General features: G+C 45.5%; 51 protein-coding genes, 2 pseudogenes and 1 riboswitch (2 of these 54 cut by a window edge). Of the genes and pseudogenes, 33 read left to right on the top strand and 20 right to left on the bottom strand.

Features of this window, described 5'->3' with window-relative positions:
• Nucleotides 1–12, bottom strand: partial view of an IclR family transcriptional regulator C-terminal domain-containing protein gene (locus tag NO989_RS08520; protein WP_187447495.1) — the start only. The gene continues 768 nt to the left of window position 1, outside the view; only the first 12 of its 780 coding nucleotides appear in the window; it begins with the start codon at nt 10–12; its stop codon lies off the left edge, out of view.
• Nucleotides 13–209: 197 nt separating this feature from the next.
• On the opposite strand from NO989_RS08520, the gene NO989_RS08515 reads away from it, so the two are divergent.
• The 7 genes from NO989_RS08515 (at nt 210) to NO989_RS08485 (ending at nt 7054) form a co-directional block, all read left to right on the top strand.
• Entirely contained in the window at nt 210–1022 is an 813-nt protein-coding gene (locus NO989_RS08515; RefSeq protein ID WP_187447496.1) for a CoA transferase subunit A, read from the top strand.
• A gap of 2 nt (nt 1023–1024) precedes the next feature.
• The gene (locus tag NO989_RS08510) at nt 1025–1843 is read left to right on the top strand and encodes a CoA-transferase subunit beta (RefSeq protein WP_069944879.1); all 819 of its coding nucleotides are present in this window, start codon (nt 1025–1027) and stop codon (nt 1841–1843) included.
• Nucleotides 1843–3045 (top strand): 3-oxoadipyl-CoA thiolase, encoded by a 1203-nt coding sequence (gene pcaF / locus NO989_RS08505; protein WP_069944880.1) that lies wholly within the window; start codon nt 1843–1845, stop codon nt 3043–3045. The genes NO989_RS08510 and pcaF overlap by 1 nt, the downstream gene beginning before the upstream one ends.
• A 9-nt stretch (nt 3046–3054) precedes the next feature.
• Nucleotides 3055–3846 carry an alpha/beta fold hydrolase gene (locus tag NO989_RS08500; RefSeq protein ID WP_321824800.1) on the top strand — a complete coding sequence of 264 codons (792 nt, stop codon included), beginning with the start codon at nt 3055–3057 and terminating at the stop codon, nt 3844–3846.
• A gap of 259 nt (nt 3847–4105) precedes the next feature.
• A complete protein-coding gene (locus NO989_RS08495; RefSeq protein WP_371342386.1) occupies nt 4106–5143 on the top strand; it encodes an IS110 family transposase in 1038 nt (345 codons plus the stop codon).
• A 343-nt stretch (nt 5144–5486) separates the two neighbouring features.
• Complete coding sequence (locus NO989_RS08490) at nt 5487–5807, top strand: IS66 family insertion sequence element accessory protein TnpB (RefSeq protein ID WP_321824802.1); 321 nt, start codon at nt 5487–5489, stop codon at nt 5805–5807.
• 458 nt (nt 5808–6265) lie between these two features.
• Nucleotides 6266–7054 carry a lipase gene (locus NO989_RS08485; RefSeq protein ID WP_014950619.1) on the top strand — a complete coding sequence of 263 codons (789 nt, stop codon included), beginning with the start codon at nt 6266–6268 and terminating at the stop codon, nt 7052–7054.
• Here NO989_RS08485 and NO989_RS08480 read toward each other — a convergent pair.
• Nucleotides 6996–7223, bottom strand: a complete 228-nt coding sequence (locus tag NO989_RS08480; RefSeq protein WP_342340851.1) for a PAS domain-containing protein — start codon at nt 7221–7223, stop codon at nt 6996–6998. The genes NO989_RS08485 and NO989_RS08480 overlap by 59 nt on opposite strands.
• A gap of 191 nt (nt 7224–7414) precedes the next feature.
• On the opposite strand from NO989_RS08480, the gene NO989_RS08475 reads away from it, so the two are divergent.
• The 4 genes from NO989_RS08475 to NO989_RS08460 all read left to right on the top strand — a co-directional run bounded on the left by NO989_RS08475 (nt 7415) and on the right by NO989_RS08460 (nt 12947).
• The gene (locus NO989_RS08475; RefSeq protein WP_283626954.1) at nt 7415–8575 is read left to right on the top strand and encodes an AI-2E family transporter; all 1161 of its coding nucleotides are present in this window, start codon (nt 7415–7417) and stop codon (nt 8573–8575) included.
• Between the two features lie 193 nt (nt 8576–8768).
• Nucleotides 8769–10940, top strand: coding sequence for a TonB-dependent receptor (locus NO989_RS08470; protein ID WP_371342385.1), 2172 nt, complete (start codon nt 8769–8771; stop codon nt 10938–10940).
• Between the two features lie 11 nt (nt 10941–10951).
• Entirely contained in the window at nt 10952–11509 is a 558-nt protein-coding gene (locus tag NO989_RS08465) for a hypothetical protein (protein ID WP_371342384.1), read from the top strand.
• Nucleotide 11510: 1 nt separating this feature from the next.
• Nucleotides 11511–12947, top strand: a complete 1437-nt coding sequence (locus tag NO989_RS08460; protein ID WP_371342383.1) for a PepSY-associated TM helix domain-containing protein — start codon at nt 11511–11513, stop codon at nt 12945–12947.
• Nucleotides 12948–13174: 227 nt separating this feature from the next.
• Here the strand turns inward: NO989_RS08460 and NO989_RS08455 are convergent, their stop codons facing one another.
• Both NO989_RS08455 and NO989_RS08450 read right to left on the bottom strand, forming a co-directional pair.
• Nucleotides 13175–13507 carry a DUF1904 family protein gene (locus NO989_RS08455; protein WP_371342382.1) on the bottom strand — a complete coding sequence of 111 codons (333 nt, stop codon included), beginning with the start codon at nt 13505–13507 and terminating at the stop codon, nt 13175–13177.
• 159 nt (nt 13508–13666) lie between these two features.
• Nucleotides 13667–13873 (bottom strand): annotated as a pseudogene (locus tag NO989_RS08450) (Dabb family protein); the annotation flags it as partial.
• A gap of 196 nt (nt 13874–14069) precedes the next feature.
• Here NO989_RS08450 and NO989_RS08445 point away from each other — a divergent pair.
• From NO989_RS08445 to NO989_RS08435, 3 genes are all read left to right on the top strand, one after another.
• Nucleotides 14070–14261: a hypothetical protein gene (locus NO989_RS08445; protein WP_014950632.1), complete on the top strand. Its 192-nt coding sequence runs from the start codon at nt 14070–14072 to the stop codon at nt 14259–14261.
• Nucleotides 14262–14585: 324 nt separating this feature from the next.
• On the top strand, nt 14586–15455 hold the full coding sequence (locus tag NO989_RS08440) for an MIP/aquaporin family protein (protein WP_371342381.1): 870 nt from the start codon (nt 14586–14588) through the stop codon (nt 15453–15455).
• A 71-nt stretch (nt 15456–15526) separates the two neighbouring features.
• Nucleotides 15527–16390, top strand: coding sequence for a DMT family transporter (locus NO989_RS08435; RefSeq protein WP_371342380.1), 864 nt, complete (start codon nt 15527–15529; stop codon nt 16388–16390).
• Between the two features lie 18 nt (nt 16391–16408).
• On the opposite strand, the gene NO989_RS08430 is transcribed toward NO989_RS08435, so the two are convergent.
• On the bottom strand, nt 16409–16852 hold the full coding sequence (locus NO989_RS08430) for a DUF6314 family protein (RefSeq protein ID WP_371342379.1): 444 nt from the start codon (nt 16850–16852) through the stop codon (nt 16409–16411).
• Nucleotides 16853–16862: 10 nt separating this feature from the next.
• Entirely contained in the window at nt 16863–18749 is a 1887-nt protein-coding gene (locus NO989_RS08425; RefSeq protein ID WP_287498125.1) for a TonB-dependent receptor domain-containing protein, read from the bottom strand.
• A 310-nt stretch (nt 18750–19059) separates the two neighbouring features.
• On the opposite strand from NO989_RS08425, the pseudogene NO989_RS08420 reads away from it, so the two are divergent.
• Nucleotides 19060–19272: pseudogene (locus NO989_RS08420) on the top strand (TonB-dependent receptor plug domain-containing protein); the annotation flags it as partial.
• 8 nt (nt 19273–19280) lie between these two features.
• Here NO989_RS08420 and NO989_RS08415 read toward each other — a convergent pair.
• The gene (locus tag NO989_RS08415; RefSeq protein WP_014950655.1) at nt 19281–19838 is read right to left on the bottom strand and encodes a manganese efflux pump MntP family protein; all 558 of its coding nucleotides are present in this window, start codon (nt 19836–19838) and stop codon (nt 19281–19283) included.
• A gap of 53 nt (nt 19839–19891) precedes the next feature.
• A riboswitch (yybP-ykoY riboswitch) is annotated at nt 19892–20018 on the bottom strand.
• Nucleotides 20019–20367: 349 nt separating this feature from the next.
• On the opposite strand from NO989_RS08415, the gene NO989_RS08410 reads away from it, so the two are divergent.
• Nucleotides 20368–20925 carry a DUF1439 domain-containing protein gene (locus NO989_RS08410; protein WP_156086915.1) on the top strand — a complete coding sequence of 186 codons (558 nt, stop codon included), beginning with the start codon at nt 20368–20370 and terminating at the stop codon, nt 20923–20925.
• Nucleotides 20926–21038: 113 nt separating this feature from the next.
• Nucleotides 21039–22742, top strand: coding sequence for a YdiU family protein (locus NO989_RS08405; protein WP_371342378.1), 1704 nt, complete (start codon nt 21039–21041; stop codon nt 22740–22742).
• 26 nt (nt 22743–22768) lie between these two features.
• On the opposite strand, the gene NO989_RS08400 is transcribed toward NO989_RS08405, so the two are convergent.
• From NO989_RS08400 to NO989_RS08385, 4 genes are all read right to left on the bottom strand, one after another.
• Nucleotides 22769–23974, bottom strand: coding sequence for a M24 family metallopeptidase (locus NO989_RS08400; protein WP_371342377.1), 1206 nt, complete (start codon nt 23972–23974; stop codon nt 22769–22771).
• Between the two features lie 209 nt (nt 23975–24183).
• Nucleotides 24184–25302: an adenosylhomocysteinase gene (locus NO989_RS08395; protein WP_278344417.1), complete on the bottom strand. Its 1119-nt coding sequence runs from the start codon at nt 25300–25302 to the stop codon at nt 24184–24186.
• A 105-nt stretch (nt 25303–25407) separates the two neighbouring features.
• Nucleotides 25408–25812 (bottom strand): GGDEF domain-containing protein, encoded by a 405-nt coding sequence (locus NO989_RS08390; RefSeq protein ID WP_371342376.1) that lies wholly within the window; start codon nt 25810–25812, stop codon nt 25408–25410.
• The gene (locus NO989_RS08385) at nt 25775–26035 is read right to left on the bottom strand and encodes a hypothetical protein (RefSeq protein ID WP_371342375.1); all 261 of its coding nucleotides are present in this window, start codon (nt 26033–26035) and stop codon (nt 25775–25777) included. The genes NO989_RS08390 and NO989_RS08385 overlap by 38 nt, the downstream gene beginning before the upstream one ends.
• 184 nt (nt 26036–26219) lie before the next feature.
• On the opposite strand from NO989_RS08385, the gene NO989_RS08380 reads away from it, so the two are divergent.
• Complete coding sequence (locus NO989_RS08380; protein ID WP_014950661.1) at nt 26220–27152, top strand: AEC family transporter; 933 nt, start codon at nt 26220–26222, stop codon at nt 27150–27152.
• A 144-nt stretch (nt 27153–27296) separates the two neighbouring features.
• Here NO989_RS08380 and pedF read toward each other — a convergent pair whose 3' ends face one another.
• The 3 genes from pedF to NO989_RS08365 form a co-directional block, all read right to left on the bottom strand.
• On the bottom strand, nt 27297–27794 hold the full coding sequence (gene pedF / locus NO989_RS08375; protein ID WP_014950662.1) for a cytochrome c-550 PedF: 498 nt from the start codon (nt 27792–27794) through the stop codon (nt 27297–27299).
• Nucleotides 27795–28089: 295 nt separating this feature from the next.
• Nucleotides 28090–29877: a PQQ-dependent methanol/ethanol family dehydrogenase gene (locus tag NO989_RS08370; protein WP_239246624.1), complete on the bottom strand. Its 1788-nt coding sequence runs from the start codon at nt 29875–29877 to the stop codon at nt 28090–28092.
• Nucleotides 29878–30171: 294 nt separating this feature from the next.
• Nucleotides 30172–31080: an ABC transporter substrate-binding protein gene (locus tag NO989_RS08365; protein WP_187447320.1), complete on the bottom strand. Its 909-nt coding sequence runs from the start codon at nt 31078–31080 to the stop codon at nt 30172–30174.
• Nucleotides 31081–31264: 184 nt separating this feature from the next.
• On the opposite strand from NO989_RS08365, the gene NO989_RS08360 reads away from it, so the two are divergent.
• The 15 genes from NO989_RS08360 to NO989_RS08290 all read left to right on the top strand — a co-directional run bounded on the left by NO989_RS08360 (nt 31265) and on the right by NO989_RS08290 (nt 48460).
• Nucleotides 31265–32614: a hypothetical protein gene (locus tag NO989_RS08360; protein WP_371342374.1), complete on the top strand. Its 1350-nt coding sequence runs from the start codon at nt 31265–31267 to the stop codon at nt 32612–32614.
• Nucleotides 32611–33588, top strand: a complete 978-nt coding sequence (locus NO989_RS08355; protein ID WP_269350618.1) for a PQQ-dependent catabolism-associated beta-propeller protein — start codon at nt 32611–32613, stop codon at nt 33586–33588. Before NO989_RS08360 ends, NO989_RS08355 begins: the two co-directional genes overlap by 4 nt.
• Entirely contained in the window at nt 33579–34301 is a 723-nt protein-coding gene (locus NO989_RS08350) for an ATP-binding cassette domain-containing protein (RefSeq protein ID WP_269350617.1), read from the top strand. Before NO989_RS08355 ends, NO989_RS08350 begins: the two co-directional genes overlap by 10 nt.
• Nucleotides 34301–35083 (top strand): ABC transporter permease, encoded by a 783-nt coding sequence (locus NO989_RS08345; protein ID WP_061095573.1) that lies wholly within the window; start codon nt 34301–34303, stop codon nt 35081–35083. The genes NO989_RS08350 and NO989_RS08345 overlap by 1 nt, the downstream gene beginning before the upstream one ends.
• Nucleotides 35080–36939: a leucyl aminopeptidase gene (locus tag NO989_RS08340; protein ID WP_371342373.1), complete on the top strand. Its 1860-nt coding sequence runs from the start codon at nt 35080–35082 to the stop codon at nt 36937–36939. Before NO989_RS08345 ends, NO989_RS08340 begins: the two co-directional genes overlap by 4 nt.
• Nucleotides 36940–37043: 104 nt before the next feature.
• Complete coding sequence (pqqA, locus tag NO989_RS08335; protein WP_071953288.1) at nt 37044–37115, top strand: pyrroloquinoline quinone precursor peptide PqqA; 72 nt, start codon at nt 37044–37046, stop codon at nt 37113–37115.
• Nucleotides 37116–37187: 72 nt separating this feature from the next.
• Nucleotides 37188–38108 (top strand): pyrroloquinoline quinone biosynthesis protein PqqB, encoded by a 921-nt coding sequence (gene pqqB, locus NO989_RS08330; protein WP_014950672.1) that lies wholly within the window; start codon nt 37188–37190, stop codon nt 38106–38108.
• Nucleotides 38109–38110: 2 nt separating this feature from the next.
• Nucleotides 38111–38866, top strand: a complete 756-nt coding sequence (gene pqqC, locus NO989_RS08325) for a pyrroloquinoline-quinone synthase PqqC (RefSeq protein WP_069944926.1) — start codon at nt 38111–38113, stop codon at nt 38864–38866.
• Nucleotides 38866–39270 (top strand): pyrroloquinoline quinone biosynthesis peptide chaperone PqqD, encoded by a 405-nt coding sequence (gene pqqD, locus NO989_RS08320; RefSeq protein ID WP_015068009.1) that lies wholly within the window; start codon nt 38866–38868, stop codon nt 39268–39270. The genes pqqC and pqqD overlap by 1 nt, the downstream gene beginning before the upstream one ends.
• Entirely contained in the window at nt 39260–40420 is a 1161-nt protein-coding gene (gene pqqE / locus NO989_RS08315; RefSeq protein WP_269350614.1) for a pyrroloquinoline quinone biosynthesis protein PqqE, read from the top strand. Before pqqD ends, pqqE begins: the two co-directional genes overlap by 11 nt.
• A 102-nt stretch (nt 40421–40522) precedes the next feature.
• Nucleotides 40523–42379, top strand: coding sequence for an insulinase family protein (locus NO989_RS08310; RefSeq protein WP_371342372.1), 1857 nt, complete (start codon nt 40523–40525; stop codon nt 42377–42379).
• 120 nt (nt 42380–42499) lie between these two features.
• Nucleotides 42500–44953 (top strand): TonB-dependent receptor, encoded by a 2454-nt coding sequence (locus NO989_RS08305; RefSeq protein ID WP_371342371.1) that lies wholly within the window; start codon nt 42500–42502, stop codon nt 44951–44953.
• Nucleotides 44954–45235: 282 nt separating this feature from the next.
• On the top strand, nt 45236–46465 hold the full coding sequence (locus NO989_RS08300) for a hypothetical protein (protein ID WP_020744234.1): 1230 nt from the start codon (nt 45236–45238) through the stop codon (nt 46463–46465).
• Nucleotides 46466–46667: 202 nt separating this feature from the next.
• A complete protein-coding gene (locus NO989_RS08295) occupies nt 46668–47528 on the top strand; it encodes a hypothetical protein (protein WP_371342370.1) in 861 nt (286 codons plus the stop codon).
• 272 nt (nt 47529–47800) lie between these two features.
• A complete protein-coding gene (locus NO989_RS08290; protein WP_014950680.1) occupies nt 47801–48460 on the top strand; it encodes a response regulator transcription factor in 660 nt (219 codons plus the stop codon).
• 56 nt (nt 48461–48516) lie between these two features.
• Here NO989_RS08290 and NO989_RS08285 read toward each other — a convergent pair whose 3' ends face one another.
• The 6 genes from NO989_RS08285 to NO989_RS08260 form a co-directional block, all read right to left on the bottom strand.
• Nucleotides 48517–51030, bottom strand: a complete 2514-nt coding sequence (locus NO989_RS08285) for an ATP-binding protein (protein WP_371342369.1) — start codon at nt 51028–51030, stop codon at nt 48517–48519.
• A complete protein-coding gene (nosP, locus tag NO989_RS08280; RefSeq protein WP_014980253.1) occupies nt 51017–52207 on the bottom strand; it encodes a nitric oxide-sensing protein NosP in 1191 nt (396 codons plus the stop codon). Before nosP ends, NO989_RS08285 begins: the two co-directional genes overlap by 14 nt.
• A complete protein-coding gene (locus NO989_RS08275) occupies nt 52176–54272 on the bottom strand; it encodes a 4Fe-4S binding protein (protein WP_342288018.1) in 2097 nt (698 codons plus the stop codon). The genes nosP and NO989_RS08275 overlap by 32 nt, the downstream gene beginning before the upstream one ends.
• A gap of 40 nt (nt 54273–54312) precedes the next feature.
• Nucleotides 54313–55830 carry an aldehyde dehydrogenase family protein gene (locus NO989_RS08270; RefSeq protein ID WP_014950684.1) on the bottom strand — a complete coding sequence of 506 codons (1518 nt, stop codon included), beginning with the start codon at nt 55828–55830 and terminating at the stop codon, nt 54313–54315.
• Nucleotides 55831–55972: 142 nt separating this feature from the next.
• Entirely contained in the window at nt 55973–56650 is a 678-nt protein-coding gene (locus NO989_RS08265) for a response regulator transcription factor (RefSeq protein WP_014950685.1), read from the bottom strand.
• Nucleotides 56647–57671: the 3' portion of a histidine kinase gene (locus NO989_RS08260; protein WP_342288017.1), read on the bottom strand. 235 nt of this gene lie beyond the right edge of the window; only the last 1025 of its 1260 coding nucleotides appear in the window; the start codon falls outside the window, past its right edge — the gene reads right to left on this strand; its stop codon occupies nt 56647–56649. The genes NO989_RS08265 and NO989_RS08260 overlap by 4 nt, the downstream gene beginning before the upstream one ends.

The raw sequence follows: 57671 nt of genomic DNA, 5'->3' as shown, positions 1-57671 counted from the left end.
TTCTTCACTCATGCACTGTGTCTCTTGTTAGTTCTTGCGAATTATTTCTTATTGTTAAACGAAGTGCCAGTTCTCTTATGAATTCAGCAACATAAATTGGTTTGACTGATAGCCCTAGCAATTTTTTAACATTTATTACTTGACCTAAACAATCAAAATCATTAATTTGTTCGCATTATGAATCAACATTCGTATTGCGAACTTTTATTATGACACTATTTACAACACTTTCAAAAGCTATTGAAGATGGCGTTAAGGACGGCGACACAGTTGCATTAGAGGGATTTACTCACCTTATTCCTTTCGCCGCAGGGCATGAAATTATTCGCCAAGGACGTCGCAACCTCACATTGGTAAGAATGACCCCTGATCTTATTTACGATCAGCTAGTCGGTGCCGGGTGTGTGAGCAAACTTGTGTTTTCATGGGGAGGAAACCCAGGTGTAGGTTCTTTACACCGCGTACGTGACGCCATTGAGCACGGCTATCCAGCTCCGCTCGAAATTGAAGAGCACAGTCACGCGGCAATGGCAAATGCTTATGAAGCGGGTGCATCAGGCTTACCCATGGCGGTATTCAGGGGTTATGTAGGTAGTGATCTACAGCACGTTAACCCCAACATCAAAACCGTTACTTGTCCGTTTACGGGTGAAGCGCTTGCCGCAGTGCCATCGATTAAACCCGATGTGGGCATAGTTCATGCGCAAAAAGCAGACCGCGCAGGAAACGTACTCATTGAAGGTATTTTAGGGGTTCAAAAGGAAGTTGTGCTTTCTTCTCGCTATAGCATCGTCACCGTCGAAGAAATTGTGGACGACTTAGAAGCAGGTCCAAATAGTTGTGTACTTCCCGCTTGGACAATCAACGCCATTGCCACCGTACCGTTTGGCGCTAAACCGTCTTATACACATGGTTACTACCCGCGCGACAACAGTTACTACAAGAAGTGGGACAGCATAAGCCGAGAGCGCGAGCCATTTTTAAAGTGGTTAGATGAAGAAGTATTTCAAGCAGGAGAATAATCATGACCGAACAATATACTTCAGACGAAATGATGACGATTACCGCTGCCCGTGCTCTGAATAACAATTCGACTTGTTTTGTGGGCATTGGCTTACCAAGTGCTGCAGCGAACTTAGCACGCCTTACTCATGCCCCTGACATAACACTTATTTACGAGTCAGGTACCATAGAAACCAAGCCGCAGGTTTTGCCTTTATCTATTGGGGATGGTGAACTTTGCGAGTCGGCGCTTACCACCGTTTCGGTTCCCGAAATGTTCCGTTACTGGCTGCAAGGCGGTCATATTGATGTGGGTTTCCTTGGCACCGCACAAGTAGACCGATACGGCAACATTAACACCACAGTTATCGCTGCATCGCACAAAGACAGTGGCCCTGATGGCGCTCACAGTTATGCCAACCCTAAAGTTCGCCTTCCTGGCGGTGGCGGTGCACCAGAAATTTCAACCAATGCCAAAGAAGTGATCATCACCGTAAGGCATTCAAAGCGCACTTTTGTTAAAGATGTCGACTTCATTACCACATTGGGTTTTGGCCGAGACGGTCAAGGTCGCAAAGGCAAGTCTACGCTGGGTAAAGGCCCAACTTTGGTGATTTCTGACCTTTGTATATTAAAGCCAGAAGATGAAACCAATGAACTTATTGTGGTGAGTTTGCACCCAGGCGTTACAAAGCAACAGGTAATCGATGCCACTGGCTGGGACATTCGCTTTGCTGACACACTTCAAACCACTGATGAACCCACCAGCAGCGAAATCGAAGTATTAAGAGAACTAAAGCGCGTTACTGAAGCGGCGCACAGCCAAACGGAGACTGCGTAATGAACGTTTATTTATGTAACCCCAGCCGCTCTGCCATTGGACGTTATGCTGGTGGGCTAGCCAGCATTCGTCCTGATGATTTACTTGCACAAGTTATTCGCGCAGTTCTGGCGCAGTGCCCTCAGCTACCAGCAGAAAGCATTGATGATGCGTTTTTCGGCTGTGCCAACCAAGCCGGTGAAGACAACCGAAACGTTGCTAGAATGGCCACCTTACTTGCAGGCGTGCCATTTTCGGTACCAGCCACCACAATTAATCGTTTGTGTGGCTCTGGTATGGATGCCATTGGTCTTGCTTACCGTTCAATTGCAGCAGGTGAAGCAGACCTTATTCTTGCTGGCGGCGTTGAGTCTATGTCGCGAGCGCCATTTGTGATGGGCAAAGCACAAAGCGGATTTGACCGCTCACAAATACTTGAAGATACCACCATGGGTTGGCGCTTCATTAATCCTGCGTTAAAGCAGCAATACGGCACTGAAACCATGCCTGAGACTGCAGAAAATGTAGCAGCGAAATTCTCGATTAGCCGAGAAGCACAAGACAACTTTGCGTATCAGTCTCAGCAAAAAGCGGCTGCTGCTCAAGCGTCTGGCCGTTTTGCTAAAGAAATAGCACCTGTGACCTTTCAGCCTAGAAAAGGCGATACCATCGTCATCGACAAAGATGAACACATACGCCCTCAAACAACATTAGAGGCATTGGCAAAACTAAAAGCTCCGTTCCGTGAAAATGGCTCGGTTACCGCAGGTAATGCATCGGGTATTAACGATGGCGCATCTGCCATGCTTGTCGCAAGTGAAGCTGCAGTTGAACGCTATAACTTAACGCCTGTTGCTCAAATTAAAGGGATGGCTACCGCTGGTGTTGAACCCACTATTATGGGTATAGGCCCAGTACCTGCAATTAATAAATTGCTTGCAAAACAAAAGTTGACCCTAGACGATATTGGCACAATTGAACTTAATGAAGCATTTGCAGCGCAAGCATTAGCCTGTATGCAGGAACTTGGACTTAGTGCAGATGATCCAAGAGTGAATCCCAATGGCGGCGCCATTGCACTTGGCCATCCACTCGGTATGTCGGGGGCACGCCTGCTGCATACTGCCGCATTACAATTTGAACAAACCTCGGCCGATTATGCACTATGCAGTATGTGTATTGGTGTTGGCCAAGGTATAGCGACATTGCTAAAACGCATTTAGGGGCTCAACATGGCGACATTATCAGAGCAAGGTATTCACTACCAGTTCATTGAGACTAAGCACAAACCTGTTGTAGTGCTAGCTCACCCGTTGGGTATGAATATGCGTGTTTGGGACTACTTGGTACCAGACTTAATGGTGAACTTCAGCATTTTGCGTTATGACCTACCTGGACACGGTGACAGTAAAGCGTTCCCCGCAAACACGAAAAACCTTGGTGAATCACAGTTAGTTGACGACTTATTAACCCTGTGTAACTCGTTAGGTATCGATAAGTTTGATTTCGTGGGTACGTCAATTGGCGGAATGTTGGGGCAACAGCTATTAATTTCCCATCCAGAACGCTTGTTAAGCACCGTGTTAACTAATACTGGTATGAAAATAGGTTCCACTGAAGCGTGGCTGGAGCGCCAGAAAAGTGTGACTCAACAAGGGCTTGAAACCCTCGCAGCCAGCTTAGTTCCAAGATGGTTTAGCCCGGTTAGTACCAAACGTTTCCCCACGTTATTGTCTCAATGGGAAGGATCACTCGCGAACGTTGACGATCACTCTTACGGTTTATTGTGTGCGTGGTTAGGCGAAAGAGACACACATACTCAACTTAAACCTAATGGTGCACCTATTTTGCTTATTGCAGGTGAAGATGATGTCGCTACACCCACCTCATCATTACAAGCATTGGGAGAAACCCTTAGTGCACCTGTGACGGAATTAAAACAAACTGGGCATGTGCCTTCGGTTGAAGCAAGTCGCGAGTTTACTTCTTTGATAAAGGAGCACTTTTCAAAGAGAGATATCTAATGCTTTTGAATATTTGGAACAGAGCGCGCGGCTAGTAACTAAAGAGAAATGTAAATTAGAAAATCTTATATTGAGAGTTTGCCCTGTGTATAACCGTGCACCGAACAAAGGTATACGTTGATGTACGCAATTTAGCCCTAGTTCTATTCGTAATATTACCGTGTCCAATGGGATGGACTCCTCCTCAACTTGAATTGTTGTCCTTTTTTTGGTCAATATGGTGATGGTGAGTTACCAGCATTCAAATTAGGAGAAGCCCATGGGCCAGATTACTCGAGTCGGTGTTGATATTGCAAAGTCCGTTTTTCATGTGCACGCGGTGGATAGGTTTGGTGAACGGCAGTGGAAAGGAAAATACTGTCGAACAAAGTGGTTGGATGCTATTGAGAACAAGGTCCCTAAAGGGACTGAAATTGCAATGGAAGCCTGTGGTTCATCTCACTATTGGGGGCGAGAATTACAAAAACGAGGTTTTAAAGTCAAAATCATTCATGCGCAATTTGTTAAGCCTTACGTAAAAAGTAATAAGAATGATGCGATTGATGCAGAGGCAATATGTGAGGCTATGAGTCGGCCGAACATGCGCTTTGTAAGTGTGAAATCAAGTAAGCAACAAGACATACAATCTATACACCGTATCAGGGACAAGTTGATGGTTCAAAAAGCATCCAAAGCAAATCAGATACGAGGACTGGTAAGCGAATATGGGCTAGTTGCGCCAGTGGGTATCAACAAACTGAGAGAAGCCATCCCCCTGTGGCTGGAAGATGCAGAAAATGGTTTGTCGGCGCTTTTTCGCTTGTTGCTACGTGATTTGTTTGATGACTTAAGGCAGCTCCAAGAGCGAGTCGATACGCTCGACACGCTTATTGAGAAAGAAGTCAAAAATGACCCTGTCGCACGTTCGCTACTTCAGTTACAGGGTATTGGTATCCTGTGTGCCAGCGCATTGTCTTGCGCTATTGGTGATGCGAAAGGATACCGTAAAGGTAGGGATTTTGCTGCTTCTATTGGTTTAACGCCGAGGCAACACAGTACCGGCGGCAAGCCTAGGTTACTTGGCATCAGTAAGCGAGGCGATGGTTACTTAAGAAAACTACTTGTTCATGGTGCACGGTCAGTCATCCGGCATGCTCATCGGCATGATGATAATTTAAGTAAATGGATTGAAAAGCTCTGCGCATACAAGCACGTTAATACGGTAACTGTAGCGTTAGCTAATAAAACAGCGCGTGCAGCTTGGGCTATGGTAAATACAAACGAAAGTTATGACCCAGAGTTGATAGCAAGCGCTTAAGCTTAAACGAATTAAGAAATACGAAAAGTTTTCATCCCAATTGCAAAGTAAGATGTGAGATGGCTAACAGGTTAGACCGACACTTGAAAAACCTTACCCGGACGAAGAGCCTTTAAGCTCGTGTGTCCGTTCAGGAGCAAGTGTGCGAATAGCCCATAGAGGTTCGATGCAGTAAAAGAAAATGCATCATTAAGAAACCGGATACACGTTGGCAATCATACCCAAAGTTATCGAACAAATTACTTGCAAAAGAGGAGGAGTCCATACACGTCCGGTAATCCCCCACATTCAATTCATAGGTCAGCTACGGCATGGTGTTCTCTTTTTGTTAAGGAGAATGACTATGCCGCAATATCAACGAAGAGAAGTGCAAGACTGGCTCAACTTATTCGAGCAGCAAAAGCAAAGCGGGCTCACCGCAGTGGCGTTTTGTCGCCAACAGCAGATTAATGTTCAAACTTACTACACCAGGCGTCGAGATATTCGGTTACAGCGAACAAGCAACAAGTTTGTTCAGGTGAAACGCGAAGTCACGAAGGTTGAATCCTACACCGAAGCAATGGGTGGCGAACTTCTCCTGCAACTTGGAAATGCTCAACTTAGCGTGCCAATCAATATTAACCCTCACTGGATTGCTTCCGTGATGAAGGCATTGTCCGAATGAAGATGTTCGTAGAGCCTGCCGACATTTACCTGTACATGGATATCGTCGATTTCCGCAAATCGATAAACTTATAACCTGTGATCATAAGTAGCGATTAAGGATCACGAAATAGTCTTAATAATGTAAGTTACATCAGCAGCTTAACACGGAATAATAGTGGTATGAAAAACCCTATCTTGGCTCATTTGAAGCCTTCATGGGAGGAGAGGGTCCATACCATATAGTCCGCATAGATAATTCCCCCCTCAGCCAGAGTTACAGTGTTCGTAATCAAGGCGTGTTACCGCAGGTGAAGTGGTTCTACATCAAGGTGACACAACAAAGAGTACGGACATTTAAAGAAAAATAACGCGCCCCGTCATAACACTGAAATAAACTCCCTGTAGCGTGAAGTATTCAGTGAAAGAGTCTTCAACGGCTCAGCTTCAAAAACGCTAAATGCTCCAATACGAGTTTTCATGAAGAAATTGAAACGCTATCAATATGAAAGATATGCCATTCTCTGCCAACTCGCCTACCCTGATGCCGACGAGCAATACCAAAAAATCTTAGATCCTTTTTATGAACGCCAGCTAGTCGATAAGTACGGCAGAATGAGCGTAAGAATCTTGTGGGTCGAGAATAAAAAAGAGGTCATTATCGTTTTTCGCGGATCATTGGGGGTAAGAGATTGGCTAGCGAATTTATTCTTCATCCCAAACAAACTCAATCAGTTAAACAGAAAATTCTGGGTCCACTGGGGGTTTGCGCGGCTATTGGCTCAACCTATGTATTCCAGCACTAAGACATCCAATGAAGCATTACCACTTAGAGAGCTACTTGTAAAAGTGCTTGAACCACTTAGGCAGCAAGGCAAGCGCTTTACATTCATTGGCCATTCGTCCGGCGGCGCAGTAGCGGTATTAATGGCTGATTACTTTGAGCGTTTATACGCAAAGTCAGTAAAAAGGGTAGTGACTTTCGGACAGCCCGCAGTGGGTACGCGCTCTTGGTATAAGCACTACACGCTACACCATAGAACGTATCGCATTTGCTGCGATTTAGATGTAATAACCTTTATGCCGCCCTTCCCTTTTTACTTCTGGCACGTTGGCAAGATGCTGTGGCTGCACGATGATAAAATTTACGAAAACACGCCTACCCATAAACGCTTTTTGATGTCGCTTCACAGCTGGTTGTTACGCCCAATTACCTATCACTACATGCGAAAATATATCCGCAACAAGTCGCTTTTCGATGAGCATTAGAACGATCATTTTTGTCTAATCCACAGATGGAGCGGGCCTGATGGTTAGCGTAAATAACGTTGCCTTTAACATCGGCAAATATCACCGCATCAGTTATATTTTCTATAAGAGCTTGAAAGGGGATGTCGTCGGTAAAAGAAGATGAAGCCTTACTTATTGGCTCAGACATAATTCGCTCAAATAATGCAGAAAAAATTATACTAAAGTAGAAATCACTATTTAGCTAACGATTTACGTTAAGCAGTACAAAGCGACTTCTCTAGCGGTGCGGTAAGTGAACTTAAATGATTAAATTTTCGTAACACTTACGCTATCACTAGTAAAAGTTCTACCAAGATCACTTTCTACCAAGGCTAAGACATGGACAACGCTGGCTCGAATCAAGATAAAGGGAACGGGAAGTATGCTGGTAAGTTCCCCAAAATAGCCCAACAAACCAGACTGCTAAATATTCTTGTGATTTTTGCTGTCATTTATACGTTGTACCTTGCCAAATCTTTACTTGTTCCTCTTTTCTTTTCCGCCTTTGTTGCTCTGCTTTTGAGCCCTCTTGTTGCATTCGCACGCAAGTTATTCATACCTCGCACACTGTCAGCGGGAGCCCTGATTGTCTTGCTGGTCGCGCCGTTTACATTTTTAGGTATAGAGCTTGCTGAACCGGCAGAACGCTGGATGCAATCTCTCCCCAAAATTGCTGCCGAGATATCCAAAGAAATTGAAGAGATAAGCAGCAACATCGACGCTTATGCAACGCCTCCAGCTGAACCCGTTGAAAAAGAACGTTCATTCTTTAGCTGGTTTGGTGACGATGAGAAGTCACCTGAACTTTCTCCACCGCAAGACAACACAAACTCTGTGACAGACAAAATTAAACAAAGCGGAATAGATATTGGGCTCACACTCTTCAGTAACGCGCCATTTTTACTGGCACAGGTGCTCGCCTGTATCGTTTTAATTTTCTTCTTGTTGGTTTTTGGCCCCAACCTATTCAATGTTTTTGTAAGAGACTTCCCCATTGTTACCAACAAGCGACGAACGCTGGTATTGGTAGATCAAATTCAACGGGAGCTGTCTTCGTATATCGTCACCATCAGCATCATAAACTCTTGCTTAGGGTTAGCTACAGCAGGCGTGTTTTACTATTTAGGAATAGATGATGCGTTACTTTGGGGAGCGCTGGTTGCGCTGATGAACTTTGTCCCCTACTTGGGTGGTGTGGCGAGCTGCGTGGTATTGCTGGTAGTTGGGCTTGTGCAGTTTGGGCTTACCAGCAGTGCGTTTCTGCCTGCGGGTCTGTTTTTAGTATTGAATATCATTGAGTCACAACTCATCACGCCTGCGGTGCTAGGAAGAAGTATGCAGCTTAACCCATTAATAATCATAATTTGGATAGCAATAACGGGTTGGCTATGGGGTGTGGTAGGCGTTTTACTCGCCGTGCCTATTCTAATGTGTTTTAAGATCATACTTGAGAATCTGGGCGTATTTGATCACTGGATAAGACTTCTCGAGTCAAAATAATTTCACTCTCTTCGCCCCCTCAACCACGTTGCATGGATAGCAGCGTGTGCGGACTTTTACCTAAAATCTAGGCACAAAGCACGATAGTCCTCTTCAAATAAAAGACGAAATGCATATTTTAAAGGAACATATCCTGCCTTTTTAAAATGAAAATAGTTATCATATTCGTTGTCTTTTGATTTTTGGAGCTCCCATGAATTTGCTTAAAAGTGCCTTGGCCGTGATGTTCGGCCTGTCGTGTGCAGGCGCGCCTGTATATGCACAAACAGAAAATAATAATAATAATGATGACATTGAGCATATTACTGTTGATGCATCTCAGGTTGAATTACGAGATAGCTTTGCAGGAGGCCAAGTATCTCGCGGTGGGCGTGCGGGTATTTTAGGTAATCTCGACATGATGGACTCTCCATTCGCAAGCACCAACTTTACCGCAGACATCATAAGGGAACAGCAAGCAAGAAGTATCGCCGATGTGTTGCAAAACGATCCGGTGGTTCGTGTGGCAAAAGGCTTCGGTAATTTTCAAGAGCTATACGTAATGCGCGGGTTTCCCGTTTATTCTGACGATATGACTTACAACGGATTGTACGGTGTTTTACCTCGCCAATATGTTGCTGCCGAGTTGTCAGAACGCGTTGAGGTTTTCCGTGGCGCCAGTGCATTTCTAAACGGCGCAGCACCGGGCGGGAGCGGCTTAGGTGGTTCGGTAAATATAGTGCCTAAGCGCGCGGGCGATGACCCATTAAACCGTGTAACGCTTGGATACGAGTCTCAAGGACATTGGTATGGCGCAGCAGATGTAAGCCGCAGATTTGGCGACGATAGTCAAAGTACCGGCGTAAGAGCAAACTTTGTACAACGAGGCGGCGAAACAAGTATCGATAACCAAGATCGTGAATTGAGCGTTGCTGCTATTGGCATTGATCACGATAGCGATAACTTCCGTCTTTCTTTGGATTTGGGCTACCAAGACCATCAGGTTGACTCACCACGCCCTGCAGTCACTCCTGGTAGTGCAATTCCAGAAGCGCCTGACAGTGACACCAATTTTGCCCAAGAGTGGACTTACACTAACGAGCGTCAATTTTTCGGTGCGGTTCGTGGAGAATACGATTTTACCGACAACATCACTGCATGGGCGGCGTATGGTTTCAGATCGGGTGAAGAAGATAATGTGTTTGCTAACCCTAGACAGGCAGAAGCAAATGGCGACTTTTCCGCTTACCGTTTTGATAACGTTAGAAATGATGGAATTCGCTCAGGTGAAGTGGGCCTAAATATCGAATTCAAAACCGCAAGCGTGGGACACACGATCATTACGTCTGCATCAACGTTTTCTCTAGAATCTGAAAATGCCTATGCGTTTTCTGATTTTAGCGGCTTTGCTGGAAATATTTATAATCCGGTAACAGCAACCATGCCCGATGCTGACTTCTTTATTGGTGGCGACCTTAGCAACCCACTAATCACAGAAAAAACAGACCTTTCAAGTTTTGCTCTTGCAGACATGATTTCGTTTAACGATGGAAAAGTTCTCTTAACCCTTGGTGGTCGTGTTCAAAACATTGAAACCCGCACCTTTGATTACAATACAGGTGATGAGTTGTCAGGCTACGACGAATCTCAATTCACGCCGGTTGTGGGCATTGTTTATAAATCGTCAGAACAGGTGTCTTATTACGCCAACTATATCGAGGGACTGCTTCCTGGTGAGGTAGCGCCTGCATCAAGCGGTGGTGAACCAATTGAAAACGCGGGTGAAGTTTTTGACCCATACAGCGCCGAGCAAATAGAAGTAGGTGTGAAATATGATGCTGGGCAATACGGTGGTTCATTGAGTGTTTTCAACACCTCAAAGCAAAGCTCAATTGTTGAAGACAATGTTTTCAGTACCGATGGTGAACAGCAAAACCAAGGGCTTGAGTTAAGCGTATTTGGCATGCCAACTTCAAATCTACGTGTTTTGGGCGGATTCACTTGGCTCGATGCGGAAATGACGAAAACTCAAGACGGTACACTAGATGGCAAAACGGCCATTGGTGTTCCTGATTTACAAGCAAACATTAATCTTGAGTGGGATGTTGATACCCTTCCAGGGCTTACTGTCGATGCACGTGCGGCCTATACCTCGAAACAATATGCCAGTGCCGACAATAGCCTTGAAGTCGATGCATCTAATCGTTTCGATTTAGGCGTTCGTTACAGCTTCCTTGCAGGAATGACCGACATCACACTTCGCGCTCGTGTAGATAACGTCTTTGACAATAATTACTGGGCGTCGGTAGGCGGCTTCCCTGGCTCAAACTACCTTGTATTAAGTGAACCTCGGACATTCAGACTGTCTGCTTCATTCAATTTTTAACGGGTTAAGTTATGCTACTGTCAATCGCTGCCTTTTTAGGCAGCGCATTGGCGATAGGTTTGTTTTACCGCGCTTGGCAAAGCACACAGATCGCCTTTAAACGTATAGCTAAACTCTCGGCATTGTTGTTAATGCTGGCGAGTTTAAGCCTTTGGATTACAGAGTACGGCCCTGAATTAGGTACCTGCTACGCAGTGGTCGCTTTCTCGTTACAAGCATGGAGTTGGATTTATCTCGCCCGACGACGAATAAGTAAAGATGTAAAACGCGTCGATTTACCGTTCGCATCTGGATTGACTTCCCCGTCTACCGCTATTGCTTTTAACGCCCTCGTAAAACTACTTGGCAGTGTGTTTTTAAGTGCTATTTGCGCCATGTTAGTTACCGTAGTGTGGACAACAGCGCTTAGCATGAGCAAAGTAAACCAGATTGCACTGGGAATTTACACCATGCCTCTATTATGGGGATGTGGCGCATACTGGCTTTGTGCAGACAGTAAACTATGGCGCCCGGTTGGGGTGTTGAGTGTACTTAGCGCGTTAAGTTACTTCTACTTGTATAGTATATAAAATGAGTATTTCTATTTCTCCCAGCGCAAATAAAAGCGCCTTAAAAAGTCACGCTTGGTTAGGACTAGCCGTTAGTGTGTTGATGTATTGGGTGTGCTTTTCAGGCACTTTATCTGTTTTCTCTCAAGAACTTCTGCGGTGGGAACAACCCCATATTGCAGATAATCTAGATTACACCCCTGGCAGCATTCAAAATGCTTATGAACGCTTTCTCACAATGAAAGAGGGTCAAACACAGGGAAACATTGTCATTCGCTTGCCTACGCACGATTTGCCACGCGCACGTATTAGTGCAGACGGTGAGTATTGGAATATTTCTCCAACCGGTGAATTAAGTGAACCATCCACAACCCCTATTACTGATTTAATCGTTGATTTACACACCGCCCTGCATCTACCTGAAGACATCGGAATGATGGCCGTCAGTGTATTGGGTGCTATTTTGTGTGCATTGATTATCTCTGGCATTGTTGCTCACAGACGCATTTTTAAAGATGCCTTTCGGTTGCGAACAGGTAACAACGAGCAGCTTACACAAGGCGACTTACACAACAGAATGAGCGTGTGGGGCTTGCCTTTTCACTTGATGATTGCGCTAACCGGTGTTTATTTTGGTTTAGCATCGTTTTTAACGTCCATTTATGCCGATACCTTATATGAAGGAAACAAGCTTGATCTGTTTGCCGACATTTATGGTTCATCGATTCAGCTTGAACATCAGCCAGCCATTGCGAATATAGAAAAAGCGCTGACCGACATAATGAAAATGGAGCCCAATACCCAGCCCATTTTTGTTACTTTGGAAAATGCGACCAAAGACAATCAGTATATTCTGCTCGGCTCGCAGCACTTGGATAAGCTCATTTATTCAGAGCAATATCGCTTTGATGCCAGTGGACAATATATCGATAAAGTCGGCTATTCAGATGGTGATGCAGGCCAACAAGCGATATTTTCTGTATATCGCATACACTTCGGCCACTTTGGTCCAGAAGCGATGAAGATATTCTTCGGATTAATGGGGTTCGCGTTAACTATTATTTCTGTTACCGGTATAAATTTGTGGCTGGCAAAACGCGCTAAGCAAGATGCCTTAAACCAGCTTTGGCTGGGTTTTGTGTGGGGCACGCCTATCGCATTTATTTGGGCTGCATTGTTAGAGTTAACGCTGGCGCTGCCCACAAAACCTGTTTTCTGGGTAACATTGACAGCTATTCTTATCGCTTCACTAATGCAAAAAGTGCTTATGAAAACTCACTTGGTGCTGTTGAATTGTCTCGCCGCCTTGTTAGTTGTATTGGCCATTACTCACTTTGCTGTTCACTACCCTAGTTCGTTAGTCATGAACTCGCTCATTATAGACAGCGCGTTTATCGTTTTTGCCCTGTGCGTGTGGCGCTACCTATACTCGCGATTAAAGAAAGGCTGGAATGTATAGACGCGTTGGTTCTAATGGGAACTGATGGAATTGAGGCAAAGTGAACATGCTTACTTAGTCTAGTTGTCAGCGTGGTCAACAGTAAGAAGCCACGTTTAAAAACAGTGGACGATGTGAAACGCGCTCAAAGAACATGATGAACCTGTAAAAAGATGGAAAGAGAAAAGTAGCAATGAAAAAGGACTAGATAATCTTGCTCTGCAGGAGCTTAACGAGACATACAAACGCTAAAAATGTTCGCGATTTTCGTAGTAGTCGTTACCGTTGAGATCTTCAAATAAAACCGTGATGTCCTTATCCTCTCCTACGAAGGGGCGAAGCGCAGTATCGATAACGTGAGCCACTGCAGTTTTGACATCCTGCCCGCGATCAAACCACAAAACTTCTACAAACGGATAAGCCGAAGAGGCTCCACCGGCCACAATGAACTGGCTCGCAATGTGCTCTACTGTGAAATGATCGTTAGGGGTGTCGGTCAGTTTGGCAAACTGTTCAACGATAGAACCTGCAACCTCTTCTAACACTGATTGCTCGATACCTCTTACGCGAATGTGCGGCATATTTTGTCCTTTAATAGCTCTTTAGTTTGTGTACCGGAATTTTCTAAGCGGCATCATACCACGCTTTAATAGCGTCTAGACTGAGGACTCGCCTTTAGTGCGCGATGAATGCCATACTATTCGGTAAAAGGGTAAAACATTGTCACGGCAAATTAAGAATTATACCGAAACAGAATCTCGCACCACCACTTCACGCCATAAATGAGAACACTCTTCCACAAACTTTTTGTGAATAGGATGAAGCTGGTACTCATCTTGCGCTTCAACACTTTCAAATAGCATAAGTTCCGACACGTCAAACGAGTTATCTATCACGTCACGCTTTAGTGTATTGGCAGGCACACCAATGTGAAGCGAGTGAACTTGTGTGAAGCAATAAGAACCCGTTCATCTTCGCGTAAACACACACTTGTGAGCTCCGCCTTCACTGCAAAATAGATCTGAACTCAATTAGCAAGGCAAGAAAGCGCCAGGAGTTTAATATTCTGCATGTTGGCAAGCAACTTGAAAGATACCTAAAGAAACTGAATTTTAAACATGTAAACAACGAGATTTTGACGCTATGCGCTTACCTACCAAACAGCTTATCAATAAAATTGAAAACTTATCTAATGGTCTAACGCCAGAGCAGCTAGCAAGCTTCCTTGATATTATTGACGCTATGACGGCATTGGTTGAAGAAGCTGGAGAGTTAAAAGGCGATAGCGACAACAAAAATGCTAGCCTCAGTACTGAGCTATCCGTACTCCACTAAGACTGGCCTTTTTTAGTATTACCGCTCTGAGGTAACAGCGGTGCTGCTATACCAAGCTGAATACCAGTATCAACACCGAGAACGACAAATATTCGCTTTTGCTCATTTGCAGTTCGTTTATGTTCGTTTTATGATGCGTTCCTATTAAATGTACATGGGAAGCTGCGTCAGAATTAGAACCTAACGGCCTGTTAGTTGAATGAACGGTTAATGCACTATTGTGCCAACATAAAACGGTTTCAGCTTTCATTCTTCATAACATAGCTCTGTCGCTTCTTTTTCTGATCAATGCGTTGTACTGGTCAAAGATTAAAAGGAAGAATTATGTTACCTCTCACGGAACCAACGCTTTTCCGCCAGTGTGTTGCTGAATTCATAGGCACGGCAATTCTGATATTCTTCGGTGTTGGTGCCGTTGCAGCATTGATATTAACAGGCGCCTCGTTCGGTCAATGGGAAATCAGTATTGTCTGGGGGTTTGGCGTCGCTGTTGCCATTTATTGTACTGCTGGCGTTTCCGGTGCACATATCAACCCAGCGGTAACTATTGCGCTTGCGCTTTTTCACGGTTTTGAAAAGCACAAAGTTGCCCCCTTTATTCTTTCCCAGTTTTTGGGGGCATTCGCTGCTGCTGCACTTATCTACGGGTTGTATCATCAACTTTTTATAGATTATGAACTCACTCATAACCTTTCGCGCGATAGTGTAGACGCTCTCACAACAGCAAGCATTTTCTCTACTTTCCCCCACAAAGCCCTTTCATTTTGGGGAGCCTTTGGCGTTGAGTTCGTTATCACTGCCGTTTTGATGTTCGCAATACTGGCATTGGGAGATGAAAATAACGGCGCATCACGTGGAGCCATGAATCCGCTACTAATTGGTATCGTCATTGCTGTCATTGGCTCTTCTTTAGGGCCGTTGACCGGTTTTGCCATGAACCCAGCTCGCGATTTTGGTCCTAAGCTCTTTTCCTATATTGCAGGATGGGAGTATGCGCTTGATGGGGCGAAAGACATCCCCTACTTTATTGTGCCTATTGTAGCGCCTATATGTGGAGCATGCTTTGGCGCTTGGCTGTACCCTGTATTAATAGGTCATTCCCTTTCGCCAGAAAGTCGCGCCTGCACTATTCCAAACGATTGCGAAACTTCCGCTGTTACACAAACTTCTGAAGCGAGTGTTGATAGAGGGTAAGCTAACTATTGATATACGAGCAGCGATGGCCTATTTTACGCCGCGGTTAAACTTACAAAGAAGCATAGCGTGTGTTTTATTTAATAGCAGTTACTGTCCTGTGGGCATTTTCCTTTTCGCTCATAGGCGAGTTTTTGGCTGGCTCAGTAGACAGTTATTTTGCTGTTTTGACACGCATTGTGCTCGCCACACTGATCTTCCTTCCTTTCCTTAGGCCGGCATTATTGAACCTTAAACAAAAGGTGATTCTGGCCAGTTTAGGTGCTGTGCAATTAGGGCTGATGTACATCTTCTTCTATCACGCATTTTTGTTTTTAAGCGTGCCAGAAGTGTTGCTTTTCACCATTTTTACGCCGCTTTATGTCGCCATTTTGAACGACGCCCTGTTTAAGCGGTTTACCCCGTTTTATTTATTGTGCGCACTTATTGCCACCGCAGGTGCAGCCATAATTCGCTTTGATGGCGTGACTGATAACTACTGGTTTGGTTTTGCCATTGTTCAGGGTGCTAATCTTTCCTTTGCACTAGGACAAGTGGGTTATAAAAAGCTGACCTCGACTTTTACAGCTCAAGTACCCTATCACAACGTATTCGCGTGGTTTTATTTAGGCGCGTTAGTTGTAGCCTTGCCTGCTTTTTTCCTATTCGGCAACCCAAGTCAACTACCGCAAAATACCGAGCAGTGGGGAGTGCTACTGTGGTTGGGTATTGTGGCATCAGGGCTTGGATATTACTTTTGGAACCAAGGGGCGCTAGCCGTTTCTGGTGGTACGTTAGCTATTATGAATAACGCACTTATTCCAGCGGGGCTTGTGGTTAATTTACTGCTTTGGCAAAAAGACACCGACTTTTCTCGCCTGCTTCTTGGCGGTGCCATCATTGCTATTGCACTTTGGATGTCCCATCAACACGCTAAGAAGCAGAAACAGTTATAAGCCTCAAAAAGGCCAAAACTACGCAGGACTATACTCACTCACCATGGTGTAGTCTTTGCGCGGCCCGATGACCTGCCACGTAGAGCGCCACACAGGCCACGCTGTGAAGTCATAGCGCACCACGTAATTATCGTCGCCGCACAAGTGCTCAGCGTTTGGATTGGTCGAACTGAAAGAATGAAAATAACGTTCATCGTCGAACAACACTTCAAATAAACCAGTTTGAGGCTGCTGCCAGAAATACCGACGTTCTGCGGGCATTACGCTTTGGTTAGGCGCAGTTACTTCGCCTTTTTCGTAATACGCCAAGCCGCTTTTTTCTTTTTGTACGCTGCCTTCCAGCCAGCTAAATTCAGCCTCGCCAGAAAAGGTAAATACATCACCATTTCGCTGGATGATTTTGCGCGTTAGCGTCCATCGCCCAGCAAAATCGTCCAAGGTATGAGGATAATTAACTGTCATTGCGCCGCCCTTACCAAAAATAGGTAACAGTGGCAGAATATTGGTCGCCGCGCCCCGGCGTTCCTGGGATTTCTTCAAAGCGCTCATCCCACAAGTTATCAACTGCCAATACCAGACTTAACCCTTCAATCTGAGCAGGTGAATATGTGAAAGTGACATGTGAGAAAAACGCAGATTCGTCGCCGTTTCTAAGCGCATTGGTTTCTTGTTTCCGCCACTCGTTGTCAATGCGCACTTCAACCGTATCGGTTGCAAACCACACCAACCCAAGGGTGGCGCGATGCGGCGGATAGTTAAGCGCGTAAAAGCTCGCGTCTACCTCATCAATTCGATAGTCTTCAGACTTATCTAAATAGGTGTAGCTGGCCACCACATCTGCGCTCTCAAAGCGTTTAATGGCAATCACCTCAACACCTAAGGTTTCGATATCAACCGGGTTTGCACTGCGAGCTGACGTAGCGTCGAAGCTATACGTCCAATCTGTCAGCTCGTTATCCCAGCGATAGAATACGGCGGTATCAACTTTGAAAGAGGATTTATCAAATGATGCCCCAAACTCTAGGTTTTTGCTGACTTCTCGCTGTAACTGGTTGTTACTTCTAAACAGACCGCTTGTGGTACTGCCGCCTACAGCAGTGTAGCCAGCCACCTGCGTCGCCTCTGCATACGAAAGATAGAGTGTACGCGAGGCATTGCTCCCTGCTTGGGTAAGCCAGCTAATATCGCCCACAAAAGACAGTCGGTCATCGTCGCGATTTGTATCGTCAAACGCCCCACCTAAACGAACGGTAAGCGATTCATTGCTGTTCAACTGAGTTCGATACTCGGGCACTACGCTTATTTTGTAGTAGTCGCGAGAGGTGAAATTGTTCTCTAGCGTGGTTGAGGTGATGTCGTCTGCAGTAAGCTGTGCTGCGTAGTTAATACCAAATTCTTGCGAAACATTATGAGTACCGGAAAACGCCAATGACTTAACTTTGGTTTCGTGAAACGCCTGAAACGCTTCAGGATTTTCACGTGAGAATACGTAATGGTCGTCATTCTCTCTGTAGTAAGCAGAGACCTCAAAGGTATTTTTCATGCTCTCTTCGCCGTAGCGCTGTTTGTGATTTAGCATGACCAAACGGGTTTGAATGTCTTCTGTCTCGTTTACATTAAAAGGCGTGTACAAGTTAGGCCAGCCAAAAAACTTTTGCTGAAAGCCATAAAACACGTCGGTTTGTGAGTCATTACTTGCCAGCTGAATACGCCCTGACGCGCGTTCGAAATTATGATCGCCATTAGCAATAGTGCCATCACTTTCAGAGCGAGAATACTCTCCTTCAACGCCAACAGACCAACCGGGTAAATCACTAAGCGCGTGCTTTACTGCACCGTGTACACGCTGCAAATTGAAGTTGTTATTACCTATTCCCACTGACACACTGCCTGCTGTTTGGATGGGACGCCAGCCGTAAGACACCGTACCTACAGAGCTATTTACGCCGTAAAGCGCGTTATCGACGCCCGTGAAAATACTCGGCTTCGTCAACATTTCTGGCGCAATCGGAATTTCAGCGAAATAGTGCCCCGTTTGCGGGTCGATCAGCGTTGCGCTTCCTATGCGAAAACCCGTGTTTTCGAATATACCGCCGCGAATAGTCACGTCAGCCTGCGCTTCTGCCATGTTCCTTGATTGCAAATCGACTCGCGGATCGTATTCTAAGTTAGATATAGGTGAATTAAACGTCCCTACCGGCTTGTTGTTCGCCGTCGCCGCCCCTTCAATCGTAATTTTTTCTACGCCTTTTTCGTTGCTGTCCACGCCAGAGTTAGCGTTTGATGAATCAACACTTTCAGCGGCCATGGCGGCAAAAGGTAAAGTACAAAAGAGCAAAGATAGGGTTGTGTGACGCATTCAGTGTCCTAGTTAAAAATTTAGGTTCAGCCTGCAGGCAAGAGTAATAAAAACGCGAAGTGTATAGCATTAGTAGACCGAGGAAAACGCTGCGCAGGTGAGTTTAGACCAGTAAGTTTATTTTTACTCACAGCTCTGCACATTTCCATTTATCAATATAAACAGCCTGTATGTATCTGTAGCAGCCCGCAATAATCATCAATCTCACCTTATTGTTTGCTTACCTTCCTTGCCAAAAGAAACGAGATAACATAACGTTCATGACCTCTGCAAAACCTGCCAAAGACACGTAATACCTTGCTTATGCTTGATCTTAAAAGAAGGGATCTCGCGCTTCATCGATGCACTAGATTTTGCGCCCACCATTGTTAGACAAAACAACTCTGGCGGCATGTTCGATAGCTTTGCGATCCGAGGTTTTTCTGGCGATGAAAATAACCCATCGGGTTATCTAATAAACGGTTTCAACGTGCGTGGCTATAGCGGTAATAGAAGCACGGTTAACGTTCAAACCACAAAGATCAACACGCTCTAGAGTGTGTGACTCACAAAGATCCAAGTACCAACCGAAACAAGCACAATGCCACCAAATGTCTCTGCTCGCTTACCTATCAATGTTCCCATAACACTGCCCAACATAATGCCAATAGTTACCATAGAAAAAGTGGCTATCCCAATTAACGTCGCAGCAATAGCAATGTTCACGTCAATTAGCGCGAGACTTGCACCCACTGCCATTGCGTCGATGCTTGTGCCTAACGCAGTAATACACAACAAAATAAAGGATTGTTTTTGAGACGTCGACTCTTCTTCGGCAGGTTTCAGGCTCTCGAGTACCATATGAATACCTAAACCAGAAAGAATTATTAGCGCAATCCAATGATCCCATGCTTCAACGTATGAAGACGCCGCGCGACCAATGAACCAGCCTATAAATGGAGTTGTTGCCTCTATAAGTCCGAACAAAAGGCCAATTTTGAGGGCAAAACTTAAACGAGGGCGATTGATTTTGACACCTTTGCCTATCGCGGCGGCAAACGCATCTGTTGACATAGCAAAGGCTAGCAAGATAAGAGCGAAGATACTCATAGTTTTAGAACTCCGGTCAGGCTAATTGAGTCCACGACAAATCCGCACGCCTGACCTTTACGCGTGGACTTATCGATGGTCTCGCCAACCAAGAGGTGTTTGTACCATGGTAATGTGACCAATTATGTTGATACAAACTTTTCCATTCGAAACGGAAACAGGCTACTCCCCAACCGAGGGGCCTACGGTAATACAGCCGCTATAAACTAATCAAGTTGATTGCGACAAACTGTCCAACTTGAGATATAAATGACGCCATGTTCACGCTCTTTCGATTGCACATATTCCAACAGTGGTCATACACACAATTTTATTAAGTGTCGGCAACCAAGTATTTTTTCAGCGTTACGCTTTGCGCCTCTCTGCTACTCATGGACTCCCTGAATAAGCCGTTGTCTTAGCGAGTTAACGATTTCATTGTTCATCCCTTTCCTCTGCCCGTACAATAGAGACACTTCGTTGTTGCAGCGCCAGTATTTCCGGCTCGCACTGTGTAATTCGACAACTCATTGCTAAAAGAGACTTTTTTATGAGAATTCTACTTTCCATTGCCTTCGCTACCATTCTTGCAGGCTGCGCTACTCTCTCTCAACTGGCAGTTTACACTGTATCTAATGCCGAGTTAGAACAAGTGCTTGATAGCCAAGTGAGTAAGTTGCAGAAGCAAACGTCACTTGCTGGTATTCCTCTTTATTTAGACGTGGAAGATATGACAGCAACCATAGGCCCAGATGGCAGAGACGTGGTTCAGCTAGGCGCTATTGCCACTGCGCGTATTAGTGCATTTGGGTTGAACTACCCTGCAAAAGTAAGTCTTGCTTTGGAAGGCACGCCTTATTACGACAGTGAAGAAAAAGCGATTTTTGTGCGCTCATTGTCTCTACTTGATAGCACAATTGATGCTGGCGGCTTTAAGGGTAATTTAGCCCCTGTAAGTGGCGAATTCATGCAGCTCATCAATGGCTATTTAGCCAATAACCCTGTTTATCGCCTAGATCCTGCGAACAAAGCGGTAAGCATGCTTTCAACGGTACCTTTACAGCTAACTGTAGAGCAAGGCCAGCTTGCACTTCGACCTAAACAATAATCATTGAAAAAACGTATGAAGTGTCGAGATTGTTAATGGTTAAAGGTGCAAAAGTAACCTGAGCCTCGATGCTCGCAAACAGATTTTCCCATTCAGTGAAATAGGCAGGCATAGTGACAGAACGTATCAAAACACTAGATGAATTCGCAAAGTACGTAGATTACTCTTTGCTGAATACCCTTACCCCAGACCCGCAGTCGACGTGCGATGGTGACGACCATAACCCGCGCCAAGTGTTTTCAGGTCACTATGTGCCAGTTACTCCGACCCCATTAACTGCACCGACGTACGTTGCTCATAGCGAAACGCTGTTTGCCGAATTAGGCATAGACGATAGCTTGGCAACATCTAAAGATTTCACCCAGCTATTCTCAGGGGACATGTCGGATGTACCTGCTCCAATGAAGCCCTTCGGCTGGGCAACCGGCTACGCACTTTCTATTTACGGTACAGAGTACACACAGCAGTGCCCGTTTAGAACAGGTAACGGCTACGGCGACGGCAGAGCAATTTCTATCGTTGAAGCAGTATTAAACGGCAAGCGTTGGGAAATGCAGTTAAAAGGTGCTGGTCGCACGCCTTATTGTCGCGGCGCAGACGGGCGCGCCGTATTGCGCTCAAGCGTGCGCGAATTTTTAGTGCAAGAACACATGCATGCGCTTGGCATTCCGACCTCACGTTCGCTGAGCTTGTTTATGTCTGAATCAGACACGATAGACAGGCCGTGGTATCGCGAAGGGTCTCATTCCTATGAACCTGAAGTGATGGTAGAAAATATAACGGCTATTTCTACCCGCGTTGCGCCTTCATTTCTGCGCGTAGGGCAAATAGAGCTTTTTGCAAGACGTGCTCGATGTAACGAACACAGCGAAGCGTTAAACGAACTAGAAGCCATTGTTAAGCACCTTATTGAACGAGAGTACTCAAGTGAAATTGACACAACCACGCCGTTTGAAGAGCAGGTGGTAACGCTGGCTGCACTATTTCGAGACCGGCTAACGCGTCTTGTTTCTGGTTGGGTTCGCGTCGGTTATTGCCAAGGCAATTTTAATAGCGATAACTGCGCCGCAGGAGGATTTACGCTGGATTATGGGCCATTCGGTTTTTGTGAATTTTTTGAAGCAGACTACCAACCTTGGACAGGCGGCGGTCGTCACTTCTCGTTCTTAAACCAGCCCATTGCTGCGCAAAAGAACTTCGATATGTTCTGCCGCTCACTGATGCCGCTAATTGACGGCAACAGTGAACAGCTTTCTAAGCTTAACGAGATCAACGACGGTTTTTCTGGCGTTATGGAACGCGCCATGGAGAGTATGTGGGCAACAAAGCTTGGCATTGCCAGCTACGACCACGACTTGCTAATTAAGCTGCTGCAATTAATGTTGCGCACAGGCGTAGACTACAATCTGTTTTTCCGAGAGCTATCGTCAATACCAAGAGATATGGCGAGCTTGACGAAAAGCTTTTACTACCCGCCTAAAGCAGAGGTCTTGACAGAATGGGAAGCATGGCTACAAACGTGGCGTGAGCGTATTGAAAAGGACGCCGAAGCACAAGGTGATGTTACAAACGCTATTGCTGCTACCGCAGAGAATATGCGCAAAGCAAACCCTAAATTCACATGGCGCGAATGGTTAATTGTGCCTGCTTATAAAGCCGCAGAGAAAGGTGACTTTACGCCAATTCACGAACTTCAGAAGATACTTACTGCGCCTTATGATGAGCAATCAAAAGAGGTAGAGAATAAGTACTACCAGCTGCGCCCACTTGAATTTTTCAGTGCGGGCGGAGTCGCGCACTACAGCTGCTCTTCGTAAGAAAGAGCAGCTTCATTTTAGTTTACTTATAAAGAGTCAATCGATTCGCTAGGCTCAGTAAACCACACAGGGCCATCTTCGGTCATATAAAAGTGATCTTCTAAGCGAATACCGAACTCGTTTGGTACTACGATCATAGGTTCGTTACTAAAACACATACCAGATGCTAGCGGGTGAGGATTGTCTTTCACCAAATAAGGCCATTCGTGAATATCCATACCGATGCCGTGCCCGGTTCGATGGGGCAAACCTGGTAAGTTATAGTCTGGTCCTAAGCCATCTTTAGCTAAGCTGTCTCGCGCGGCTTTATCAACATCGCCACAGGGAACACCAACTTTTGCAGCGTTAAATGCGGCAAGCTGCGCGCGCTTTTCGCTTTCCCATAATGCTCGTTGCTTATCGGTTGGCTCACCAAAACAATAGGTTCTCGTGATATCAGAGAGATAGCCGTGCACCTTACAGCCAGTATCAATCAATACTAAGTCGTTCTTCTTTAATACTTGAGGGTCTTTAACGCCGTGGGGAAACGAGGTCGCTTTTCCAAAAAGTACAATGCAAAAATAGTTACCAGTGGCCCCCACTTTCTTATGTGCATCGTTAATAAATGCTTCAACTTCAGTAGTAGTAATACCTTCATAAAGCATACTGGCAGTCGCTTTATGCACAGCAAGTGTCATGTCCATAGCGCGTTGAATAAGCGCTAGTTCATTGTTAGATTTGTGCATGCGACAGTGTGCTGTTACCTCTGCACCATTGATAATTTGCCAAGATTGGCCAAGCATCTTGTTCAAACCATCTATGATAAAAAACTGGGTCGACTCATCCACACCCAGTTTATCGCCTCCAGCGGTATTTAGTTTATCTAGCATAGCTATGACAAGCGCATATGGGCTCTCGTGCTCTTGCCAGCCAATTATGTCGCCTTCCACTAATTTGCGTTCGTTTAAAGAGTCGATCTCAAAGGTAGGAGCTAGATATACAACGTCACCTTTTGCAGGTAAAAGCGCACCGACTAAACGCTCACTGGCGTACCACTGCATACCTGTAAAATACGCTAAGTTAGTACCCGCGTTTAAGTAGAGCGCACCAATGCCATTTTCCTGCATATAATGCTGCGCCTTGGCAATTCGGGCTTTGTATTCAGAGAGTTCTATGGGGCGCAGATCGCCTGTCATGTTGACAAGGCTATCTAAAGCCTGCTGTGGTGTTTTTGTGCCTATTATTTTACCCATTTTTTTTCGTCCCTACACTGGCGCAAGGCTGATTGCCTGTTGGAATGATCATCAGCCCGCCTTAAATATGAATTTATTAAAACGGGCTCACTGTACAACATTCAATAGAAATGTCGAGATAAGCAGAGATGGCTAGACCTTTTGTACAGCTTGTACAGCGTATCTAAAGATAAACACTTGCTTATGATTCGCTTATGACTCGCTGTGCTTCACAGTGCACTTTTCCACGCAGCCTCTGGTAGCAAGTACAAGCCTTTTTCGCTTTTTGCGCCTTCATTTACGATATAGCCGATACCCGCCGCCATAACGGCCAAAGTTACGTCGAAGGCATTGATGCTGTCACCATAGCCCGCAGTTAAGTTAAACATAGAGCCATCGGCTAGAAGATACAGTGTTTTATCGCCCAGTTTATAGGCATTTACATAAGGCATTGGCTCACTGTGAGTAGCGTTGTTTTTAAGATAAGGCACATCAATTTCTTGGGCTACATGGCCTACATTTAAAATAAATGTTCCGTCTTTCATGTTGTCTAGATGACTCGAATTCACCACGCCATACGCGCCAGTTGCAGTGGCAATGACGTCAGCTTGACTAGCCGCTTCATTTAAATCAACCACTGGCCAGCCGTCGTATTTCGCTTGAAGCGATCTTGCTGGATCAAGTTCTGCAACTTGAACCTGTGCCCCGAACGCTTTAGCCGAGGCAGCAACGCCCTGCCCTACCAGACCATAACCAATAACAACTACTACTTTTTCGTGCAGGGTTAGATGAGTGGTTTGGAAGAAGGTTTGCCATGCGCTTAAGCCCACCATGTGCCTGTTGTGAAGCCCTTCTTTTACCGGCAAATCATCCCAGTTAAATATTGGATAGTTTGGCGCCATACCATTTAAGCGGTTAATGCCAGAGCCCGTTGCTTCTAAGCCCGATACAATGCTCGGTACTGGTTTATTTGCTTTTATGTTCTCGTGAAGCCGAGTTGTCAGATCAGCGCCCATTTCACACAAATGAGTAGGCTGCCACGCCAGCGCTTTATCGAATGACTCAGACCAGTCAGCCTCGCTCATATCACGCCATGCATGGGCCGTTGCGCCCTTATCAACAAGGTAAGACACCACGTCATCTTGCACTGTAGTAGGGTTACACGTGGTAAGAAAAATGTCGCATCCTCGTGAAAGTAGCCCTTCAACCAAAGGCGCCATTTTCAAATCTAAATGCATGTTACAAGCAAGTTTAACGTTCGACAGATCGGGAAGTGATGCAATAGCATTATGAGTGCGCGGCATATGAAGGCTAGCCCACGCCAACTCTGCTTGAAAATCTTGGTACATGAAAAGGATACTCTGAGAAAAAGAAAAGCAGAATCATACGTGAGAATGCTGTATTTATAAATCAGCTAGATACTTCCCTTTATTTCTCCTCTTTGTTACTTCCTCTTATTCTGAATCTTCCTCACAAATCACCACTTTGTTTTGACCTTTTGCTTTCGCTAGGTACAAGGCTTGGTCTGACTGTTTAATGAGAACATTTATATCCTCTTCCTCTAGCGAGGTTCCTGCCACACCTATACTTACTGTCACTCGTATGAATTTGTTGATGTCGTGGGTGAAAAGGTGTACACGGAGATTCTCGGCAATTTGCTTGGCATAATGCCCCCGAGTATTGGGCAAAAATACCAATAACTCTTCGTCGCCCCAGCGAAAGGTAATGTCAGAGCCCCTAACTTGCCCTTTAATTTCTTCAGCGACTTTTATTGGGCTATTTTTAGCAATATGAGTAACAAAAACACTATATGAATCTAATTCAACAGCCCCCCCAAACCGTGTTACCAGTGAACCCATAACTAACGCGCCCATTAGTATTTTTTATCAGTGTATTCTGCTGATATTTAGTCAGGATGTCTTCAGCAGTAAGCTGACTACCTTCCTCGTAATACATCCACAGCTTGTCGTTAACTAACTGCATTTTATCTAAAGACGCAGTACTTTTAGCGTAAGCGTGAGAGAGCCCGCCCCACAAGCAATTAACTATTACAAAACCAATAAATAAAAGAAGTGCTTTCATACATCAATTCTTTTGAATAGGGGCTTTTAAACACAGGGCAAGCTTTTGTATCGGCAACCCTTTCTTATATAAATATTAAGTTACGCTTATCAAAACCGTTTGTGAATAGGTTAAATTCATCAATATTCTACAAATGCGTTTTTATGTTGTTTCGTTTCCACATGTAAAGGCTTACGTATCTTTTATGCTTAGTTTTATTACCAGCACGCTGATTCCTGTTTTGATCCTTCTGTTAATGGGATGGCTATTTTTTCGCATTAAATGGCTCAATGAAGGGTTTATAGAAGCTGGATCTAAACTGGTATTTAACGTTGCGCTCCCTGCGCTCTTATTTTTATCGATAGCACGAGCAGACTTTTCTAAAGCCGCCAACCTATCGCTGATAGGCGTTGGAGTTATGGGCACGCTCATTGTTTTTGCCGCTCTGATGATTACCTCTCATCTGACCGTACATCCGTACAAAGCCAGAGGTGTGGTTGTACAAGGCGGTTTCAGAGCCAATATGGGCATTATTGGCCTTGCTTATTGTGCCAATACCTATGGGCAAGAAGGGCTTGCTGTAGCCTCGGTCTATATGGGGTGTATTACTATATTGTTTAACGTATTGTCTGTCTTTGTTCTTAATTTTTATCAAGGCACGTCGCGTTCTTTGTTGGGTCAAGTTACTGGCATGGCGAAAAACCCGCTGATTCTTTCTATCGCGGCAGCGCTCCCCTTCTCTTACTTCGAATGGCAATTGCCCACCACCTTGATAAAAACCGGTGAATACTTTGCGCAGCTAACACTGCCACTTGCACTTATTTGTACCGGTGCTTCCCTACAGTTCCGCTCATTCTCCAGTGACTGGTTTAACATTGTGCTTAGCACAACCAGTAAATGCGTGGTTTATCCCACCATATTAGTCGCGTTTGCCTATGCTTTTGGATTTAGAGGTATGGAACTGGGCATTGTTCTTCTTCTCGCCATTTCACCTACTGCTGCAGCAAGCTATGTCATGGTTAGAAACTTAGGCGGTGATTATCGTTTGGCGGCAAGTATCATCGCAGTGAGCACATTGGCATCTCTGCCTATTACCGCCCTCGCCTTTGGAATATTAAGTAAACTACAGCTGGTGTGATGAAAATACGTCTTTGTTAAGCGCATTTTAAGTTTATAAACAGTGAAGAGTGAAGCTATTGATGTGTTGTTAGACGGTATTGGAAACGAAAAGCGCCGGGTAACTCGACGTTAACCCGGCGAAAAAGGCGTAACAGACGTCGCCCTAATCTGCTTCGATCTCACCCTCTTCAATAGCCACAACGCGACGTGCTTCAACGTAGGTTTTAATAGCCCAAAGTGTCTCTTGGTCTAAGATAGGATCGGTTTGACCTTCAGGAATGCCGCCAAGTGCAGGCATGCCTTTCGCCGAGCCAAAACGCAAGCGCTCAACGAACCATTCGTCGTCTTCAAAGCTTTCTGGGTCGAGTTCACGAAGGTCTGGGTTTATTCCGCCAGACTGCGCGTGCAAGCCGTGACAACCTGCACAGTTATTTGCATAAGCGGACTCACCAAACTTGATGACCTTCGTTTTGGTTTCTTCATCAAGGCTTCGATATGGGTTTTCAAACACCCAGCCATTTTCAGACTCATCGCCATCAGTGATTGGCGGCATAGCTGAGCTATCTGCTCCTTGAGGGATAACATTTCCATGTGCAAGCACGTGGCCAGACAAGCCAGTTACCACGAGTGCCGCAAACAACATCGATATTTTTGTTTTCATAATTCGTACATCCTCAAAAGACTATGAATTAAGTATACATACGAGGAAATAAGGGGTAACTCTACTTTGGTTTTGAAAGGCTCCTCCTTTGGTAGGAGGCCACAATGATAGCCACTGAAAGCGCAAGCTTTACAATAGCTGCTTCAACGTTAGTGCTAAAGTCAGAGTCGAAATAACGCCCATAAGAATGATGAAGACTTACCTTGCCAACAGGTAAATGAATAGGTGAAGAAAAAAAGGCCAGCGCACCTAGGCGCTGGCCATGTATTAATCACTGTTTACTGCTCAGCTAAGGTTAGTTTTTTGCCACCTGCTGATAGCGCTTGGGCAATTTAAACGTCCACACGGTGCCGCCTTGGTTGAAGTGCTTCACACGTTTAGCAACTTCACCGCCCCATAATGGCACTGCGCCGCCCCATCCTGATAGTACAGAGATGTACTGCTCACCATCCATCTCCCATGTCACTGGAGAGCCAACAATACCTGAGCCAGTTTGGAACTTGTAAACCATTTCGCCGGTTTTGTCGTCAAAGGCCATCAGATAACCTTCAGGGTTACCGGTCCAAACCAAACCACCACCTGTGGTTAACACGCCGCCCCAAAGTGGAGAGAAGTTGTTGTAGCGCCAAACGGTTTTACCTGTTTTAGGGTCAATCGCTTTAAGTACGCCGATAAAGTCCTCATTCACTGATTTGATGGTGAAACCAGCACCTAGGTACGCTGCACCTTTCTTGTAAGAGGTAGGCTCGTTCCAGATATCCATTTCCCATTCGTTTGAAGGCACATAAAAGAGTTCAGTATCCTTTGAATAGGCCATTGGCATCCAGTTTTTACCACCTAAGAACGCAGGGCGAGCGACAACCTGTGCACCTTGTTTACCATCAGCTGATTGCGCTGGGCTTCCTGGGCGATTTTCTTCAATGTAGATAGGTCGACCTTTTTCATCCAGTCCCTTTGCCCAGTTTAATTTATCAACAAACGGGAAGCCGCGAATGAAGTCACCGTTTTCGCGGTTAAGGACGTAGAAAAAGCCGTTTCTGTCGGCGGTTGCCGCCGCTTTCACTGTCTTGCCGTTTTCCTGGTAGTCAAACGAGATAAGCTCGTTTACGCCATCGAAGTCCCAGCCATCGTGTGGTGTGGTTTGGAAGTGCCACACAATTTTTCCTGTATTAGGGTCGATAGCTAAGCGCGACGACGAGAAGTAGTTATCGCCCGGACGTAGGTGAGAGTTCCACGGTGCAGGGTTACCCGTACCGAAAAATAGCAAGCCTGTATCTGAGTCGTAAGTACCACCTAGCCACGTTGCTGCACCACCGGTTTTCCATAAATCAGCAGGCCATGTTTTACCTGGCGCGCCACCTGAAATACCATTTTCGGTTTTCTTACCGTCTTTCCATATGTACCCCATGTGCCCTTCAACGGTAGGTCTAACCCATAGCTGTTTGCCAGACTTCGCGTCGTAAGCATACACTTTACCGACGATCCCGAACTCACCACCGGAAATCCCTGTAATGACTTTTCCGTCAACTACAATAGGCGCTGCAGTAATGGCGTAGCCCGCTCGATAGTCTTCAACCTTTTTCTTCCAAACGGTTTTGCCCGTGTCTTTATCCAGTGCTACTAACTTGGCATCCAAGGTGCCAAATATGACCAGATTATCGTAAAGCGCAACGCCACGGTTTATCACGTCACAGCAAGGCATAATGCCGTCTGGCAAACGCGCTTCATATTGCCATAGCTCTTCACCAGTTCTCGCATCGATGGCCCACACACGAGAGTAAGATCCGGTTACATACATCACACCATCTTTTACCAGAGGCTGCGATTCTTGACCCCGCTGCTTTTCACCACCTAATGAAAACGCCCACACAGGACGTACTTCTTCTACGGTATCGCGGTTAATGGCGGTTAGCGGGCTATAGCGCTGAGCTTTCAAGCCCATTCCATACGTCACTACGTCGTCAGTGGTAACGTGGTCATTTTGAATATCTTTGTCGGTGACAACAGCATGGACAGGAGTTAACGCACTTGCACAAACCAGCATAGATAGGGCAAGTTTTTTAATTGGCATATTATTATTCATAACGGTTCCTAGTTGCATGTAGGCCATAAATGGTCTGTTTCAGACTATTCGTTAGGATTAGCATAGCTAGGGGGGATGTCGATGCCTATGCAACAGCGGAGTGATTTGACTCCTCCTTTAGGAGGAGGAATGAAGGGCTATTTTCCCTTTTGTTTAACACCTTTACGCTTTCACTTCTTTTTAAAGTAATGCGTTCTTCCAATACTGATAGCAGTGCTTAAGATAATAAAGCTGATAGCCACAGAAGTATTGCCCAAAGTGCTTTCGTTCTGAACGCTGTTGTTCAGAGTGCGCTTATTCTGAAAGCTCTTGCCCCGCAAAATAGGGCGGCATCTCATAAATGGTTTTGTATTTCTCAAATAACCGTTGCATATCACCCTCTACCACCATTCGCGTAATTACGTCACCAATTTCATAGCCTAGCGCGCGATAATTAGTATGAACAGCAAGTCCTATATCCCACTTTTGCTTTCCAATAAGCGGAAACGCGTTGCTTGCAAGGCGATATTGCTCATTATCGACAAACTGACTGAGGTAGGATATTTGCGAGCGCAATCCCATTACCGCTTCGACGGTTCCTGCTTTCATTGCGTCAATCGCTTCTGCGTTTGAACCATAGTGCGATGTTTTTTCTCGCAATCGGCCGCCAAACGCTGACGTTAAGTAAAAGTGGGGAATGCTGTCTATTTCCGCCCCAATCGTGTGATACTGAAACATGCCCATGGTTTCCACTTCGGGCAAGGTTTGCGTGTTGTGAATGATTTGCCAGCTTTCACGCTGATAGGGGGCAAACATATGAACGAGCTCATTAACCAACAAGCCCACGTCGTCACGTTTTTGAGAAAAACTGGGGTCGTAAGGCGCGCGCATCATCACATCAGCCTTAATGCGATGAATTATATGGCCCTTCCATAGGTAATTTCTGAAATCGTCCTCTGTCGTTTCACCTGGTGTCATCCATATCAGTTCTAGCTCAACACCAAGGGCGCTCGCGATTTCACGGGCGATATCAATATCAATACCTGTGGGGCTGTCGTTTTCAATAAATGAAAATGGAGGATAGTCGGTGTACACCGCAATTCTAATTAAACCGCTGTCTTTAATATCGTCTAACGATCTTGCTTCCCCGAACGCAGAAAGCGCAGAACCCGTTATCAGGCAGAGTAAAATGAAAATAACTCGAAAAGGTTTAACTAACTGCACAGCTTACCCACTTATTCAATCGAACTTCTTAAGCATACTAAGGGGTTAGCGTGATTTTACTAATGCTACTTTAGCGCCATAGCATTCCTCCTTTAGGAGGATGTTCTTCGGGAAAATTGCCATATACCCTTATGTCAGACAAACAGATATCAGCAAAAGCATGCAGCTAAGCTCGGGGTGGTATATGGCAAAGGGTGTAAAAAGCACGGTTGAAAGACGATTAACCGGTAAGCGCTATCAAAAGTGTGTAGCGTCACTTTTTTGCTGCGTTCTGTTGTCGTTTTTAAACAGCGCGCTCGCGTTTAATGAAGCGCAATCTTCACAGGCTCAACAAGCTGCACCACAGGCCTCTTTTGCCACTATTGTGGTCATTTACATAAAAGTTGCGGGCACATCTCCACCAGGCACACCAGGCTATTTAAAGTCCCCCAGCAATGAGGGGACAGCTGGCGCAAGTGTGGCGATAAAGGATGCCAATATCACGGGAAAATTTCTTGGTTATCAGTTTGAGTTAACTGAAATCCGTGTGCCTTCTATCGGCGAACTGCAAGCTTCTTTAGCTAAAACACACCAGTACTCTGGTTCAAGTGCTAACACAAATCACAAAGAAATAAGCAGCAATCAGCAAGGCAACATTGCATCTGTTGTACTGCTGGACATGCGAAGCAGTGATAAGGTAGAGGCTGCCTCAATTGAGCAGTTGATTGCCACTATTCAAAGCACGCTTCCTAATGCTGTATTTTTTAACGTAGCTAATAGCGATGATTTGCTGAGACAAAATTCATGTCGCATGCCCTTGTTTCATACAATCCCCAGTTATCAGATGAAAGCCGACGCGCTAGCCCAGTGGTTTCGTACTAAGCGTATTGACGAGATATTTGCAGTTTACGGAAAAACCGCTGACGATGCTGCATACCTAGCCGCGTTTAAACGCAGCGCTAAAAAATTCAAGCTTTCACTGGTTGAAACTAAACAGTGGCAGGACAGTTTTGATTTACGCAGGGCTGCCTTTGCTGAAATTCCTCAATTTACGCGAACAACAGAAACCTATCAGGCTGTTTTTACCGCCGATAGCGCGGCGCAATTCGCGTATAGTCTACCCTTTAACACGTATTATCCCGTACCTGTGGTAGGCGCTGCCGGCCTAAAAGCACTAGGTTGGCATTTTACCCACGAACAATGGGGCGCCCGTCAGCTTCAAAGCCGTTTTAACGACGGGTTTAACAGACACATGAATGAAGTCGACTTCGCCGCGTATCTTGCGGTAACGGCGGTGGCAAATACTGCGCAGCAAGGAAGCGATTTGACGCAGCAGGGAATACTTAAAACCTTGCTTAGCGACCACTACACGCTGGGTGCTTATAAAGGTCGCCCCCTTTCTATTCGCCCCTACACCCACCAATTTCGTCAGCCTATTGCGCTGGCCCACGAAGACGCATTGGTGACTCATGCGCCCCTTGAAGGCTTTCTGCACCAAACCAACGAACTGGACACATTAGGCGCAACACACACTACCTGTAAGGACAAGTTATGAGCTATCGCTTTGCACTCTTGCTTGGCAGTTTAATGGCAAGCTTTGCACTTCCTCAAGCCTTTGCACTTCCTCAGGCGTATGTCACTAACGAAAAAGACAACACGCTATCTGTCATTGATATGACGACATTTGATGTGGTTGAAACTATCGAGGTTGGAGAGCGACCCCGAGGGTTTATTTTAAGTGCAGACCAGTCCCACGCGTATATCTGTGCCTCTGATGCTGATCGCATTCAAATTATGGATTTGTCTACCCATTCCATAGTAGGCGATCTTCCCTCAGGTGCAGATCCTGAAACCATAGCATTACATCCTAACGGCACCACTATTTACACAGCTAATGAAGACGATGCCCTTCTTACTGTTATCGACATTCCAACGGCTCAGGTTATTTCTCAGATAGATGTAGGCGTAGAGCCTGAGGGGCTGGCTGTGAGTCACGACGGCAGCATGATGGTCGTCACATCAGAAACCACTAACATGGTGCACTGGATAGATACCAAAACGCACGAAAATATTGCGAATAGCTTGGTTGACGCAAGACCCAGAGATGCTCACTTTACCAGAGATGACAAGTACCTTTGGGTAAGCTCGGAAATAGGTGGAACTGTCAGTATTTTCGATACTGCTACTAAGCGAAAAGTGAAGACCCTTTCCTTTGCCATTAAAGGCGTTTATCGCGACAAGGTTCAGCCAGTGGGTATTGTGCTTATGAAAGATAAGCCCTACGCCTTCGTGGCGCTTGGCCCAGCGAATCGCATAGCGGTCATCAATACCGATACCTTTGAAGTGGAAGACTACATTTTGGTTGGGCGACGAGTGTGGCAATTAGCGTTTAACCAAGATCAGTCTTTATTGCTGACCACTAACGGTGTAAGCGGTGATGTTTCTGTCATCAATACCCACACGTTAAACGTAGAGCATACGGTAAAAGTGGGGCGTTACCCTTGGGGCGTGGCGGTTAAATGGAAATAGCGGTTCAAGCGGTTTCACATCAGTACGGCGGCCACCACGCGCTGGACAATATAAATCTTTGCCTAAAACCAGGCTTAACCATGCTGCTTGGGCCAAATGGCGCAGGCAAAAGTACCTTATTTGCGCTTATTACGGGCCTTCAAAAACTCACGCAAGGCAGCATTACCTTTGATGGTGCTACCCTGTCTCAATCTCGCACAAGTATTATGGCGAAAATGGGCGTGGTATTTCAGCAAAGTACCTTAGATATCGACTTATCAGTAAAACAAAATTTGTCCTACTTTGCTTCGCTCCACGGCATAAGTACCACTAACGCGCTATCTCATATTCAAGGCCTGCTCGACGAGCTCGGCCTTACGACCAAGCTCAATACAAAAATTAGAAACTTAAATGGCGGGCACAGACGTCGGGTCGAGTTAGCTCGCTGCCTTATTCACAAGCCATCTTTGCTGCTACTAGACGAGCCTACCGTTGGCTTAGACATAGAGTCCCGTCATCTTATTTTGCGGGTAGTACAAGCACTCGCACATTCCCAAAACGTAAGCGTACTGTGGGCCACACATTTATTTGAAGAAGTGAAGCACAACAACAACCTGATAGTCTTATCAAAAGGGCGAGTGTTAGCCCACGACCAATGTGAAGCCTTGTTAGCCAAGTATCATCAACAGGATATTGAGCACCTTTGGCAGCATTTGATGCAGGAAGGCTCCTGATGTATTGGCGCTGTTTTGTGGGTGTACTTACCCGAGAGATGCTGAAGTTCTGGCAGCAACGTACACGCCTGTTAAGTGCATTGGTGCGCCCGCTGCTTTGGCTATTTGTTTTTGCCGCAGGGTTTCGTTCGGCCCTGGGTCTTTCAATGACCGAGCCTTACGAGAGTTATATTTTGTACGAAGAGTACATTGTACCTGGGCTTGCCGCCATGATTGTGCTTTTTAATAGTATGCAAAGTTCATTGTCCATGGTGTACGACAGAGAAATGGGCAGCATGAAAGTACTGCTGTTAAGCCCGGTTCCCCGCCCTTTTCTGCTAGGCAGCAAGCTTATTGCCAACACCTTAGTAAGCGCTATTCAGGTGTACATCTTCTTTGCCTTTGCGCTTTTACTGGATGTACGTCTATCTGCGCTGGGATACGTTTATGCGTTGCCTGTTATTGCGCTACTGTCATTGTTTTTAGGTTCGTTAGGATTATTACTGGCAAACTATATTAAGCAGCTAGAGAACTTTGCTGGGGTAATGAACTTTGTCATTTTCCCATTGTTCTTTCTATCAAGCGCCCTATACCCGCTTTGGAAAATGCGTGAGGCCAGCGAATGGCTGTATCAGATTTGTGCCTTTAACCCCTTTAGTAGCGGCGTAGAATTACTGCGATTTGCGCTCTATGAAAAACTCGAACACAACGCGCTTGCCGTTGTACTAAGCCTTACAGCCATCACTTTTATTTTCGCTGTGAGAAGCTTTCGCCCCAAAGCCTCAAAAGGGCGCTTCTCGTGATAAAAGCAAACCTAATCTGGGCTAATGAAAGCAATAAAGTTGAAACGTTAGAGGATAGTGACTGCTTACTTATTTTAACTACGCCCGAGTTATTAGCGAGCCAACTCTTTCACTTTTCAACACCCGCTAAGACATACATTGAGCAAGTTTTTAACGACGAAAACTTTTCAGGAAATAAAGGCCAATGTGTATTCGTACAAGGCCTTAAGGCGTTTAAAACAAGTTACATCTCAGACAATGAAAACAGCGGACAAAACAAAATTAGCCAACAATTAGCTGAAGTAAAACGGGTGCTGTTTTATGGTGTCGACTTTGCGCTCTTTGAAGCGTCAGATGCACCCAACGTCTCTAGCCGTGCCTCGACTTTATCTAAAACTAATGACCCCTCCATGGTTAACCGCTCAAGCTACGCTAGCAATTCAAATTCTGCGTTTAATTCGAAAAGCACTAGTGACTTGAGCCAAACTAACGCACCAGCATTTCGCTACCTAGAACAGCAGTTCGATGCATTGTTTAAAAAGCTTAAAAGCGTGTCGGTAACCTTGGAAAAGCTGTCGTTAATGGCGCTTTCTACCGCTGAAACAGCAAGCAGTGACCCTGTTAACACCATTGGGAGCCACTCACCATTTCTGAGTGCGCTACTTAGAAGCTATTTCAAGCATGGCTATCACTTTATGGGCTATAAGACGAATAACACGTCGGTTTCCAACAGTCAGCCTCTCAATGAAAACAACAACGCAAATAGTGTTGAAAAAAACGACGCAAATAATGGAGCAATTAACCAAGCAATTGATATTAGGGGCACGCTGTCTCTTGCATTAGATGCCAAGCATTTTACTAACGCGCAAAAGCGTCTCGTTTCACACACTATCCGCTATGAAACAGCCCTTAATGCCGCAATGACGTGGGCTAAAGATCTCGCCCACATGCCAGCCAACTTATGTACGCCAGATTATCTGGCCGAACAAGCTCTGCATCTGGCGCAAACCTTTAATACGGTGTCTTGCGATATCCTTAATGAAAGTACGCTGAAGCAGTTAGGCATGAACGGGTATTTAGCGGTAAATGCAGGTTCACAGTTTGCTGCCACCATGCCTATTCTTCGCTACACAGCCAAAGGTTTAGAGAATTCACCGCCAGTAGTGTTAATTGGCAAAGGTGTAACCTTTGACAGCGGCGGCATAACGTTAAAACGCAGCCCTGATATGCGCCATATGATTTACGACATGGCAGGCGCTGGCTGTGTATTGGGCGTCATTCAGGCGGTTGCCACACTGGGGTTAAATATAAATATTATTGGTATTGTGGCGAGCGCTGATAATGCGATTGATGGCAAAGCCTATCGCCCGGGTGACATCATTACTATGCACTCAGGAAAAACCGTGGAAGTCATGAGCACCGATGCAGAAGGGCGTATGCTTATGGCCGATGCAATCAGCTACGCGAAACAGTTCTCCCCCTCGGTTATTATTGATATTGCAACCCTAACCGGCGCGACCATTAGCGCACTGGGGCACAAAGCCACTGCACTTTTTAGCAACGCTCCAGCGCTTGAAAGTGCGTTAGTTGAAGCGGGTGAACTGGCTAACGACAGGTGCTGGCCTTTCCCACTTTGGCCAGAATATCAAGACGCCATTACCTCTCAGCACGCGGATATGATGAATGCGGGTATAAACTCTCCCGGTGCTATTTCGGCAGGCTGCTTTCTCTCTCGCTTTGCTGACGGCACGCCGTGGGCTCACCTCGATGTAGCAGGAACCGCTTTTACCTACACCAAATCGTTATCGGCAACCGGCCGCCCTATTCCTTTGCTGTTATCTTACTTAAGCAGTTGCGCAGTCAAAAATAATCAATAAATCATCAAAATTCATGACAGTTCTCCTCCCTTAGGAGGATATCTGTTAACACATATTCAACATATACTCAGTCATGCGTTTAATCATAAAGAAGAGGAACAATTATGTGGACTAAACCCCAATACACAGAAATGCGCCTTGGTTTTGAAGTAACTCTTTACATCAATAACCGCTAGGCAACGCCCTCTGGGATGATGAACAAAAAGGCTGCCGATGCAGCCTTTTTTTACTTGTAGTATGGAGTTGTTATGCACGTATTGATTCTTGGTGCTGCCGCCGGGGGTGGATTTCCGCAATGGAACTGCCACTGCCCCAATTGTAAGGGTTTACGCGAAGGTAAAATAAAGGCGAAAGGTAGAACACAGTCGAGCATTGCTGTCAGTAGCGATGGTAAAAATTGGGTTCTCATTAATGCCTCCCCCGATTTAAGGGAGCAGATAAATAGCCATCCGCAGCTGTGGCCCGACGCCCATGTGTCTCGCGGCACACGCATAAGCGCAATTGTGCTTACCGACAGTCAAATAGACCATACTACAGGCCTGCTAACATTGCGCGAAGGCTTACCCCTTCCCGTTTATTGTACCGATGTTGTGGCCGAAGACCTAACCACCAGCTTCCCGCTTTTTACCGTATTAAAACACTGGCACGGCGGACTACAACAGCATTCAATTAATACCGATTATCATCAACGCTTTGTACCAAAGGGGGCAGAAGGCCTGACTTTCCAACCGGTGGTATTAGAGTCTAATGCGCCCCCTTACTCGACGTATCGCGACAACATTGTGCCGGGCAACAATATCGGCCTGAAGATAACTGACGACACCACGGGCAACGTGCTTTTTTACGCGCCGGGATGTATGCAGGCAAACGACACAGTAAAACAGGTGATGCGCGAATCTCACTGCGTGCTATTTGACGGTACGCTGTGGGCCAATGAAGAAATGATAGATCACGGCTTTAGCAACAAGCTGGGCACAGATATGGGACACATGCCGGTTAATGGAAAGGGCGGAGCCATTGCGCTGCTAAATGAATTTAACGTTGAGCGTAAAGTGCTTATTCATATCAACAACACAAATCGCGTGCTTGACGAAGACTCCAGTGCTTATCACAGCCTGTGCGAGCAAGGCATTGAATTGGCTTACGACGGTATGGAAATTGAGGTGTAGTAATGACAGAACACGCATGGTCTAGACAAGAATTCGAACAAAAACTGAGAGAAAAAGGCGCTTACTACCATATTCATCACCCGTTTCATAAACGCATGAATGAAGGACACTGCAGCGTTGATGAGATTCAGGGTTGGGTGGCCAACCGACTGTATTATCAAATGGCGATACCGGTTAAAGATGCGGCAATTTTAGCGAATTGCGAAGATCAATCGGTACGCAGAACTTGGATCCAACGAATTATCGATCACGATGGACGGGAAGGTGAAGACGGACTGGGCGGCATAGAAGCCTGGTTGCGGTTAGGCGAAGCGGTAGGCTTGAACCGCAGTGAATTACTTGATGAAACCCACCTGTTACCAGCGGTTAAGTTTGCAGTAAATGCCTATGTGAATTTTGCCCGCCGCGCGTCGTGGAAAGAGGCGGCCTGCTCATCGTTAACTGAAATGTTCGCCCCTGAAATACATCAAAGCCGATTAGATACCTGGCCTAGGCACTATACATGGATTGATAGTGAAGGCTTTACCTACTTTCAAATGCGGTTAAGTCAGGCGCGCCGTGATGTAGAGCATGGTCTGCAGATTACCCTTGATCACTTTGTTACCCGACAACAGCAAGAACATGCGCTCAATATACTGCAGTTCAAAATTGATATTTTGTGGAGCATTGCTGATGCCATTTGCTTTGCCTATGAATATAAGAGAAAGCCGTTCGATGGTATTGCCGACCAGCGGGTGTGCCATAAAGGGAGGTTTTAATGATGTCGAATTTACAATCACAAACCCAACACCACTTAGATGCTGATAGCGTCGGTGATGATGATATTGGTTCAAATACCCCGGAAGACAACATTGAAAATAGCAGCAGTCACAACAACGAGGGCTGCGGCACAAGAGACAAAACAGCTTCTTTAAATCCGCTTTTTCGCATGCAGTACGAGAAAGCTCAGGGTTGTTATGTTTTGTTGTTCCCCGAAGGAATGATCAAACTTAACCCTTCTGCAGCAGAAATTCTTAAGCGTGTAGATGGCAACAATACGGAAAATGCCATTTGTGCTGAACTTCGCCAGGCATTCCCTGATGCACCTGATGACTTAGAAGAAGATGTTCATGTATTTCTGGTTCATGCCGAGCAAAAGAAGTGGATCCGCTATGACGAATGATACAGACGTTGATTTACAAACCGACGAACCAAATAGCATAACGCCACCGCTGTGGCTCCTAGCCGAAATTACCTATCAGTGCCCATTGCATTGCCCGTATTGCTCCAACCCAGTAAACATGGAAGAAACATTCAATGAGCTCTCTACTGAGCACTGGGAGCGAGTGCTGCGTGAAGCGCGGGAAATGGGCGCCGTGCAATTGGGCTTTTCTGGCGGAGAGCCATTGCTTCGAAAAGACTTGGAGCACTTGGTCGCTTATGCGCGGGCTTTGGGTTTTTACACCAACTTGATCACCTCTGGCATTGGCATGACAGAGAAACGTATTGCCAAACTCAAAGAAGCCGGGCTCGACCACATACAGCTGAGCTTTCAAGCAGCCAATGCTGAAGTAAACGACTTAATAGGCAATAAGCGCCATTCATTTGAACAAAAACTTAAAATTGCGAAGCTGGTAAAACAATACGACTACCCTATGGTGCTTAACTTCTGTATTACCGCGCAGAACATTCACGAGATAGAAGACGTGATGGCGCTCAGCGAGCAGCTAAACGCTGATTTTGTCGAGCTGGCTACCGTACAGTATTACGGCTGGGCCTATGAAAACAGAGACCATTTGCTGCCTACGTCACAGCAGCTACAGGACGCTGAGGCCGCAGTGAACCGCTATCGAGCGCAGCAAAACGGTAAAGGGCCTACCTTCATATTTGTATCGCCCGACTATTACGAATCTCGCCCTAAGGCTTGCATGAATGGCTGGGGCACCACGTTTTTAACCGTAACGCCAGATGGCAGTGCCCTTCCGTGTCACAGCGCGAAGATATTACCTCTGTCTTTTCCCAACGTGAAAGAACGTTCATTGCACGATATTTGGCATCAAGACTTTAGCTTTAATCATTTCCGTGGCGATAGTTGGATGCCGTCGCCCTGTAGGGACTGCGATGAAAAAGACAAAGATTTTGGCGGATGTCGATGTCAGGCCTACCTGCTAACAGGTGATATGTATAAGACGGATCCGGTTTGCAGTAAGTCGCCCGATCACCATTTAATGAAAGGCATTACCGATAAAGCAGGTACTGCACCGTCTAAGGCTCTAGCGTATCGGAAGGTGGAAAAATCGATTCCCATCATAGAAGTCAGTGCTACGAGGTAAGCGCTAGGAGATAAATGCGCTGCGATAGGTACGAGAAGGTAAATGCGCTGCAATAAGTACGAAACAAAAAGAGATACCGTTAACCCGTAATGATAAAAGTGTATGTCTGAATTTCATTTCATTGATGCCGGCTCTGGGTCAAAAGCGCATAGCGTTGTTTTTGCGCTTAAAACCCCTGCGGCAGGCCACACTGGGTTGTCTCATTTAGCTGAGCACATGAGCTTTCGACGCTCTCACCCATACCCTGCTGCCCACGAGCTTTTTACGGCCAATACACTTCTGCCTGTTACTATTAACGCTACCACACTCGCCGAGTACACCTTCTTTTTCGCTTCGTCTGAAAAAGCGAACGTGCTGCTTGATGCTGTAAATTACCTGTACTGTGGCCTGCTTAACCGGGATTACGGTACCGATGAGGTTACCTTAGAGCGTGACGGGGTAATTTTTAACGAGCTCGCCATGCTAGAGGCAAACAGCGACTATGCATTAAACGCCGCTATTCGATTGGCCGATACCAATAAAAATGCCTATAAACACGCGGGTGGTTTTACACAAACCATAGGCAGCAATAGCATTCAAGCGCTTCAAGACTACAAACGCCAGTGGTATCAGCCAAGCACTATCACCACGCTGGTTTATAGTAATTCAGCCCACTTTTTTGAACAGTGCAAGGAGGTTGTTACAGCCGTGAGCGTGGAAGCAGCCGTGAGCGCGGAAGCAGCCTTGAGCGCGGAAACAGCCCTGAGCGCGGAAGCAGCCTTGAGCGCGGAAACAGCCTTAAGCGAAAAAACAGCCTTGAGCGAGAAAGCAGCTTTGAGCGAAGAATCAACACTGAACAGGAACGCTGCACTGAGTCAGCACGCATCTCAACGTGAACACTCACATTTAGACAAAGAAGCCTCTCTTGATGCGCAAACGACAAAAGGCGAAAACGAATCAATAAGACATGTATTAACCTGGTGGTTTCCTCAGTGCTTTTTAAATGGTTTACTACAGCAAGAAGCAACACTTAGCACCGTAGCAGGCCTTGAAAACACTTTAATTATCGACCCCGAAATCAATCAACAAGGCAATTTTGCAATTCGCCTCGTCACAAACGAAGCGATGAAGGAAACAGCAAGCGAGCTTTCGATAGAAGCACTTCCAAAGCTTTCACAAAATCTTACACACAAGCTCGTGAGCGATGATAATGATAAAAGGCTGCGACAACTAAAACATGTGGTATCCGCGTGTCTTGCCTCATTTGATATTAGACCTTCAAAGCCGACGCCAGACACTGATAAACACGCAGAAGGTGTGGGGGCGGCTATTCGCTATTTTGCACAACTAACAGATGCGTTGGGTTCGAACGAGCGTACTGCCAAAGATTGTGCCACCAAAAGCGCTTATTTAGCGAGTGCTAATAAGGTATCGCACTCCTATTTGGGGGCTCTACCTTCACCAGAAAAGTCAGTCGCTCGCGAGCGGATTAGAAAGGCACGTAAGGGATTTTCCGCGCAGGCCAGCGCCTCCAATAGCGAGCAGTCACTTTTAATACCGCGTCTTACCTCTAAATACCGACATTTTATTGCGTTAGAGCACTTGCCTGCACTTCCACGTTTATTACGGCCTCTCGCCAACAATACCACCAATTTAAAACGCTTTAACGCTGAACACATTGCTTCGCACTTTACGCCGTTTTCCATCCAATCGCCCTCAAGAACTCTAGAGTCGGCTTCTCCACATTCTGCTTCTGGTTATGTGGCCTCACACTGGGTGTATCGCATCGCGTTCTATCAACAGTCAAGACTACAAGCGGTACTGGCACACCACCTTTTCTGGCAACCAAGAACTTCGGGGGAATGCTACGCACTGGGCGCTGCAACCTATGAAAATAACCTTTTTCTATTTGGTGCCAGCGATACAAATATCACAGAGCGTGAAAACTGGTGTCATAAGGTTTTATCGATGCTCTCGTAGGGAATTCGGGAAAAAACACTGCTACCAATTTATGATACTTCCTCCCACTTAAGGAGGATATTTTTAGGGAATGGTTAAGGCAATACTGAAAGTATAAATAATAACGAAGCAGTCAAGACCATGCCTACGCGAATTTCTACTAAAAGCTCTAGCCAAAACGTTGCACAATTCCCAACACATCAACTTGCCCGTTCACCATTTGCTCTTGCGATTATTGCAAGCGCTGTAACCTATGCGTTTAGCTCTGCTGCAGAAGCTAACGATGCAATGGACCACTACGAGGTTATAGAGGTACAAGGAGTCACCTCCCTTAATGCCAATGGCAATAACTCTGCCGTATTTGGTAACGTTCAGACACTCACTCAAGACGACATTGAAGGGAGCGTCAACCGTTCACTACCGGAGCTACTCAAAACTCAGCTGGCAAGCGTGAACCTAAACGATGTTCAAAACAATCCGTTCCAACCCGATCTGCAATACCGCGGGTTTACTGCCTCTCCGCTGCTTGGTCTACCTCAGGGCATTTCGGTGTACTTAAACGGCGGTCGGGTTAATGAAGCGTTTGGCGATACTGTGCATTGGGACCTAATGCCTCTAGATGCTATAGATACCGTTTCTTTGTACTCTGGTTCAAACCCTCTGTTTGGCCAAAACACGCTAGGCGGCGCCCTTGCGCTAAGAACGAAAACAGGGTTTAGCTTCAACGCCAACGAAATAGATTTACAGGCTGGACAATTCGGCCAGAAAGCCGCGTCTGTGGAATCAGGTGGTCATAACGATCATTGGTCGTATTATGTAAACCTGAATCATTATGAGGAAGATGGCTGGCGTGACTATTCGCCATCTGAAGTGCAGCAAGTCTTTACATCGCTTGCCTATAAAAGTGACAAAATGCATCTCGACATGAACCTCTTTATGGCCGATAACGAGTTACTCGGAAATGGTGCGTCGCCTATTGAACTGCTGGATATTGAAGGAAGAGAAGCGATCTACACCCACCCCGATCAGACCAACAACGAACTTACGCACGTTAATATAACCGGTGATTTCGTTTTAACTGACACCTTATCCTTAACCGCCAATATGTTTTATCGCGACACACAAACTCAATCAATCAACGGCGATGACAGTGATTTTGGTGCCTGCCAGTTCGCTGATGGACGCGTAACACTGTGTGAATTTGAAGATGATGACGACGATGATGATGACGATGATTTGCCTGTTGTAGGAGAAGGCGACGATATAGAAGCGGTTGAATTTATTGGCTTTGATGACGACACCGCGCTTGCCGAAATATCAGATGTGGACGCAGATGAACTTGATGGTACATACAATACGGGCCGCACAGACGCCAAAGCTACTGGGCTATCTTTTCAGCTAGCAAAACAATATGCCTTAAGCGGCTTCAGTTCAGAGTTAATTGTTGGTGCCAGCTACACCAAAGGAGATGTTAACTACGCCGCTGATACTACATTTGGTATTTTGGAAAACGAATCTGCACAAGACTCACGCACCGTTTTACCCATAGACGGGCTCATGGCACAAGAAGCCAGGGTTAGATTAGATGTAGACACCACCGCATGGTCGCTATTTTTCATGAATAGTACACAGCTCTCTTCAGCCGTATCACTCAATATTGGTGGACGCTTTAACCGAGACCATATTGTTATGGAAGACCTAATTGATGACGGTGAAGGTTCATTGGACGGCAATCACCGTTTTACCCAATTTAACCCAGCGGTAGGTGTAGACATTACTATTGATGAGCAAAGCCAGTTGAATCTTGCAATCAGCCAGTCTTCAAGAACGCCAAGCCCAGCAGAGTTAAGCTGTGCAGATGAAGACGACCCGTGCCGCTTACCGAACGGCTTTGTGGCCGATCCTCCTCTTGATCAGGTGGTCACCCAAACTATTGAAGCGAACTACACCAAACGCTTTGATAACATCGACCTGATGCTAAATGTTTTTCACAGTAGAAGTAAGGATGACATTATCTTCCAACAAGCAGGCTCTGTTGCCTCTCGCGGATACTTTATTAACGTTGATGAAACCCAGCGTCAGGGCGTAGAATTCAGCGTAGGTTCAACGTGGGAAAAACTAACCTACCGGTTAAACTACAACTATCTTAACGCAACCTATGAATCAACATTCACGTCGTTTAGCCCCTTTAACCCTCAGGGTCCAGACAGACTCGTAACACCAGGTGACAAAATTCCAGGCCAGCCAGAGCATTTAGTCAAGCTCTACGCAGATTACGCCTTAACGGATAAAGCGCGTTTGGGGGCAGAAGTTATTTCAGCATCGAGTCAGTACTTTAGGGGCGATGAGGCTAACGAAAATGAAAAGATAGACGGATACGTTATTGCAAACGTTTATGCATCGTACCGTTTCAACGACACATTTACCGCATCGCTACGTGTGAACAATGTGTTCGACAAAGACTATGAAACCTTTGGCACGTATGGCGAGGCCGATGAGGTGTTAGAAGACATTTACCCCGACGTAGAAGGTGCACAGTTCGTGGGCCCCGCACAACCGCGAATGGTCAGTGTGAATCTAAAAGCGAGATTCTAATCAGGTAGCAGTTGTTACCATACGCGCTTTTATCCACACAAAAGCTGCAACAAAAACCCAAAAAACGCGACTTACTTTTTCACAGTAGTCGCGTTTTTTATCATTTATACCTTTAATTTTCCCGCTACTAAAGAAGGAGATTAACACGCCTTACGGCCGATGGTTCAAAATTCAATAAAACCTATTATCAATTTACTGGACACCGAAAGCATTAAAACCAGTCGAAAATAAAAATAAAAAACCACTGTAATTAATCAACACTTCCAATATTGGGACAGTAAAATGAAAAAGAATACATTTACAAAAACCTGTTTATCTATTGCCATTCTAAGCACGGTCAGTAGCCATAGCTTTGCCCAAGACGAGCCCTATTCATGGAATATCTCTGGATGGATAAATGAAGGCTTAACCTATTATGACGACGGTGTGGGTAGTGATGTGGCACAACTATCAGACAATGGTACAACCCTAGGCAGCCGTATTACGCTTTCAGGGAACTACAAACTGGAAGAACAAGGCATGGACGTAGGCTTTGAGGTCATTATCGAACCTCTTTCAGGCGCACCTAACTACGCCGGTGGTGGCCATCAAACGCCGCTTTTATTTGCAAATCAGGATAACTTAGACACCTTCAACGGCGGCGACATAGGCCTATTGGGCAGTAGCCTCTACTTTGGTGGCGACTGGGGTAAAATCACCATTGGTCTACAAAGCCTTCCCACCGATAACATTGCCGTTCTAGCCGATCCTTCTGGCACAATCTGGTCGGGAATTTCACCATTATTTAGAGCAAATGGCTTCTTTATTCGAGGCCTAGAAGAAGGTTCAACCAATGTCGCGTGGGGTCAATTTGCTCAGTGCTTAGCTACGCCTGGCTTGGGTATTGGTATTGACTGTAACGGCATATATCGCAACGGCGTGCGCTACGATCTTCCTCAAATGGGAAACGTGAGTATTGCGGTCGGTTATGCAAACGACGAAATTTACGATATTGCGGTTAAGTATGCGGCTGAGCACGAAGGCTTTAAAACTAACCTTCACGCAGGTTACTCAGTGAATAAAGATGGCGGTAGCAATGTTGGCGGCAACAGTTCAACTACGCTGCAACTGCAAGCTGGCGTCATGCATCTTGAATCAGGAGTATTTGGGGTAGCCACTTATCAGATGGAAGAAGCTGACGATGCGATTGTTGGGTCGGGTGACGATACGGATGCTTATTACTTTAAAGCAGGCATAAGAAAACAGTTTAATCGCTTTGGTGATTCTGCTTTCTATGCTGAATATGCCAGTTATAACGACCAATACGGCATGGCTCATTTAGATGGCGTTACCGGCTCAGAGCTTAGTCAGTGGGGCGTTGCAGCAGAACAATATTTTGGATCGCGCTTCTTGGTGTACGCGAAATACGAAAACCTAAGTTTAGATATTGATGGTTCAGAATCTGCGCAAGGAATTTATAACAGCGCAGAAGACTTAACCCTAATTCAACTAGGTGGCACTGTGTTCTTTTAATTGAGAATTAAAAATCAGTCATATTTTAACATTGAACTTATATCTAATTACTCTGAAATTTAAAAATTACTCGATTCATTTAATTAATGATAAAAAACTGATTAATTTTGCACTTAAATAAGAAATTAAAATTAAGCTAAAAGATATGACATAAAAAAGCGAGATTCACTCTCTCGCTTTTCCTATTGAAAAAGGAAAGATCATGAAAAATATATCTCTATTTTCATTACGTTCAGCTCTACCCATTCTGTTAGCCCTACTCTTCATAACGGCAGTAGATATCGCAGACGCACAGGTCATATTTCAAGAGGACAAAAACAATTTCATTCGCCTTGTTGAAAAGCCGAGCAAAGTAGACAGTGACATGCGTGCCAACCAGCACCCCTTTACGCTGCAAGAGCAGGATGTATCCGCCATACTTAGCGCTATTCAGGTGGTTAAGAATAAAAATACGTCAACACCGCTTTTTTCCAACGAACAAGTTGCGTTACTTGCCGCCTATCTGCCTGAGGCGCTGCGAACAGCGACTGCTCAGCAAGACGTAATTTTTGCCCTTAGTAAAGAGAAGCGCTATTTGGCAGGCCTTAAAACCCAAACGTATTACGTTGCAGGCAATATTTTCGTTGCAGACGACCAGCTCAATATTCTTATTGGCGAGTTCGACAAAGTAGCCAATAAAGCCTACGAAATGGCTTATGATCCTACTTCTCAGGGCTTGGTAAAATACGACTTTGATTTTGGTAACCGGAAACAAGCAAAGTTCTCATTCGATTCCCCACTTTCTTTTTCCGCACCTGGTATAGAACTGAAAACGAAAAATCGCTTCGATTGGGTGGTCGCACCGACTCAGCTGGCATTTGAAGCACCTGTAGAAAAGGAAACACTTTCCCCAGCGAATAGGGAAAACACACCCAGTAAGAAAGACGTAGCTGGCTCGGCCTCCTTACCAGCAGAGAACGATATCGTTGCTCGTTTTAAACGGTTAGACGCACTAAAAAAGGCGAACCTAATTAGCGAAACAGAATACGCCGAAAAAAGAAGGCAGTTACTTGACGAGTTATAGAACGAAAGTCCCGTCAGTACTGGTCTTACGTGCTTTTTTATTATAAGCCATTGGTCTTATTAGGCCTGATTTAATGTTATATTAATGTTAACATTGTAAACACGTGAAGTGACTGTTTAGCTTTTAATATTTCGGGGAACTTGGTCACTTTGAAGCGTTTCATTTACGCCATAATTTTGTCTTACTAAAAGGCTTATGTGTGAATAAAACGCCAGCCCAAATAAGTCACAAGGCCAGCGGCAAATGTCGCTTTTTTAGCTGAGGGAAAGACCATGCACCGTATCTTGATAATTGACGACCACCCTATTTTTCGTCACGCAATGATTACCATTTTAGGGAAAAAGTTTCCCGACTCAGAAACCCTCGAAGCCAATTCAATTTCTGAAGCGTTAACGTTGCTAGAGCAAGACGCGAAGTTCGACTTAATCATGCTTGATTTAAATATGCCGGAAACCTGTGGCCTAAACGGACTTTTAGAAATTCGAAACCAACACCCTAACGTACCTGTAGTGATTATTTCCGCTGAAACGGAAAAGCAAAATATACTGCAAACCATTTCTTATGGTGCCGTTGGCTTTATTTCAAAAAGCAGCAAGATTGAAGAAATAGCCACATCTATCGAGAGTATTTTTGAAGGGAACGTGTGTTTACCATCAGAGATATTGAGAACGCCGTCTACCAGAACACGCATGACCAATGACAACGGTATTTCGCCGGAGCAAATTCGTTCATTAACACGAAAAGAGCTGACTGTACTGAAATATCTAACTCAAGGGTTAGCCAATAAAGTGATTGCCTACGAGCTTAATATTTCTGAAACCACGGTTAAGTCTCACGTCTCATCTATTCTCAAAAAATTAGGCGCCAGCAACCGAGTAAAGGTTGTGGCCAGTGCCGCGAATATCGACTTTAACCAATACGTCTTTAATTAAGACCTGTTGATCTTTGCTGTGCACCGAAGATTAACAGGCCCCATGTTCCTATACTTTTAGCCATTCAAGCTTGAGACTAGCGCCGCCTTAAGCACCGCGGAGTTAACAGGTTTGTGCAGCAGCTGAATGTCGGTGCCTTCAAGTTCATTCGCTAACGCTTTTGAGTGATTAGCGGTGCAAATCATAATGGGCATTGAAGGCGCGATTTTTCTTACGCGTTTCGCAATGTCTAAACCGGTTTCTTCTTCATCTAGGTGGTAATCGACAATAAGCATGTCGCACTCGTCAAAACTGCCATTATTTACAGCACTGCATTGTTCAAAACCTGAGAAAGTGTCTACTTCCATGTCCCAGTTTGCGAACAACGTTTGCATAGCAATGCGCATATTCGCATCGTTATCAATGTGCCATATATGCTTATCCACAACGTAATCTGGTAACGATGGCTCCAAAGTATAAAGATAGTCTTGTTCCTGACTCGTATCACACACTTCGGTAATAGGAATGGTCACCGTGAAACATGCGCCTACGCCCTCTTTCGAGCGCACTCGAATATCGTGCTCTAGCAACTTACTCATTTTATCTACAATGTATAATCCCAAACCCAAACTGTAAGAGTAGTTAAAATCGTTTTCTAATCTGGAAAACTCTTTAAAAATAACTTTCTGATCGTCTTCGCTTATACCCACACCTTGATCATAGATGCTAATTTCTAGGTTCTCATTCACCTTTCGCGCTGCCAGTAACACCTTGCCGTTGGCACCGTATTTCATTGCATTTATTAATAAATTTCGCAATATTCGAGAAAGTAAGTTCACGTCTGTCACCACGAAGGCTTCTTTCAAGCGATAGCGAAAATCTACACTGTAGTCTTTACTGATATGCGTAAACTCTTCGGCTAGCTGCATAAGTAACGGCAATACATTTTCTTGCTGCTTATCGGGCTGTAACACCCCAGCGTCCAGTTTGGATGTTTCAATAAGCGTGCGAATAAGGCCATGTAAATCAGACAGTGAATTATCGAGAGCGGTAACAATGGGGCTGGATGAACTATCCACTTGATCTTTCAATGTTTCGTTGAACAAGATGGCTGCGCTAAGGGGCTGCATAAGATCGTGGCTAATAGCAGCCAAAAATTTGCTCTTTGAATCAATCGCTTCTTGAAGGGCGATGTTGGCGTGATTGAGTTCACGGGTACGCTTTTCTACATTCGATTCTAATTGGTCTTTAGCCGCTTTAAGCTGGAGTTGGCTTTCTACCTGCTGCGACACGTCTGTCGCCAAGACAAAGTGCCCGGTGATATCGCCGGATTCATTGAAATGAGGCAAATAAACTTTCTGTAAAAAGCCAACGTCGCCATGAGCATTTTTTTCTTTGCTTTGAAAGCTCACCACTTCGCCTTGGTTAACACGGCGCAAGTACTGAATAAGATTAGGGTAAACCTCTTTCAGATGGCTTCTATCCATAGGCATATCATTAATGTCTTGCTCACTAACGCCATACCAATCGCGATAACCTTTATTGGTGTATTGAAACTTTTTATCGGTACCAATGTAAGCAATAAGCGCCGGTACATTATCGGTTATCATGCGGATCCAGCTTTCGTTTTGCTTCAGCGTTTCCGCGTAGTGATGCTGCGATGTAACATTGGTGAACGTGCACAGCGTATTGCCGTCGGGCAGTGTAGTGATGTTGCGTTCAACCACCAGTTGCTCGTGGATAATCTGTGTACTTGGCCCCACCGGGTTTAAGTTGAGCCCGCTCCAGTGACGGTTATTTTGAAGGGCATAAATATTCTTACTGTTTACCAGTACGTGCTGGGGCACGTTTGACTGGGTCAAAAACGTGTTATTCCAAAACGCAATGCCACCTTCTTTATCAATGAGCAATATTCCAACATCAATATTATCGATAAGGCTTTGCAACAGCTTGTTTTTCTCTTTAATGACTTGCTCGTAACGATTCGATTCAAGCAGTTTTACTTCAGTGATGTCGTTAAACAGAATAACGTTCCCGCCTTCTTGCGTGGGTCGATTGGTCAGCTGATACCATCGCCGGTTCGACAACTGATAGATCATCCTGCCTTCGACATCAGCGGGCAGGGCGCGGCGAATAACCCCGGAATGCTTGGCAGCTTGGGTGATATCGTAATAGTTATCGCCAATTTTAGGGGTAATGGAAAGGTCATCCCAAACAGTTTCAAAGTGCCGATTAAAGAAGATGATCCCGCCCAGTCTATCTAGCAACACCATCGCCTGATTAGTGCTTTCAATGGCGTCGTGTAAACGCTGTTTAACCTGATGGGTTTCTTCGTGCGCCCGCACCAGTTCGGCGTTTGACTGCTCCAGCTTTTGCAGTACTGACTGCAGTTCTTCGGTTTTCTGACTCACTTTTTCAGAAAGTTGAACCGAATGTTCGAAGGCGCGGTAGCTGTGATGATTAAAACCACCCTCTTCCATGCGATACATCAGCGCTGCGTTTATTTTTTCAAGCTTTTCGTTTTCACGCCGTTGCTCGTAAAGGGCCTTTTGGAGCGCTTCCACGTCGGTAAATTGATTATTGGGCTGCAAAATACACCCCCGTAAACGTTTGGTTCAAGTGAACCGAGTGAATATGCTCGCCATAGGCATTGAAGCCCGCGACATTGTACCTTTGCTGTAGCCGTCTTATTTCGTGGTCGTTTTTGCCCTGTTGAATTTCGAGCCTTCGCAAAAAGCAATCGCAAGCATAGACAAATTCGGGCTCGCCAAGCTGAGCGCGCAGCTTGTCTAGTTTACTTTCTAATGCTTCAATGCAGTCACCCAGCTGAACAAATGTAAGAATAATGCCAATATCTACCGCGCAGTAGAAGGTAATGGCGTTAGTGGCCAAATCTACTTTTTGAATAGAGCGGATGAAATATTTGCCCCCTACCATCACTGCAAGGGGAAACATGGAAAACACATCCGGCGTTAAGTCTTCAGCTTTCATTCCCAATAAACTGGCGTAATACTGCGCAGCAGGTTCACCGTTTATTTCATACACGGTTCGCGACTCAGGATCGGCGTGGGTGACCACCAGCTTCGATACGGGAGAGTTAATGTGATCAATGGAGAATACGGTGAAGGGCTTTCCCGTGCCAACAAGCAGCAGTACTGCTGCGTCTCGATGAAATTCACCGTTGTAAAACACATAGGTGGCTTCAAGCTTTAAATCGTCGCCAGCGCTACCGCCTAAGTGTGGAATATTGCCAAATGCGGTCGCAAAGGTTTCTAGAAAATGTTCCTCATGGCGGGTAAGTCCATCGAGCACAGAAATAACGAAGTGCTGCTCTGTATCGTAACGACGCTCCCTTCCCTGCAAGGCTCGGCGCAAACCACTGGCAATATCGTGGGCTTCATCAAAGTTTACTTCGCCTAAATTAGGCACCAATGCTGTGGCAATAGAAAATTCGTTTTTCAAAAACGCGACGGCCAAAAGTTTTTCTGTTCCGTACCCATTTTTATTAAACTCTCCAGCACTGGTGCAGCCAACAATATTCACGTGCGGAAAACGTGCGGAGATTTCCTTTGCTACGGTGTCTAAGTCAAACAGCGTGCTGGTATGAAAGAGTAATAGCTCTATTTCATCGCACTTAACGTTGGCTAAAATCTCATTGGCCACATCACGGCAGGCTTCTTTAGCACCGTATAAACTAGAATGGTTGTCATCGTTAACCTTGCTATTAGCAGGTTGACTAAGTGCGGACAGGATTGAGGTTTTTGACACGCGTTGGCACCTTTTTCTTTTTATATTTATCGATTTTGCACAAGTCAGGGTTATCTAACGTAACCACACACTCAAGGCACTGAATACATTCAGCATAGTCAATGCTGCCGTCTTGTTCTATAGCATCAATACCACATTTCTTTTGTTTGCACAGCTGACACGGATTACCACAGGCATCTTTACGTGTAAGCAATTTAACTAAAGGGAAACGCCCCAAAATGGCAAGCCCCGCTCCCAACGGACATAAATAGCGGCAGTACACTTTATGAATTTTTAAACTAAGTAGCAGTAATAAAACCGAATACAGCACAAAGGGCCAATATCGAACAAAGTGTAGGGTTATGGACGTTTTAAACGGCTCTATCTCAGCGAGCTTCTCCGCAAGGTTTAGCGAATAGAATGAGCACGCGACTAGGCCTATAAGCAATACATATTTAATTTTTTGCGCCCGTTTGTGGTGCTGTGGCTTAATTCTAATTTGTTTTATCCTTAGCTTTTCAGCCAGTATTCCCATCATTTCCTGAAGTGCTCCGAAGGGGCAAAGCCAGCCACAAAATAGTCCCCGTCCAACGATAAACAACGAGACAAATACAAAGCTCCACAAAATAAAGATGACCGGGTCGAGAAGATATACCTCTATCGAAAACCCATCAACAATATCCAGTAGCAGCGTGTATATGTTGACAACAGACAGTTGCCCTTGAGCGTAAAAGCCAATAAAAAACAGCACGAACACAAGGGAAAATGCCCGCACTGTATGTACAAACTTCGTGTAAGGCGTTAGCCTTTGCTGGAATGCAAAAAACAACGACAGCGCTACAAGATAAACAACGGTGATGCTTATCGTTAAGGTTCTGTCCCTCCAAATTTTCTGCCACAACGGAATGGGCTTCGCTAACTGAGCCTCAGGATTTTCCATAAATAGTTCACTAGGCAGTGTCACTTTCAAAGGAAACAGATGCTCATCTTGCTCGAAGAAGCTTGGCTTAAACGGCACACTAATCGCTATTTCCATTTCTTGGTCAAGTGACAGCCCACCTTTCGATTTTACTCGAAGTACTTTGATCTCGTTGTAGTCGGGCAATGCTTGTGAAAATGCGGGGTCATAGAAGCTATAAAAATCGATATCGCGGATAGCCGTGGGAAAACCGCCTTGAGATACCCGTAAATGCTCAGGTGTGGTTTGAGGAATAAACTCATCGCTGATAAAACTGAACCCTTTCGTATTCAGCACCATCAGTGCCATTTCACCCGGATTTAGATTTTCCTGTAACCGGGCAAACTCCTCTTCATCTAGCAGGTTTTTCCCCACAATAGGAAGACTTAAAAACGCATAGTAGTGTTCGGCAATGATGTTACCATCAAGAGCTAACTCGCTCTGAATATCGTCAACCGCCCGAACCACTTCTCTCGAGAGGCCTTTGGTATTTTGTCGAGTAATCTGGTGCTTTTGAATGTAGCCCTTGTCCACCAATTCGCTAAAAGTAAGAGGTTCGTAAAAGTCGGGATTGATAATATTGTTGCTAGGCGCAACAAAGCCATCGAGCTTAGCTCTGGCAACGGCTAATGCAGATGTCACGATGGTATCGTTGATAACCAGCACCGATACGGTGGCTTTCGTAACCCCATCAAAGTAGGTAGCGTCTTTGCCTACATTGCTTTTACCACCAATGATAAAACGTTCTTTGACACTGTGCCCTTGATATTGAGCAACGAAATCAAACATGGATTTCTCGCCAAGCCCGTGCAAAAAAATCGGCTCGCTATGCTGCTTGACGAAAAGATCGACCACATTGCCTTGTGTGTCTAGCCCAATCACTACATTAACTGGTTTGCCTGAAAAGCCTATGAAGTCGACAAAGTCATTCGACTCAAAAACATATCCAAGTAGTTGCTGAAGCTGATAGACCGGGGTTACCTTGATGTCAGTGTGCATCTCCCCCACGCGTGTAGCGTTGGGAAATATTTTGTAAATGTCTTGTGGAATGTCTGTCGCGTCAGACTGCGCCAACACATTGGTGCTGAGAAACAGCAAGAAAATGATTGAGGAAAATGCGATGCGCATAAAAATAGCGGGCGGCGGTAGGCGCCGCCCTCAGGTTTACTTAGAAGAAACCAAGTGGGTTGATGTCGTAGCTTACCAGTAGATTTTTTGTCTGCTGGTAGTGATCTAGCATCATCTTGTGGGTTTCGCGGCCAATGCCCGATTTCTTGTAGCCGCCAAACGCAGCGTGAGCTGGATACAAGTGATAACAGTTCGTCCATACGCGACCTGCTTCAATCGCTCGACCTACGCGGAATGCTACATTCGCATCGCGGCTCCATACACCAGCGCCAAGTCCGAAGCTTGTATTATTGGCAATCTCAATCGCCTCTTCTTCGGTTTTGAAGGTTTGAACAGCGATTACCGGACCAAAAATCTCTTCCTGGAATACACGCATGTGGTTTTCACCCTTCAGGATAGTCGGCTGAATGTAATAGCCTCCATCAAAGCCAGGTAGCTGCTCTTTCTCACCACCAGTGACAACCTGAGCCCCTTCTGACTTACCGATATCGATGTACTTGAGGATCTTTTCAAACTGCTCGTTAGATGCCTGTGCACCTACCATGGTGTCTGTGTCTAGTGGGTTACCACGTTTGATCTTCTGAATTTTTTCCAACACTTTTTCCATGAATGCATCATAGATGTCCTCGTGAATAATCGCTCGAGAAGGACACGTACACACTTCACCTTGGTTGAAATAGCCAAGCACTAAACCTTCCGCACACTTATCAATAAATTCAGGCTCGTGATTCATGATGTCTGGGAAGAATAAGTTTGGCGACTTGCCGCCAAGCTCAACGGTAGATGGAATAAGGTTTTCAGCAGCACAGCGAAGGATATGTCCGCCAACAGGTGTAGAGCCAGTAAACGCAATTTTTGCGATTCTTGTGCTTGTTGCAAGAGCCTGTCCGGCTTCTGCCCCGAACCCGTTAACGATGTTTAGTACACCCGGTGGTAGTAGGTCTTGGATTAGTTCGGCGAACAATAAGATAGATACTGGCGTTTGTTCTGCTGGCTTTAGCACCACTACGTTACCGGTAACAAGTGCTGGCGCAAGTTTCCATGCAGCCATAAGTAGCGGGAAGTTCCATGGAATGATTTGCCCTACAACACCATAAGGTTCGTGGAAGTGATACGCCACCGTGTTTTTATCAATTTCACCGATGGTGCCTTCTTGGCTTCGAATACAGCCTGCGTAATAACGGAAGTGGTCTGCGCACAGCGGAATGTCTGCATTAAGCGTTTCGCGAACGGCTTTACCATTGTCCCATGTTTCCGCAACGGCAAGTAGCTCCAGGTTTTCTTCAATGCGATCGGCAATTTTCAGAAGAATGTTAGAACGCTCAGCTACTGACGTATCTGCCCAGCCCTTTTTCGCAGCGTGAGCGGCATCTAACGCAAGCTCAATGTCTTCAGATGTTGAGCGTGGGATTTGTGCGATGTCGCTGCCGTCTACTGGAGATGTTGCAGTGAAGTACTCACCTTTAACCGGTGCTACCCATTCGCCATTGATAAAATTACCGTAGCTTTCTTTGAAGCTTACGACCGAACCTTCACTACCTGGCTTTGCATAAATCATAAGAAGTACCTTTTGATAACTTTGCGCGTACCACGCGCACTAACTTGGTTTGTTGTGTAGTTTGATAATGGTACTTTTACGTTGTACCTACCATGATGCGATAGACCGATTTGACTCCTACTTTAGGAGGGGAAACCTATGGCTACTTCTCACTCTTCTCGACAAAAGACACCGATTGAGACGCTGAAAGCTCTGCATCACCGATGTAACCGTGTTTAGCCGCAATGGCTGAAAACTGGGAGGGCACCGCGTCGAGCTTTCGCTTAATGACGGTAAGTGCGTTAGAGACAGTCTTAGCCGATAGTCCCAACTCATCAGCAATATCGAAGCGGGATTTATTCATTGCTATCGCAATAAATATTTCGAACTCACGTTTTGTTAATTTGGCAGCAATGTCCACATTAGTATCGAGAAGTTGATTGGCTAAATTTACCGCCAGGCCTCGCTCAATATACTTTTGCCCTTTTGCGACGACCTTAATTGCCGAGATCAATATTTCAGGCGAACTACTTTTACTGATGTACCCCATAGCACCGGTCTGCATGGCGCGGTGCAATATGACGCTGTCTTCGAACATACTGAAAAAGATAATTTTTAAATCTGGATGTCGCTTCAAAAAAATCTTGGCTAAAACAAGGCCACTTTCATTTGAAAGGTTTATGTCTAGGATTAAGATCTCAATGTCACTACTGGCTAATAAACGATGGGTTTGTGCACCGTTTTCAGCATCAAAAATACGGCAATCGGGCATCATCGCATTGAGTAAAGCTTTGTATCCTTCACGCACCACAGCGTGGTCGTCGACAATTAGAATATTCATGCGACGTTAGCCCCCATAAGAGGAGGCATTTTTTTAAGGGTAAGGGACAGCGATACAGCAACGCCGCCATCATCGGGTGACGTCACACTGCAATTTGCTCCTAAACAACGTGCTCGGCTGCGCATTGAAGACATGCCAATATTTTCTACAATGTGGTTCCCTAATCCCCGACCGTTGTCTTTGACCATCACAGAAACACGGTGAGTATCGCCATAAATTTGAATGCTAACCTTGGTGGCCTTCGCATGCTTAATCACGTTGTTAATGGCTTCTTGAGCAAATCGGTAAAGATGAATATCTCGCTCATTATCTTCTTGATAGCGCTTTAGATTAATTGACACGTCCCACTGCGTATCGGGCTGTGCTACTTCTTGTTCGTACACCAGTCGCTCAAGCGACGACTGAAGAGAGACTCTATCTAAAACAAGCGGGTGTAGGTGAGCAGTGAGTTTTCTAATTGCATCGCTTATTTGATGTGACATCACTTGAACTTTCTGTGCCGACAGTTCAACAACAGATCGCTCTTTTGCGTTAACCAAAATATAGGCGTGGGCTTTTATCGTGGTCAGCAACTGCCCCACATTATCGTGAAGCTCTCTGGCAAGGTAATTACGCTCTTGCTCTTGAAGAAGAGCTAACTGCTTATCTATTTTTATGAGCTGCTTTTCTTTTGATTTAAGTGCATTTTGCAGATGCTTAAACTGGTCTAACACCCTGTTCATTTCGGTGATATCTGAATGTGGCAGGGGCTGTGATTCCTTGCCTTCTCGAAGCTCAGATAACGCGTCAGCGAGCTGATTTAGCGGCACTAACCTTTGCTTAACCGCCACTTTTAACGTAAACAGCAACAGGACAAAGGTTGCGAAAAACAGTCCCGCCACCAAGGCAAAAAAAGTGAGATTCTGGGTGAGTTCAGTAGCATCAAAAGGCGTAACAATAAGATACTGATTTTCCTGAATTGGGATGATAACGGGTGTGAGTGCAGTGCGCCCAGTTGTCGACATCACTGAAGTCTGCTCTG

Source organism: Alteromonas sp. DY56-G5 (assembly GCF_041414725.1).
Lineage (GTDB): Bacteria > Pseudomonadota > Gammaproteobacteria > Enterobacterales > Alteromonadaceae > Alteromonas > Alteromonas macleodii.
The sequence above is the reverse complement of the archived record's forward strand: the minus strand, read 5'-3'. Positions and strand labels throughout refer to the sequence as shown.

Bases quoted from the DNA above. Each gene is read 5' to 3' on its own strand.
- NO989_RS08515 (WP_187447496.1), top strand. From the start codon at position 210: ATGACACTATTTACAACACTTTCAAAAGCTATTGAAGATGGCGTTAAG.
- NO989_RS08510 (WP_069944879.1), top strand. From the start codon at position 1,025: ATGACCGAACAATATACTTCAGACGAAATGATGACGATTACCGCTGCC.
- pcaF (WP_069944880.1), top strand. From the start codon at position 1,843: ATGAACGTTTATTTATGTAACCCCAGCCGCTCTGCCATTGGACGTTAT.
- NO989_RS08500 (WP_321824800.1), top strand. From the start codon at position 3,055: ATGGCGACATTATCAGAGCAAGGTATTCACTACCAGTTCATTGAGACT.
- NO989_RS08495 (WP_371342386.1), top strand. From the start codon at position 4,106: ATGGGCCAGATTACTCGAGTCGGTGTTGATATTGCAAAGTCCGTTTTT.
- NO989_RS08490 (WP_321824802.1), top strand. From the start codon at position 5,487: ATGCCGCAATATCAACGAAGAGAAGTGCAAGACTGGCTCAACTTATTC.
- NO989_RS08485 (WP_014950619.1), top strand. From the start codon at position 6,266: ATGAAGAAATTGAAACGCTATCAATATGAAAGATATGCCATTCTCTGC.
- NO989_RS08480 (WP_342340851.1), bottom strand. From the start codon at position 7,223: ATGTCTGAGCCAATAAGTAAGGCTTCATCTTCTTTTACCGACGACATC.
- NO989_RS08475 (WP_283626954.1), top strand. From the start codon at position 7,415: ATGGACAACGCTGGCTCGAATCAAGATAAAGGGAACGGGAAGTATGCT.
- NO989_RS08470 (WP_371342385.1), top strand. From the start codon at position 8,769: ATGAATTTGCTTAAAAGTGCCTTGGCCGTGATGTTCGGCCTGTCGTGT.
- NO989_RS08465 (WP_371342384.1), top strand. From the start codon at position 10,952: ATGCTACTGTCAATCGCTGCCTTTTTAGGCAGCGCATTGGCGATAGGT.
- NO989_RS08460 (WP_371342383.1), top strand. From the start codon at position 11,511: ATGAGTATTTCTATTTCTCCCAGCGCAAATAAAAGCGCCTTAAAAAGT.
- NO989_RS08455 (WP_371342382.1), bottom strand. From the start codon at position 13,507: ATGCCGCACATTCGCGTAAGAGGTATCGAGCAATCAGTGTTAGAAGAG.
- NO989_RS08445 (WP_014950632.1), top strand. From the start codon at position 14,070: ATGCGCTTACCTACCAAACAGCTTATCAATAAAATTGAAAACTTATCT.
- NO989_RS08440 (WP_371342381.1), top strand. From the start codon at position 14,586: ATGTTACCTCTCACGGAACCAACGCTTTTCCGCCAGTGTGTTGCTGAA.
- NO989_RS08430 (WP_371342379.1), bottom strand. From the start codon at position 16,852: ATGACAGTTAATTATCCTCATACCTTGGACGATTTTGCTGGGCGATGG.
- NO989_RS08425 (WP_287498125.1), bottom strand. From the start codon at position 18,749: ATGCGTCACACAACCCTATCTTTGCTCTTTTGTACTTTACCTTTTGCC.
- NO989_RS08415 (WP_014950655.1), bottom strand. From the start codon at position 19,838: ATGAGTATCTTCGCTCTTATCTTGCTAGCCTTTGCTATGTCAACAGAT.
- NO989_RS08410 (WP_156086915.1), top strand. From the start codon at position 20,368: ATGAGAATTCTACTTTCCATTGCCTTCGCTACCATTCTTGCAGGCTGC.
- NO989_RS08400 (WP_371342377.1), bottom strand. From the start codon at position 23,974: ATGGGTAAAATAATAGGCACAAAAACACCACAGCAGGCTTTAGATAGC.
- NO989_RS08395 (WP_278344417.1), bottom strand. From the start codon at position 25,302: ATGTACCAAGATTTTCAAGCAGAGTTGGCGTGGGCTAGCCTTCATATG.
- NO989_RS08390 (WP_371342376.1), bottom strand. From the start codon at position 25,812: ATGGGTTCACTGGTAACACGGTTTGGGGGGGCTGTTGAATTAGATTCA.
- NO989_RS08385 (WP_371342375.1), bottom strand. From the start codon at position 26,035: ATGAAAGCACTTCTTTTATTTATTGGTTTTGTAATAGTTAATTGCTTG.
- NO989_RS08380 (WP_014950661.1), top strand. From the start codon at position 26,220: ATGCTTAGTTTTATTACCAGCACGCTGATTCCTGTTTTGATCCTTCTG.
- pedF (WP_014950662.1), bottom strand. From the start codon at position 27,794: ATGAAAACAAAAATATCGATGTTGTTTGCGGCACTCGTGGTAACTGGC.
- NO989_RS08370 (WP_239246624.1), bottom strand. From the start codon at position 29,877: ATGAATAATAATATGCCAATTAAAAAACTTGCCCTATCTATGCTGGTT.
- NO989_RS08360 (WP_371342374.1), top strand. From the start codon at position 31,265: ATGGCAAAGGGTGTAAAAAGCACGGTTGAAAGACGATTAACCGGTAAG.
- NO989_RS08355 (WP_269350618.1), top strand. From the start codon at position 32,611: ATGAGCTATCGCTTTGCACTCTTGCTTGGCAGTTTAATGGCAAGCTTT.
- NO989_RS08350 (WP_269350617.1), top strand. From the start codon at position 33,579: ATGGAAATAGCGGTTCAAGCGGTTTCACATCAGTACGGCGGCCACCAC.
- NO989_RS08345 (WP_061095573.1), top strand. From the start codon at position 34,301: ATGTATTGGCGCTGTTTTGTGGGTGTACTTACCCGAGAGATGCTGAAG.
- pqqB (WP_014950672.1), top strand. From the start codon at position 37,188: ATGCACGTATTGATTCTTGGTGCTGCCGCCGGGGGTGGATTTCCGCAA.
- pqqC (WP_069944926.1), top strand. From the start codon at position 38,111: ATGACAGAACACGCATGGTCTAGACAAGAATTCGAACAAAAACTGAGA.
- pqqD (WP_015068009.1), top strand. From the start codon at position 38,866: ATGATGTCGAATTTACAATCACAAACCCAACACCACTTAGATGCTGAT.
- pqqE (WP_269350614.1), top strand. From the start codon at position 39,260: ATGACGAATGATACAGACGTTGATTTACAAACCGACGAACCAAATAGC.
- NO989_RS08310 (WP_371342372.1), top strand. From the start codon at position 40,523: ATGTCTGAATTTCATTTCATTGATGCCGGCTCTGGGTCAAAAGCGCAT.
- NO989_RS08305 (WP_371342371.1), top strand. From the start codon at position 42,500: ATGCCTACGCGAATTTCTACTAAAAGCTCTAGCCAAAACGTTGCACAA.
- NO989_RS08300 (WP_020744234.1), top strand. From the start codon at position 45,236: ATGAAAAAGAATACATTTACAAAAACCTGTTTATCTATTGCCATTCTA.
- NO989_RS08295 (WP_371342370.1), top strand. From the start codon at position 46,668: ATGAAAAATATATCTCTATTTTCATTACGTTCAGCTCTACCCATTCTG.
- NO989_RS08290 (WP_014950680.1), top strand. From the start codon at position 47,801: ATGCACCGTATCTTGATAATTGACGACCACCCTATTTTTCGTCACGCA.
- NO989_RS08275 (WP_342288018.1), bottom strand. From the start codon at position 54,272: ATGCGCATCGCATTTTCCTCAATCATTTTCTTGCTGTTTCTCAGCACC.
- NO989_RS08270 (WP_014950684.1), bottom strand. From the start codon at position 55,830: ATGATTTATGCAAAGCCAGGTAGTGAAGGTTCGGTCGTAAGCTTCAAA.
- NO989_RS08265 (WP_014950685.1), bottom strand. From the start codon at position 56,650: ATGAATATTCTAATTGTCGACGACCACGCTGTGGTGCGTGAAGGATAC.